52 protein-coding genes and 1 pseudogene (1 of these 53 running past the window's edge) are annotated in these 57671 nt (G+C 63.3%); 26 read left to right on the forward strand and 27 right to left on the reverse strand.

Annotated features, from left to right (window positions below; translation table 11 throughout):
- Positions 1-296 (forward strand): hypothetical protein (locus tag BSG17_RS27540; protein WP_211609190.1); only part of this gene is annotated, 296 nt, incomplete at its 5' end.
- A gap of 1359 nt (positions 297-1655) precedes the next feature.
- Here BSG17_RS27540 and BSG17_RS17350 read toward each other — a convergent pair.
- On the reverse strand, positions 1656-2633 hold the full coding sequence (locus BSG17_RS17350) for a malectin domain-containing carbohydrate-binding protein (protein ID WP_089826357.1): 978 nt from the start codon (positions 2631-2633) through the stop codon (positions 1656-1658).
- A 326-nt stretch (positions 2634-2959) separates the two neighbouring features.
- Between BSG17_RS17350 and BSG17_RS17355 the strand changes: the two genes are divergently transcribed.
- Positions 2960-3238, forward strand: coding sequence for a PadR family transcriptional regulator (locus BSG17_RS17355; protein WP_089826533.1), 279 nt, complete (start codon positions 2960-2962; stop codon positions 3236-3238).
- Between the two features lie 23 nt (positions 3239-3261).
- On the opposite strand, the gene BSG17_RS26190 is transcribed toward BSG17_RS17355, so the two are convergent.
- The 7 genes from BSG17_RS26190 to BSG17_RS17380 form a co-directional block, all read right to left on the reverse strand.
- Positions 3262-3411: a rubrerythrin-like domain-containing protein gene (locus BSG17_RS26190; protein ID WP_342028344.1), complete on the reverse strand. Its 150-nt coding sequence runs from the start codon at positions 3409-3411 to the stop codon at positions 3262-3264.
- A 98-nt stretch (positions 3412-3509) separates the two neighbouring features.
- Entirely contained in the window at positions 3510-6407 is a 2898-nt protein-coding gene (locus BSG17_RS17360) for a bacterio-opsin activator domain-containing protein (protein WP_089826535.1), read from the reverse strand.
- A gap of 247 nt (positions 6408-6654) precedes the next feature.
- Positions 6655-7509, reverse strand: a complete 855-nt coding sequence (locus BSG17_RS17365) for a poly-gamma-glutamate hydrolase family protein (protein WP_089826359.1) — start codon at positions 7507-7509, stop codon at positions 6655-6657.
- Between the two features lie 33 nt (positions 7510-7542).
- Entirely contained in the window at positions 7543-7710 is a 168-nt protein-coding gene (locus BSG17_RS27125) for a hypothetical protein (protein ID WP_170864847.1), read from the reverse strand.
- A 52-nt stretch (positions 7711-7762) separates the two neighbouring features.
- A complete protein-coding gene (locus BSG17_RS17370) occupies positions 7763-8971 on the reverse strand; it encodes a Mur ligase family protein (RefSeq protein WP_089826362.1) in 1209 nt (402 codons plus the stop codon).
- The gene (locus BSG17_RS17375; protein ID WP_089826364.1) at positions 8968-10119 is read right to left on the reverse strand and encodes a poly-gamma-glutamate biosynthesis protein PgsC/CapC; all 1152 of its coding nucleotides are present in this window, start codon (positions 10117-10119) and stop codon (positions 8968-8970) included. The genes BSG17_RS17370 and BSG17_RS17375 overlap by 4 nt, the downstream gene beginning before the upstream one ends.
- Positions 10120-10425: 306 nt before the next feature.
- Complete coding sequence (locus BSG17_RS17380) at positions 10426-11355, reverse strand: poly-gamma-glutamate hydrolase family protein (protein WP_211609191.1); 930 nt, start codon at positions 11353-11355, stop codon at positions 10426-10428.
- 631 nt (positions 11356-11986) lie between these two features.
- Here BSG17_RS17380 and BSG17_RS17385 point away from each other — a divergent pair.
- The 5 genes from BSG17_RS17385 to BSG17_RS17405 all read left to right on the forward strand — a co-directional run bounded on the left by BSG17_RS17385 (position 11987) and on the right by BSG17_RS17405 (position 15771).
- Entirely contained in the window at positions 11987-12985 is a 999-nt protein-coding gene (locus BSG17_RS17385) for a thiamine pyrophosphate-dependent enzyme (RefSeq protein WP_089826366.1), read from the forward strand.
- Positions 12985-14001 carry an alpha-ketoacid dehydrogenase subunit beta gene (locus BSG17_RS17390; RefSeq protein ID WP_089826368.1) on the forward strand — a complete coding sequence of 339 codons (1017 nt, stop codon included), beginning with the start codon at positions 12985-12987 and terminating at the stop codon, positions 13999-14001. The genes BSG17_RS17385 and BSG17_RS17390 overlap by 1 nt, the downstream gene beginning before the upstream one ends.
- On the forward strand, positions 13998-14258 hold the full coding sequence (locus BSG17_RS17395) for a lipoyl domain-containing protein (protein ID WP_089826370.1): 261 nt from the start codon (positions 13998-14000) through the stop codon (positions 14256-14258). The genes BSG17_RS17390 and BSG17_RS17395 overlap by 4 nt, the downstream gene beginning before the upstream one ends.
- Positions 14259-14308: 50 nt before the next feature.
- Complete coding sequence (locus tag BSG17_RS17400) at positions 14309-14743, forward strand: universal stress protein (protein ID WP_089826371.1); 435 nt, start codon at positions 14309-14311, stop codon at positions 14741-14743.
- A 95-nt stretch (positions 14744-14838) separates the two neighbouring features.
- Entirely contained in the window at positions 14839-15771 is a 933-nt protein-coding gene (locus tag BSG17_RS17405; RefSeq protein ID WP_211609192.1) for an ROK family protein, read from the forward strand.
- Positions 15772-15852: 81 nt separating this feature from the next.
- Here the strand turns inward: BSG17_RS17405 and BSG17_RS17410 are convergent, their stop codons facing one another.
- A complete protein-coding gene (locus tag BSG17_RS17410) occupies positions 15853-16275 on the reverse strand; it encodes a DUF7522 family protein (RefSeq protein WP_089826373.1) in 423 nt (140 codons plus the stop codon).
- A 434-nt stretch (positions 16276-16709) separates the two neighbouring features.
- Here BSG17_RS17410 and BSG17_RS17420 point away from each other — a divergent pair, with 434 nt between their 5' ends.
- On the forward strand, positions 16710-17168 hold the full coding sequence (locus BSG17_RS17420; RefSeq protein ID WP_089826377.1) for a halocyanin domain-containing protein: 459 nt from the start codon (positions 16710-16712) through the stop codon (positions 17166-17168).
- A gap of 228 nt (positions 17169-17396) precedes the next feature.
- Positions 17397-19202: a hypothetical protein gene (locus BSG17_RS17425; RefSeq protein ID WP_089826379.1), complete on the forward strand. Its 1806-nt coding sequence runs from the start codon at positions 17397-17399 to the stop codon at positions 19200-19202.
- 48 nt (positions 19203-19250) lie between these two features.
- Here BSG17_RS17425 and BSG17_RS17430 read toward each other — a convergent pair whose 3' ends face one another.
- From BSG17_RS17430 to BSG17_RS17480, 11 genes are read right to left on the reverse strand one after another with little or no spacing between them, the layout of a single operon-like run.
- Positions 19251-20507 carry a P-loop NTPase gene (locus BSG17_RS17430; protein WP_089826381.1) on the reverse strand — a complete coding sequence of 419 codons (1257 nt, stop codon included), beginning with the start codon at positions 20505-20507 and terminating at the stop codon, positions 19251-19253.
- Between the two features lie 2 nt (positions 20508-20509).
- Positions 20510-21394, reverse strand: coding sequence for a HEAT repeat domain-containing protein (locus BSG17_RS17435; RefSeq protein WP_244531585.1), 885 nt, complete (start codon positions 21392-21394; stop codon positions 20510-20512).
- On the reverse strand, positions 21391-22299 hold the full coding sequence (locus BSG17_RS17440) for a DUF8068 family protein (protein ID WP_089826383.1): 909 nt from the start codon (positions 22297-22299) through the stop codon (positions 21391-21393). Before BSG17_RS17440 ends, BSG17_RS17435 begins: the two co-directional genes overlap by 4 nt.
- Positions 22296-22994 (reverse strand): molecular chaperone TorD family protein, encoded by a 699-nt coding sequence (locus BSG17_RS17445; RefSeq protein ID WP_089826385.1) that lies wholly within the window; start codon positions 22992-22994, stop codon positions 22296-22298. Before BSG17_RS17445 ends, BSG17_RS17440 begins: the two co-directional genes overlap by 4 nt.
- Positions 22995-22998: 4 nt before the next feature.
- Positions 22999-23808, reverse strand: a complete 810-nt coding sequence (locus BSG17_RS17450) for an ethylbenzene dehydrogenase-related protein (RefSeq protein WP_089826387.1) — start codon at positions 23806-23808, stop codon at positions 22999-23001.
- 26 nt (positions 23809-23834) lie between these two features.
- Complete coding sequence (gene narH, locus BSG17_RS17455) at positions 23835-24908, reverse strand: nitrate reductase subunit beta (RefSeq protein WP_089826388.1); 1074 nt, start codon at positions 24906-24908, stop codon at positions 23835-23837.
- Positions 24905-27775 (reverse strand): nitrate reductase subunit alpha, encoded by a 2871-nt coding sequence (locus tag BSG17_RS17460; protein WP_089826390.1) that lies wholly within the window; start codon positions 27773-27775, stop codon positions 24905-24907. The genes narH and BSG17_RS17460 overlap by 4 nt, the downstream gene beginning before the upstream one ends.
- Positions 27772-27951 carry a DUF8120 family protein gene (locus tag BSG17_RS17465; RefSeq protein WP_089826392.1) on the reverse strand — a complete coding sequence of 60 codons (180 nt, stop codon included), beginning with the start codon at positions 27949-27951 and terminating at the stop codon, positions 27772-27774. The genes BSG17_RS17460 and BSG17_RS17465 overlap by 4 nt, the downstream gene beginning before the upstream one ends.
- The gene (locus tag BSG17_RS17470; RefSeq protein ID WP_089826394.1) at positions 27951-29321 is read right to left on the reverse strand and encodes a cytochrome b; all 1371 of its coding nucleotides are present in this window, start codon (positions 29319-29321) and stop codon (positions 27951-27953) included. The genes BSG17_RS17465 and BSG17_RS17470 overlap by 1 nt, the downstream gene beginning before the upstream one ends.
- The gene (locus tag BSG17_RS17475) at positions 29318-29986 is read right to left on the reverse strand and encodes a Rieske 2Fe-2S domain-containing protein (protein ID WP_089826396.1); all 669 of its coding nucleotides are present in this window, start codon (positions 29984-29986) and stop codon (positions 29318-29320) included. Before BSG17_RS17475 ends, BSG17_RS17470 begins: the two co-directional genes overlap by 4 nt.
- Positions 29987-29989: 3 nt before the next feature.
- On the reverse strand, positions 29990-30565 hold the full coding sequence (locus BSG17_RS17480) for a hypothetical protein (protein ID WP_089826398.1): 576 nt from the start codon (positions 30563-30565) through the stop codon (positions 29990-29992).
- A gap of 249 nt (positions 30566-30814) precedes the next feature.
- On the opposite strand from BSG17_RS17480, the gene BSG17_RS17485 reads away from it, so the two are divergent.
- Entirely contained in the window at positions 30815-31441 is a 627-nt protein-coding gene (locus BSG17_RS17485) for a helix-turn-helix domain-containing protein (protein WP_170864848.1), read from the forward strand.
- 49 nt (positions 31442-31490) lie between these two features.
- Here BSG17_RS17485 and BSG17_RS28645 read toward each other — a convergent pair.
- Positions 31491-32138: pseudogene (locus tag BSG17_RS28645) on the reverse strand (RNA-guided endonuclease InsQ/TnpB family protein); the annotation flags it as partial.
- Here BSG17_RS28645 and nirK point away from each other — a divergent pair.
- The 3 genes from nirK (at position 32022) to BSG17_RS17505 (ending at position 35288) form a co-directional block, all read left to right on the forward strand.
- A complete protein-coding gene (gene nirK, locus BSG17_RS17495) occupies positions 32022-33110 on the forward strand; it encodes a copper-containing nitrite reductase (protein WP_170864849.1) in 1089 nt (362 codons plus the stop codon). The pseudogene BSG17_RS28645 and the gene nirK sit on opposite strands and share 117 nt — an antisense overlap.
- Positions 33111-33309: 199 nt before the next feature.
- Positions 33310-33810 carry a VOC family protein gene (locus BSG17_RS17500; RefSeq protein ID WP_089826402.1) on the forward strand — a complete coding sequence of 167 codons (501 nt, stop codon included), beginning with the start codon at positions 33310-33312 and terminating at the stop codon, positions 33808-33810.
- A gap of 218 nt (positions 33811-34028) precedes the next feature.
- Positions 34029-35288, forward strand: coding sequence for an RNA-guided endonuclease InsQ/TnpB family protein (locus BSG17_RS17505; protein WP_089826404.1), 1260 nt, complete (start codon positions 34029-34031; stop codon positions 35286-35288).
- A 61-nt stretch (positions 35289-35349) separates the two neighbouring features.
- Here the strand turns inward: BSG17_RS17505 and BSG17_RS17510 are convergent, their stop codons facing one another.
- Both BSG17_RS17510 and BSG17_RS27130 read right to left on the reverse strand, forming a co-directional pair.
- Complete coding sequence (locus tag BSG17_RS17510; RefSeq protein ID WP_089826406.1) at positions 35350-36528, reverse strand: hypothetical protein; 1179 nt, start codon at positions 36526-36528, stop codon at positions 35350-35352.
- A 147-nt stretch (positions 36529-36675) separates the two neighbouring features.
- On the reverse strand, positions 36676-36843 hold the full coding sequence (locus tag BSG17_RS27130) for a DUF7331 family protein (RefSeq protein WP_170864850.1): 168 nt from the start codon (positions 36841-36843) through the stop codon (positions 36676-36678).
- 206 nt (positions 36844-37049) lie between these two features.
- On the opposite strand from BSG17_RS27130, the gene BSG17_RS17515 reads away from it, so the two are divergent.
- Positions 37050-38528, forward strand: coding sequence for a PGF-pre-PGF domain-containing protein (locus BSG17_RS17515; RefSeq protein ID WP_170864851.1), 1479 nt, complete (start codon positions 37050-37052; stop codon positions 38526-38528).
- On the opposite strand, the gene BSG17_RS17520 is transcribed toward BSG17_RS17515, so the two are convergent.
- Complete coding sequence (locus BSG17_RS17520; protein WP_089826410.1) at positions 38525-40339, reverse strand: sensor histidine kinase; 1815 nt, start codon at positions 40337-40339, stop codon at positions 38525-38527. The two genes, BSG17_RS17515 and BSG17_RS17520, sit on opposite strands and share 4 nt — an antisense overlap.
- Before the next feature lie 147 nt (positions 40340-40486).
- Here BSG17_RS17520 and BSG17_RS17525 point away from each other — a divergent pair, with 147 nt between their 5' ends.
- Together BSG17_RS17525 and BSG17_RS17530 are read left to right on the forward strand one after the other, a co-directional pair.
- Entirely contained in the window at positions 40487-41056 is a 570-nt protein-coding gene (locus tag BSG17_RS17525) for a response regulator (protein WP_089826412.1), read from the forward strand.
- 163 nt (positions 41057-41219) lie between these two features.
- Entirely contained in the window at positions 41220-41969 is a 750-nt protein-coding gene (locus tag BSG17_RS17530; RefSeq protein ID WP_089826414.1) for a curlin, read from the forward strand.
- Between the two features lie 95 nt (positions 41970-42064).
- Here the strand turns inward: BSG17_RS17530 and BSG17_RS17535 are convergent, their stop codons facing one another.
- Together BSG17_RS17535 and BSG17_RS17540 are read right to left on the reverse strand one after the other, a co-directional pair.
- Positions 42065-43045 (reverse strand): sensor histidine kinase, encoded by a 981-nt coding sequence (locus tag BSG17_RS17535; RefSeq protein WP_089826416.1) that lies wholly within the window; start codon positions 43043-43045, stop codon positions 42065-42067.
- Complete coding sequence (locus BSG17_RS17540; protein ID WP_089826418.1) at positions 43042-44658, reverse strand: bacterio-opsin activator domain-containing protein; 1617 nt, start codon at positions 44656-44658, stop codon at positions 43042-43044. The genes BSG17_RS17535 and BSG17_RS17540 overlap by 4 nt, the downstream gene beginning before the upstream one ends.
- A gap of 169 nt (positions 44659-44827) precedes the next feature.
- Between BSG17_RS17540 and BSG17_RS17545 the strand changes: the two genes are divergently transcribed.
- From BSG17_RS17545 to BSG17_RS17570, 6 genes are all read left to right on the forward strand, one after another.
- Positions 44828-45154 carry a hypothetical protein gene (locus BSG17_RS17545; protein ID WP_089826420.1) on the forward strand — a complete coding sequence of 109 codons (327 nt, stop codon included), beginning with the start codon at positions 44828-44830 and terminating at the stop codon, positions 45152-45154.
- 80 nt (positions 45155-45234) lie between these two features.
- Positions 45235-46353 carry an aminotransferase class V-fold PLP-dependent enzyme gene (locus BSG17_RS17550; protein WP_089826422.1) on the forward strand — a complete coding sequence of 373 codons (1119 nt, stop codon included), beginning with the start codon at positions 45235-45237 and terminating at the stop codon, positions 46351-46353.
- Positions 46354-46483: 130 nt separating this feature from the next.
- Complete coding sequence (locus tag BSG17_RS17555; RefSeq protein WP_089826545.1) at positions 46484-47206, forward strand: hypothetical protein; 723 nt, start codon at positions 46484-46486, stop codon at positions 47204-47206.
- 173 nt (positions 47207-47379) lie between these two features.
- Positions 47380-47961: a DUF7344 domain-containing protein gene (locus BSG17_RS17560; protein ID WP_089826424.1), complete on the forward strand. Its 582-nt coding sequence runs from the start codon at positions 47380-47382 to the stop codon at positions 47959-47961.
- Between the two features lie 457 nt (positions 47962-48418).
- A complete protein-coding gene (locus BSG17_RS17565; protein WP_089826425.1) occupies positions 48419-48859 on the forward strand; it encodes a molybdopterin-dependent oxidoreductase in 441 nt (146 codons plus the stop codon).
- Positions 48856-49476, forward strand: coding sequence for a molybdenum cofactor guanylyltransferase (locus BSG17_RS17570; protein ID WP_089826427.1), 621 nt, complete (start codon positions 48856-48858; stop codon positions 49474-49476). The genes BSG17_RS17565 and BSG17_RS17570 overlap by 4 nt, the downstream gene beginning before the upstream one ends.
- A gap of 12 nt (positions 49477-49488) precedes the next feature.
- Here BSG17_RS17570 and BSG17_RS17575 read toward each other — a convergent pair whose 3' ends face one another.
- Complete coding sequence (locus BSG17_RS17575; RefSeq protein ID WP_089826429.1) at positions 49489-51363, reverse strand: bacterio-opsin activator domain-containing protein; 1875 nt, start codon at positions 51361-51363, stop codon at positions 49489-49491.
- A gap of 310 nt (positions 51364-51673) precedes the next feature.
- Between BSG17_RS17575 and BSG17_RS17580 the strand changes: the two genes are divergently transcribed.
- The 4 genes in view from BSG17_RS17580 to BSG17_RS17595 are tightly spaced (at most 4 nt apart) and all read left to right on the forward strand, a layout consistent with a single transcriptional unit that may run on beyond the window.
- Entirely contained in the window at positions 51674-52693 is a 1020-nt protein-coding gene (locus BSG17_RS17580; RefSeq protein WP_089826430.1) for a 4Fe-4S dicluster domain-containing protein, read from the forward strand.
- 4 nt (positions 52694-52697) lie between these two features.
- Entirely contained in the window at positions 52698-53960 is a 1263-nt protein-coding gene (gene nrfD / locus BSG17_RS17585) for an NrfD/PsrC family molybdoenzyme membrane anchor subunit (RefSeq protein ID WP_089826432.1), read from the forward strand.
- Complete coding sequence (locus BSG17_RS17590; RefSeq protein WP_089826434.1) at positions 53960-57274, forward strand: molybdopterin-dependent oxidoreductase; 3315 nt, start codon at positions 53960-53962, stop codon at positions 57272-57274. Before nrfD ends, BSG17_RS17590 begins: the two co-directional genes overlap by 1 nt.
- Positions 57274-57671: the 5' portion of a TorD/DmsD family molecular chaperone gene (locus BSG17_RS17595; RefSeq protein ID WP_089826436.1), read on the forward strand. Its footprint extends 364 nt past the window's final position; 398 of the gene's 762 nt are visible here — the first part of the coding sequence; its start codon is at positions 57274-57276; its stop codon lies off the right edge, out of view. Before BSG17_RS17590 ends, BSG17_RS17595 begins: the two co-directional genes overlap by 1 nt.

Here is a 57671-nt window from a genome sequence, read left to right on the forward strand (position 1 = left end):
ACCACGGCAAGAAGAAGCACCACGGCAAGAAGAAGCACCACGGCAAGAAGAAGCACCACGGCAAGAAGAAGCACCACGGCAAGAAGAAGCACCACAAGGGTTGCAAGGAACAGGACGTCATTCTCGCTAAGTCGGTTGATGACGAATTCTGTGCCACGGTTTCCACGGACGGTAAGAAGGAAGAGATCTGCTGGGTCCGCGTCTTCTGTCCGGAAGACAATGGCGGAAACAACGAGGATGGAAACCACGAGGACGGAAACAACGGGGACGGTAACGACCTTGGTGATGGTTGCTAAAGCGAACTAGCATCTCCCGCGACTGACGTTGTGGGTTTTTTGTGAACCTCTGCCGTAATAGAATCCGACGTGGGGTTTAGAGTATGTCCCTTTCATGAGTGGGGCAGAAAACTCAAGATTTCGCTTGTAAGGGCTGAAATCTCAACTTGCAGGGTCCGAAGAGCCAGAGGCAGCGGAGTTGCGAGATGAGATCGAAGAGTGAGAACAACGCATCGAAGACCTCACGAGTTTCCGCACAGGAACAGAAGTCCACTAACTTGCTTTCTTGAAACATGCACATGACAATCCCGGTGCACACATGTACTCTGTCACCGATTCAGGGTGGATGCAGTTGTCCTGCGGCGAAGTGCCACCGTGGGCCATGCAAGCAGGACCACACCGTTACTACCGCGAAACATGTTGACAACTGTGAAACATGTGATGGTAACACGTACACTGATACCAATATCAGGGTGGTTCGAACCACTGCACCTGTGTGAAGACACCGTTACCGTCGCTCACGAACAGTTCCACGCCGACATACTCCCGGGCTCGACGAACAGGTAGCGGGCTTCACATGGGTTACAACCTTCGCTGAGCCAACTCTCCGAGAGTAGACAGTAGAGTGGGCTACCACAAAACACTCATAGAACACCTCTCAACGGAGAGATGACAGCGGTCACAGAGAAGTGGTTCGAACATTGGTTTCAGGCACCATACTCGACCGCTGTGCTCGTTCACTACCAGACCGCCATCTGGTTTCCACTTCTTCAATTCATTTCGTACCTACTAGAGGGGGTTTCCCCCGATGATAACCCCCAAGGAGGCTTGTCAGAGACATGCCAATCTCCCGGGCAAGAAGATTGACCCGCACTTTCCACTAAGATGATCCATGCACAAAAAACTTTCATCCACTACAACACAATTTTAGGATACCTTCTAATAAAAGAACAGTTGCCAGCCTCGTAAGCAACTGTGAGTACTACGAACAACAATCCCCGTCTGACTGACTCTTTTATTTTTGAATGCAGGCGCTAAAACTCCGTCCTTCAGGGCGGGGATACAGCGCCGTCTTTGATCGAAACTACTGAAATCACAACAGTTGAGTGCCCACACTGCGTATCTTGAAAGTCTGGACGATGGACTCTCATCGACTCTCGGCAGTCCACAAACTGCAGTTGACTCGGTGTTTGCCTCATCAAAATGTAAGCCCGTGGACAGCAGAACCGACATAAAATAATCAGATACCTCCGAGTCCTTTGGATAGGAGTAACGGGGGCGTAGCACTCCCATCGGCACGTCGAGTCGTCAACCCTGAGAGAACAACGAACCGCCCGTTGGTGGGCGTGGGAAGCCCCGCCGTTTACCGCGGGGAGGATGTCACCTGTCACGCGGCCCCGTCTCCACGATCTCGATCCCGGAGACAGTGGGGTTCTCCGCTTCTCGCAGGAACCGAATCTCGACCATCCCGTTCTCAGCGGTCACTTCGAACGATTTCATCGCACCGACGTCGTGACCGTGCTCGACGAACGGTTCGTAGTTTGAGAGCACTTGCTCACCGTTGATTGCAACGCCGAACGTTCGTGGTCCGCCTTCGCTGTAGGGCTCTTCGTACGCTCGGCCAGAGTCTTTAGCCGTGAAATACGCCTCGAGGAAATACAGCCGCACCTCGTAGTCACGATTCTGCTCGACCGGGAAGCGCCAGACCATCTCCTCGGCCTGTCCGTTGCTCCCACGATCGAATCGATAGGTCTTGAAAACCGCGTCCGAAACACCGGGTGGAACGTTCCCCTCGGTCGTGATGTTGTCTGGAGTCGACTGCACGACAGTATCGCTCGCACGCGAATTCAGATACGGCGATGGGTTGTTGTCGGTGTCAGCTGCCCACGCGGGACCACTGTCGTTCGCACTGACGTTCTGCCCTCCGACGTTGACACGGTGGACGATTTGTGCGCTCGTGTTCGTCGTGTTATTCGTTTGATTCGCTGCTCCAGAGGCTGGAGTCGACGTGGACGTCGTCGACTCAGCAGTAGCCGTACTTTCGGTAGGTGATTGCTGTGTCGACGTGGACGTCGTCGACTCAGCAGTAGCCGTACTTTCGGTAGGTGATTGCTGTGTCGACGTGGGCGTAGACTCACCGCCGTTTTCCGGGGTCGGTTCTGCTGTCTGTGTTGTCTCGGCCTCAGGTGTCGACGCCGGCTCGCCGTCTGCGGCAAGCCCACCGAACGGGGCCGCAGGAACACCAACGACGAGAAGAACACCTGCCAAAAAGAAGAGTCCTCCGACGCCAAGTAAGACCCACTGGATTCGACCCTGTGCCCGTTGCGAGTTCGACGATGAACGCACCCACTCAAACATAGCCGGCGGGTTGTGGTTGGACCAAGATATACGTCTCGGCTCATCGCCGAAAACAGCTGTTCAACATGTTTGTCAAACTGATAGAAGCAACTGTCAAATCGATGTGAAGTATTCGTCACTCGATCACAACGGGTGTCTCACCGAGTTGGAGCCTTCCCGCGCCCCCTAGCCACAGTTTTCTTTCCAGCAACTCTGAGGGTCGAATTTGCATCCAATCCGGCTGGTCACTCCTTAAAAAGAGACCAAACTGCCGAAACAGACACCAACTCACCGAAACAGTCATGCCCTATTCTATTGCTCGAAAGAGAGTCTTCTCAATGCAAATGATGGAAGAGTTGACTGGATTCCAGCGCGATATCTTGTATGTGATCAGCGGAATAGAGGAGCCGTACGGACTTGCGATCAAGGATGAACTCGAGAACTACTACGACCACGAAGTGAATCACGGACGGTTGTATCCCAATCTCGACACCCTCGTTGAGAACGACTTCGTCGAGAAGAGTGCACTCGACCGACGGACCAACTCCTACACCCTCACGGAGAGCGGCTACCAAGCGCTCGAGACCCGACGAGAGTGGGAAGATCAGTATGTCCAAACGGCCTAACTTCGCCTAAAAAAGCAGCAGCGTTATTCGATCGGTGTGAGTCGATTACGTAACTCACCGCCGCATTCGGGACAGCTCTCCGGTTTCGTCTTCGCGGTCGTCACGGCACCACAGTCGAAACACTCGTACTCCGATTCGGCCGCGGGATCGTAGGCAACGTCTCTCATACGCATCTGTATTATCGGACCGCGGCAAATATTCGTAGCCGTTGAGTACTGAACTGAGTCGACCCACGGTGGTTGAATAGTGAACCACTAACTCGAACCCGTGGTTACGGCCCGTCAACGGCGGGGACTGGGACGCCACCTTCGTCGAACACCGTCGAGAAGAGCTTGCGCTGGGCCGTCCTGACGTGGCGGTAGAACGCCGTCGGCGAGATGTCGAGCGCCTCTGCGAGCGTCTCGCCGGACGTTGCTCGCGGCGACTCGAAGAACCCGCTGTAGTGAGCGATTTGCACCACCTCGAGTTGTCGTTCGGTCAGTCGGCCGAGGAACGCCGACGAGAGCTCGTCGGTCGAGGCGTGCTCGACCGTCTGTTTCGACCGCAGCTCCATCTCGGCGAACGTCTCCCCGAGAAGGTCGGTAATATGGCGGCTGTCGACGCTGTTCGGGACGTCGACGACGAGGCGTGCACTCGACTCAGACGTCGATCCATCGACCGTGACGCTTCGGAGGACAGCCCCGTGGTCGGCCAACTCCAGCGCGAAGAACGGCTGGGTCAAGCGGAGGCGGAGGACACCCCCGGACTCGTCGGCGCTGATGCGCTGGACGTCGCCGACGGCGACCAGTTCGTCGGCTGCCCGTTCGACGGCTTCGATCGTAGCCCCTTCGACCGTGACGAAGACGGAAGCCCCGTCTGGCGTCTGTTGGATACCGCCTTCGTAGGTGAGTCGGCAGTCCGCTTGACGGGCGAGTCGTGCGAGCACGAACGTCGAGTCGTCGACGTCGACCTCCAGCCGCGTCATCGAGGGTGTCAACAGCGCGTTCTTCCGTTCGATGGCGCTCGTCGCGGAGGCGATGGTCTCGCCGAGTTCGGCCATCACAGCCCGCGACATCTCGTCGAAGGCGTCCTGCCGCGCCGCATAAACAGTCAACACGCCGTAGGTGAACTCGTCGTACGCGAGCGGGACGCTGAGCACCGAGAGATACTCGCGTGCGAGAGCGTCTTTGCGCCACGGTTCCTCGCGAAGCCCGTCGGCGACGTGCTGGACCATCGTCACCTCGCGCGTGGCGGCGGTTCTGCCCGCGGGTTCGACGCCATCGGCTGTGATCGGGAACGAGACGCTGTCGAGATACCCCTGTTCGGCACCCGCCCACGCTCGCGGGCGAAGCGTCTCACCCGGCGAGTCGGCCGCGCCGATCCACGCGAAGGCGAAGCGATCGTCATCTGTCAGCCGCGAGCAGACCGCGTGTTCGATCTCCTCGCGCGTCTCCGCCTGGACGAGCGCTTGATCGATCTCGCGGATGATCTCGTTGATCCGGTTGAGCTCGGTGAGTTGGTTGTTCCGCTGCTGGAGTTCGCGGTCCTGTTCGCGTAGTTGACTCTCCCTGCGGACGCGGTCGAGCGCCGCCTCGGCAGTCGCCGCGAGCAGGTCTGCCAGTTCCCGCGTCACCTCGTCGAACCGTCCCCGCTCTGCGGTGCCGACGACGAACACGCCGTGGTCGCCGAGCGGGATGTACGCGACACTTCGAAGGTCGGTCGCGGGGTTCTGCAGTCGCGTCGAGTCGTGGACGTCGTCGAAGAACAGTGACTCGCCTTCCACGAAACTGTAACTTATGAGGCCTTCGGCGTCGGTGGGGACGGTCGAAAGCGGCCCGTCGAGTTGTTCCATCGCCGAGGAGTGAGCCACCGGAACGAGGTCGGTCGCGTCTGCGTCGAACAGATAGACGGCACTCGCATCGAGCGTGAGGACGCTCGGAACGTCGTCGACGACGTGTTGGGCGATCTCGTGGCGCGTCTGTGCGTAGAGGAAGTCCCGCGTCGTCTCTTGGAGGGTTGTGAGCGCCTCCTCTCGCTGTTTGCGTTTCGTGATGTCGCGACAGCTGTACAGCAGCGTCCCGTCTTGGATCGACACCTCTCGGACGTTGACAAGCAGCGTGTGCTCGCGTCCCGCCTTGTCCGTCGCCGTACACTCGATGTTCTTCAGGACGCCCTCGTCGGCGAGCTCCTCTCGGTCGAACAGGTCTTCGCCGAGCAGTTCGTCAATGGTCCCCAGTTCGTGAATCTCCTCGGCCGTGTAGCCGAAGATGAAATTGACGTTCGGACAGACGTAGGTGTACTCGCCGTCCTCGTCGGTCATCAACACCGTGTCCGTCATGTTGTTGAGCGTGACGCGGTGCAGTTCCTCCGAGCGACGGAGTTCGCGTTCGAGACTGACGCGGTCGGTGACGTCGACGCCCTCGACGACGAGTGAGACACACCGACCGTGGTCGTCGAGGACCGGGCGAACGGACAGTTCGAGCGTCTGCGTCTCCGTTTTTGCCGCTTCTGGAGTGGTGACGACGGCGTTTCCGAACGATCCCTCGCGGGCGGCGTCGACGAGGTGACGGACGTCGGCCGCCGTCTGCTCGTCGTCGCCCCACCACGGAAGCGACCAGAACGGGCGGTCGACGAGCGCCTCGCTTCGCTCGCCGTGTAGCTCGCTCGCCGTCTCGTTGGCTCGCGTGACCACGCCGTCGGCGTCGAGCACCCACGTCGCCGTTCGACCGTCGTCGAAGATCGCGTCGAACTGTCGTGCGCGCGCTCGTTCCGTCGTCGTGGTGTGACCCGAGTCGAGCGTCCGTTCGAGTGCCTCGCGAATCGCTGCGACGTTCCCGTCGTGATCGGTCCCCGCCGCGAGCGGGAGATACTCGCTTACACCCGCGGCGACGGCGTCGCTCGCGAGTCGCTCGCTGCCCGACGTCGAACACAACACCACCGGGAGCGACGACGTCCCGGCACGGACGCGCTCGAGGACGTCGAGCCCGCTCCCGTCCGGCAGGTCGGCAGCCGTGACGAGAGTGTCGACGAGTTGGCCGTCGAGCGCAGTCTCGGCTTCGGCGGCCGTCTCGACGGTCGAAACCCGGTAATCGGCGTCGACGTCGAGCGCCGTTCGGAGGGGGCCGACCCAGTCGGCCGTCCCAACGAGAAGCACGTGCACGCGCTGTGGCGTGCTCGGTCTGGCTACCATCGGATAGCCGAACGTGAACGCGGAGAGGGAAAGAGTCACGGAAAAATTGCCGGAGTCAACGACGGTCGCCCGACGCCGACGTCGAATGCGTCGGCCGAGACGGGAGGAGAAGCGACCGCCGAGACGTCAGAAAGCCGTAACCGACGGGCCGCGATCTGTTCGTCGGTCGTCGTCTACTCGTCGCCCGCGGCCGGCTCGCTCTCTACAACCGGACTGAGCGGAGACGCTCACGACGAGCGCTTCGCAGTCAGTCCGACCGGAGTGCGGCCGCGACGCCGTCGACGACCTCTTTCCAGTAGTGCTTCCGTTCCTGGACAGGAGTGCCGACCCAGACGCCGCTCGATCCGTCCGCCGTCAACTGGTTGACGAGGACGTGCTCGCTGTCTGCGCGGTACCGCTCGTCCGCCAGCATCGCAGGCGCGGCCTCGTCCGGGAGCCGTCGGTTGATACAGTCGCGGACTGCGACGCGGACGTTCTTCGACGCGCCGCCACCCACCTGAATCCGCTCCGAACAGGTGCCGTGGAAGCTGACGGCCCGGTCGTACCGTCGCTCGGCCACTGCGGCGAGTTTGGGGAACGAGGCGGGATGGACGTCGTAGGAGGAGACGTGCCAGCGAACGAACGCACCGCCGCCGTCACGGAACCCCTGTGAGAGCCAGGAGGTGGCGTCGGTGAACGCTCCGCGGAGTCGCTTCGCCTGTGCGGCCGTTCGCGGTTCGACGTCGCCGCCGTTGGGAGCGAGGACGAGCAGGTCGGTTCCACCCGACGTCCGCTCTTCGACCAGTTCGCTCTGTTCACGCGCCTCGTCGACAGAGAGGTCGGTCGCCGGGACGGTCGACTCCACCGTCACCGCGAACGACTTGTTCGCGAGCGGAGTAGTCTCCTTCGGGCGTGGACAGTCGATACGGCAGTCGGGTTGCCCGACCCACTCGGCGTCCGAAAGCGCGAGACGTGACTTGGCCGTTCCGTTCATTCGGACGGTCGGTTTCGGTTCGTCCCGCGACTCGGCGACGGTGTAGACGGCGTACTCATCGTCGGTTCGGCGGATTCGAACCTGCTGGCCGACCTCGATGCCGAGCTCCGCCAGGAGGTCCGTCGACACCGAGACGAGATCGTAGTCGTCTCGGATCTCGGTCTACTCTCGCTTCGGTGAGTGAACGCGGACGGAGTCGGCCGTCTTCTGTGTGGTTTCCGCACTGAGCGTCGTCTCCGCCTGCGACGTGCTCGCCGCAGCGCCGAGTTGGGCGTCGAGTGCAGTGATTCCGAGACCCGCGAACGCCGGCGAGGCGAGTCCGAGGCTCATGAACGCACGTCGTTGGAGGCTACTCGATTCGTCAGTCAAATTCGTGTCATCGTCAGTCATCTGATTGGATTGCTGTATGTTCGGATTCGGTTCGCTGCTCGGCGACGAGCTCGTCTGGGTCGATGTCGTCCGCAACGACGAGTTCGTCCAGTTCCGCCGGCGGCGCGACTTCTTCTTCGCGGCGCTCGATGTCGGCTTCCAGTGCTCGCATGTACTCGGCGACCGTGTTGCCCATGACGAGCACGGGCCACCCGTCGCTGAGTGCGGCGTCGAGCACGTCTGCAGGCTCCTCGTCGTGGACGATCACTGGGAACGGTGCGCGGTCTGCGAACAGGTCCGTCGTCTCACCAGCGACGCGGACCTGTTCGATGGCTCCCTCCCGGTACAGTTCCGTGAGGTAGTTCAGAAACGAGGTCGTCCGTGCGCGTCGGTCGCCTCTGAGATAGAGGAACGGCTGGACCACGTCACCGCGCTGTCGACAGAGCGCACGGCGGATCATCTCCGTGCTGTCGACGTCGTTGACGGAGGCCGCGTTGAACACGCGACCTCCCGCGAGGCGGGTCCAGTCGACGCGCATCTCGGCGAGGTACGTCTGCAGCTGTGCGTCGGTCAGTCGCGGTTCGTCGACGGCGTCGAGGACGTGGTCGACCGCGTGGACCGTCTCGGCTCCGGGAATCGTCTCGTCTCCCTCTGGAACCTCGACGTGCGTCAGCGTCACGTCTCGATCGGCGAACGTCTCCTCGAAGAACGTCTGTATCTCCTCGGTCTGTTCGCCGTTCACGACGTGCGTCCCCTCGGGTACAGCGCGGGCGAAAGACCGGGCGATCTCCATCCGGTTAGCTCCGAGTCGGTCGATGTGGTCCCGGCGGACGTTGGTGAGGACGACGACGTCGGGATCGGTGAACCGCTGGTTGATCAGTCGAGTCGTGTACTCGCCGATTGCCTGATTCTCGACGACGAGCGCGTCGACCGGGTCGTACTTGCCGATCTCGGCTTCGTTCTCGTAGAGCGTCACGCGGCCGTCCCGCTCGATCGGTCGCTCCTCGTCGTTGTGGATCATCTTCGGGTGATTGCCCGTGATCTTCCCCAGCACGTCGTTGTCGCGGCTGGAGAGGGCATCGCAGAGTCGGCGCGTGAGCCCCGACTTCCCGCGCGTCCCCGAGACGACGATGGTGGAGTCGATCTGCGAGAGATGGTCGCTGTGGGCTGTGCCGCGTCGAGCGAGGCCGGTGAGCCGGCGGAGTGTCTGAGGGAGCTTCATGAGTGTCCGTAAACGGTGTTCGAGAGTCGGTCGTTGTGACGACGCTTCCGTTCGAGATCGACGCCGAAGACGAGTGCAGGCACACAGAGGAGCGCACCCGCGAGGACGGCGAGCCGTGGATCGAACGGGAGCGCCGCCCGTGTGAGGAGGTGAACGCCAGCGACGAAGACGGCGAACGTCCCGACCGAGACGCCGATCGTGTGTCGACGCCGTCCCGGCGCGACGCGGTGAACGTTGTATCCGCCGACGCCTGAGAGGATCGCGACCACGAGCAGCGAGTAGCCGGCAGTCGCCGGGAAGAACACGGAGAGTGCGAACGTGAGAACGACGCCGACGCCGATCGCCGACGACAGGAGAACGCGTCCGTAGAGCAGCGTCCGCCGGTTGATCGCCTCGGTGACGGCGTAGACGATGGGAACGCTGACGGCGTAGAGCCCGACGAACCAGGGGTTCTGGAACAGCAACAGTGCGAGCAACGGAACGGTGATGAGTCCGAGTAAGCGGACGTTCCAGACGTCTTCGTACAGCTCGGCGACGACAATGCCCGCGAGAATCACGAGCGCGCTGACGGCTGGGCCAGTCGCGTTCGCGAAGCTCCCGTCTTGGATGACCGCGTTGCGGAAGATAGCGACGTCGGAACCGCTCCCGAACAGGAGCAGGGGGGCCACGTCGCCGAACAGGGTGGCCGTCGTCGGCGTGATCAGCGACGCACCGAACACGACGAGCCCCACGAACGTCGCGGTGCTCGCGACGACGTCGTCGATACGCTTGTCGACGTCCAGTCGGTGCAGGTTGTACGCGGCGATGCCGGGGAGGACGCTCCCGATCGAGAGAGTCTCGACTGGTTGGCTGACGCCGAACTGCAGCGAGAGCGCCGCCGTGACTCCGAGCGGAATCGCGGCCCCGATACCGACGGCGATGTAGAGCAACCGCCGCCCGTAGAGAAGTGTGTGTTCTCGGACGAGTCCGACGGCCACGTACGCTAGCGCGATGCTGAGGAGGATGACCGGAAGCGAGGTGAAGTCGTAGAGGGTGTAGAGTGCGAAGAGGGGGACAACGAGAACGCCGGAGAGGCGCAGTCCCCACAGCTGCGTCGCAGCGACCCCTCCTGCCAACCCGAGCAGGAGTACGAGCGCCGCGACGATCATTCAGACATCATATCTCTGATAGAACGATTCGGTCTGCTGGATGTATCGTAGGTCATTCCGGAGTAAGGACTATTTGCGTCGTATGGTTAGTTAAACGGCTAGTAAGTTTCTGCTACGCTTTTTGCCGATCGAATAACTTCGCACCAGTATTCAAAGAACCGCTAGAAACAGTGTGAAACGGTTGTATTTGGAGGATTTGATCCTGACCAACGCGTCTCATTTTTGGCTAGAGCAGACATGCTTTGTAAACCGATTCTAAGTTTGATATATAAGTCACGATCGAAGACAGAACATCAATACGTCATGTCACTCGACACAAAAAACGTCGGCGACGGTCTCTGCGATCTCCTGCCCATACTCCTTTCGAGCGACCAGTGGCTGTTCGAGTTGGATACCGTCTCGACCCGAAGCAGTCAGTCGGTTCACGACGTTGTCGGGTGCGGTGCCGCTCCGCGTGGCGTCGGTCGAGAGTCGGACGTCGAACGCACCGTCGACGACCGCCTCGATCTCGTCGCGGACGTCTGCACGCAGTTCCTCCGGGGCGGCTCCACCCACTGCGAGATGCGGTTCGCTCCACCCGTGGAAGCTCACCGCGGCGTCGAACCCGTCGTCCGCGATCCGCCCCAGTTTCGGGAACGAAGCGGAGTGAATGTCAGTCGAGGAGACGTGCCACCGCCGGTACGCTCCACCGCCGGGCCACCAGCCGGAGCAGTACCAGGCGGTCGCGCCGGACTGCGCTGCGAACTGGACGGCCTGCGAGTCGGTGCCGTACTCGATGTAGCCGCCGTGTGGCGCGAGTGCGACTGCCGACGTCGTCCCGGAGACGACGCGCTCGAGAAACTCTCCCTGGTCAGACGCGGTCGCTCTGTCAATTGATGGGTGGACGACCCTGTCGTCCACGTCTACGGACCACACGCCGTTCGGCGCACCGAGTCGCTCGCGACCGCTGTCGTCGACTGCCCCGAACGTCCCGTCGTGTACGCGCACGGTGAACACGACCGGCTTTCCGTCGTAGTAGAGGCGGACCTGTTCGCCCTCGGCCACCCCGAGATCGGCGGCGAACGACCGCGGGAGATGACAGACGTCTTTACTGGCGACCGTATCGGAGCTCTTCAGTCTCAGTGTCGTCTCCGTCTCCGCGCTCGACACCGAAAGGAGCCGTGAAACCGAGTCGACACCGCCGACGCCGAAGACGGCACCGCTCGCGAGGAAGTTCCGACGGGTTTGATTGGGCATACAAGTGCCACAACAGACCTTTTGATAACTGTTTGGCAACCTTACAGTAACGCCGTCTGGTGAGCAGACGGTTAGTCAGGGTCCCTCGTCGGTGACCTCCTCCCCGCCGTAAACGGCGGGGCTTCCCACGAGCAAAGGCCCGCTGAGTTGGGAGAGTTACGGTTTAACACACAACAAGTGCTGGCAGGGCCACGCTACCGTTACTCCTATCCTCTCCACGAGTCAGAGTTATCTGATTATTTTGTGTCGGTTGGGCCGTCCGAAGGCTTACGTTTTGATGAGGCAAACACCGAGTCAACTGCCAGTTTTCGGACAGTCAATCACGATGGAGGAACCATCGCAACGACAGTCACAGAAACGTCGTGTGAGCACTTGTACGTTCGGTTCACAGTGTTCACAACCAAAGACGGCGCTGTATCCCCGCCCTGAAGGACGGGGTTTTAGCGCCTGACAATTAGATAACGACGGGAGTCTGTCGACCGGTGCTCGTGACGTTGAGCGGGACACTTCTCGAACGGTGAGCCGCTTGTATTTCGACACAGATCATATGGTTCTATAATTTACATAATATTAATACGCTATAGTCTCTCTTCGTGGGTGTACCATGCCATCCGCTACCGAACTACAGACCATGTACGAGAACATGGTCACGGCGAGACACTACGAGGAGCGACTCCAGGAGGAGTATCTCGAGGGCAAACAGCCGGCGTTCGACATCTCCGCCGGGCCGATTCCCGGCGAGTTGCATCTCGCGGCGGGTCACGAGGCGTCGGGTGCGGGCGTCTGTATCCACCTCCGCGACGACGACACTGTCACTGCGCCGCACCGACCACACCACGTTGCCATCGCGAAGGGCGTCGACCTCAAGCGAATGACAGCGGAGATCTTCGGCCGGGAGACCGGCCTCTGCCGCGGGAAGGGCGGACACATGCATCTGTTCGACCCCGAGGTCAACTTCGCGTGTTCGGGTATCATCGCACAGGGCGTCCCGCCCGCCGTCGGCGCGGCGATGGCCGCCAAGAAGCGGAACACGGACGCCGTCGCCGTCGCGTTCCTCGGCGAGGGTGCCATCGATCAGGGCGGGTTCCTCGAGTCGCTGAACCTCGCGAGCGTCCACGACCTGCCGGTCGTCTTCGTCGTCGAGGACAACGACTGGGCGATCAGCATGCCGAAAGACCGCGTGACCGATGTGGAGAACGGCGCACAGCGCGCCGACGGGTTCGACCTGCCGGGCGTCCGCGTCGACAGCGACGACGCACTCGCCGTCTACGACTCCGCCAGGGAGGCCGTCGGTCGCGCCCGCGACGGCAACGGACCGACCTTGTTGGAGGTACAGGTCCACCGTCGGATGGGGCATTTCATGGGCGACGCCGAGGGATATCGCCCCGACGAGGACGTCGACCGTGCCACGCACCGCGACTCGATCACGCGTCTTGAAGCGGACCTCGCGAAGTACGGCGTCGCCGACGAGGACGTCGCGGAGCTACGGAGTCGCGCCGAAGAGCGCGTTGAGGAGGCCATCGAGTGGGCCAAAGACCAGCCCGAACCGGAGCCGGAGACTGCGTACGAGGACGTGTTCACCAATCCACCCGCGCAGGGAGACGCCGGGGTCCGCGGAGGTGAACAGTGATGACCGCAGAGACCGACACCGACCGCGAGCTGACGATGAGCAGGGCGATGGTCGAGGCCGTCGCCCACGAGATGCGCGAGGACGAGGAGGTGTTCCTCATGGGCGAGGACGTCGCCGACTACGGCGGCATCTTCAGCAGCACGACGGGGCTGCTCGACGAATTCGGTCGCGACCGCGTGATGGACGTCCCCATCAGCGAGACGGGGTTCCTCGGGGCTGCCGTCGGCGCGGCGCAGGCCGGGATGCGCCCGATTGCCGAACTGATGTTCGTCGACTTCTTCGGCGTCGCCATGGACCAGCTGTACAACAACATGGCCAAAAATACTTACATGAGCGGCGGCGCCGTCTCGGTGCCGATGGTGTTGACGACGGCCGTTGGCGGTACCTACAACGACGCCGCTCAGCACTCCCAGACGCTCTACGGGACGTTCGCACATCTGCCGGGGATGAAAGTCGTCGTCCCGAGTACGGCCTACGACGCCAAGGGATTGATGCACGCGGCCATCCGCGACGACGACCCGGTCGTGTACATGTTCCACAAGCGACTGATGGGTCTCGGGTGGATGCCCTCGCCGGAGGGACCGAAGACGCCAGTCCCCAAGGACGACTACACCATCCCGTTCGGTGAAGCGGACGTGAAACGAGAGGGCGCGGACGTCACGATCGTCACGCTCGGGCTGCACGTCCACCGGGCGCTCGAAGCCGCCGCCGACCTCGCGGACGACGGCGTCGACGCGGAGGTGATCGACCTGCGGACGCTCGTCCCGCTGGACACCGAGAGGGTACTCGAGTCGGTCCGAAAGACCGGGCGATTGGTCGTCGTCGACGAGGACTACCGCTCGTTCGGCGTCACCGGCGAGATCGTCGCCCGGGCGGCCGAAGGCGCGCTCGACGACCTGCAGGCCGTCGAACGCGTCGCCATTCCGGACGTCCCGATTCCGTATGCACGCCCGCTCGAAGACGAAGTCAACCCCGGCGTCGAGCACATCGTCGACGCCGTTCAGTCAGTCCGATGAGCGAGGAGACGACCGTCTCGGCGTCGTCGGTCTGGCCCGAGGATGCAGCGGACGTCGAGGAGGGCTACCTCGCCAACTGGTTCGTCCGCCCAGGGGCAACTGTCGAGGCGGGCGAGACGCTCTGTGAGGTCCAGGTCGAGAAGGTGAGCGTCGACGTCCCCGCCCCAGTCGACGGCACGCTCACCGAGCGACTCGTCGAGGAGGGCGACGAGTTCACCCGCGAGGACCCGCTCGCTCGCATCGACTCCGACGACTAGACGTTCTTGACACTCGCAATCATTATTTGTCAACGAGGCGTAGAGAGAGTATGGTAGAACACGTTCTCGTCCCGTTCGATGGTTCGCCGCTCTCGGAGAAGGCGCTCGCGTACGCCTGCGAGGAGTTCGGATCGAGCACCATCACCGTCTTCTACGTCGTGGACAGTCACAAAGACGAGACGGCGGCCATCGGCTGGGGCGACCACCCCGGCGAGTGGGAAGAGTGGCTCGAAAACCGGCGAGAACACGCCGAAGACCTGTTCTCGACGGCCCACTCCATCGCCGACGATCACGGTGTGACGATCCAGACGGGTGCCGCCGTCGGTCGGACACAGGAGATGATCCTCAAGGCCGTCGACGAGTACGGTGCCGACCAGATCGTCGTCGGCACACACGGTCGACCACATCTCGAGGAGTTCGTCTTCGGAAGCGTCGCGGAGGCACTGGTCCGGAAGTCTCCGGTTCCGGTGACGACGGTGCGATAGTCTCACGACTCCGTTCGGGGTCGAGCGGTTCGACGAGGCGGAACCGTCGCGTAAAGTCGAAACGGTGAACTGACTCTCTGGTGAGCCCTCGAACAGTGACCTCAGGACCGACAATCGCCGTCGTCGACGTCGGAAGTACGAGCCTCCGCTACGGCGTGGCGACCTCAGAGGGGCCGTGCGACGTCCGGACCGAAGCAACCCGCCCGAGAGAACTCACGGACCAACTCGTCGACGTCGCCGCGCGACTGCAGTCCGAGGGGAACGACATCCGGCACGTCTCGGTCTCGACCACCGGGCTGGTCGACGCCGAGCGAGGCGTGATCGCCGAGTTCGATACGGCGACCGGCGAGACGCTCCACGACGTTCCCGTCACGTCGACCATCGAGCGCGAACTCGGACTCCCGGCGACCGTCGCGAATGACTGTACGGTGGCGGCGCTCGGCGAGGCGGTCTTCGGTGCCGGACAGCCGCACGAGACGGTTGTCCACGTCACCTTCGGGACAGGGATCGGCGCGGGCGTCATCGTCGACGGCCAACCGCTTCGAGGCGAGCGAGGGTACGCCGCGGAGGTCGGACTGATTCCGATCGTCGCCGACGGAGCGTTGTCCAGCACCGGCGTCCGCGGCGCGTGGGAGGCCTACTGTTCGGGACGCGGTATCCCACAGTTCGTTCGCCGACTCCTCGACAGTGATGACCGTGAGTCGACGCTCCGGGCGAAACGACCGCTCACCGCGCCGGACGTCTTCGCCGCCGCAAACGACGGCGACCCGGTCGCCCAGTCGTGTCTCGACTCCGTCGCACAGTACAACGCCGCCGGAATCGGCGCCGTCGTCAACACGTACGACCCCGGCATCGTCACGCTCGGTGGGTCGGTCGCACTGGAGAACTCGGAGTGGATCGTCGACGGGATAGACGAACGGCTGGACGACTACGTGCTGGCCGCTCCACCGGACGTGCGGCTCACTCCGCTCGGTACCGACATCGAACTGTACGGCGCGGCGGCGGCGTTCTTCGGCGACGAGCGATGACAGAGTACTCGCCCTCCCAGAGCCGGGGGTCCGTCTCGACGCAGCGATGCGAGCGCACCACTTTCTTGAGGTCGACTGCGATCACCTGTCTTGGAGGAGCTTCCCGATAGCGCTGATTGCCTCTTCGAACTCTGTGACTGCCATGCTGTCTGTCGTGAAGAGGACACCGTGGTCGCCTTCGATCGTGCGGACGACGAAGCCGTCGTGGTGGAACCGTACCGTGAACTCGTAGGGACCGACCGTCGACTCCTCGTGTTGAAAGATAGCGGTTCGAACCGGGGCCTCCACGAACCCGACCTGTTCGAGTTCGACGAGCGGTTTCTTGAGCGAGCGAGCGTCTTCGGGTGTGTCGTAGAGGTCTTGTCGGACGTACAGGACGTCGAACGAGGACGGCGTAAAGTAGATGACACTCCGGAGCGTGTCGCTGAGGCTGGTCCGTGCGGCGCTGACAATGTTTTCGGCGACAGCGTTGTCGATACTGGTCGTGAACTGTGTCTCGGACATACCGTTCTGTAGGCGCTCAGACCAGATAACTCGGTGCGTTACCGGCGGCCGAATGGTACGAGTCTCTTCTCCCCTCTCGGAGAGTCAGCCGAACGAGAAGAGAACGGTGACTGTGATCGGCGGAACGGCAGGAGGGAGGCAAACGACTGTATCGGTTGCAGTCGTCTCTCTAGGAGAGCATCATGGCGATCACAACATCCACTCGACGGCAGTTCCTGTACCGCACGGCAGCGATAGCTCTCGCGACGTCTCTCGCCGGCTGTGTCGAACCCATCGTTCGCCCGCCGCAACAGGCTCCCGGTCCCGGCTCTGGTGCAGGCCCCAGATCAGGTTCTGGTGCAGGTCCTGGTTCGGGTGCAGGACCGGGTCCCGGATCAAGGTCTGGTCCGGGGTCGGGTCCCGGACCGGGCGCAGGTAGCGGTGCTCACTCACCGATGGGCCCACGCGACGGGATGGGTCCCCACGGGCAGCGCGGGACGGGGTACGGTCCCGGGCAGCGCGGGACGATGATGGGGCCGCACTATCGACAGACGCCAGGACAGAGCACTACCTCGCTCGAATCGTGGATGAGCGACGTGGACAACTACACCGATATCGTCGACCGAACCGGTCGTACCCAGGTGGCCGTGGCGGTCGGCGCGACCGGAAACGGTGGAAACTTCGCCTACGACCCGCCCGTGATTCGCGTCTCTCCCGGGACGACGGTTCGCTGGGAGTGGACGGGGCAGGGCGGCACCCACGACGTCGCCTTCGTCGACGGCAGTCGGTCGAGTCGACTAACGGCGACTGCGGGCGCGTCGTTCGAACGGCGGTTCGGTCGCATCGGTACCTATCTGTACTACTGTACGCCGCATCGGACGCTTGGGATGAAAGGCGCAGTCGTCGTCGAGTGAACCCGTTCTTGTCGAACGACCCTTCCGCCGATTGGTAGCACATCGGACTACCGATTTATTTCAATTAGTTTATAGTTTTATTTGATATATTAAATTTCAATATATTTATTATACCCTAGCAGATGTTCTTTTTTGATTGAATATTTCGGTCGTGAGCCAAGTCAGAGTGGAACCTCTTATTCAGGTCTCTCCGAGCAAAGGAGATCGGACAAGCAGCGTGGCGGACTTTTGCGTCGCGACTTTCTGAAAACTTCGGGCGTTGGGTTACTCGGGGCGCTCCTTTCCAGCAGCGGAACCGCAGCCGGGACGACACCCCGGAAGACGCGTGCGAGCTTTTTCACCGAGACGAAGCGACAAGCCGCCCGAGACAACATCGACACCTACAGCCCCGTCAATCAGTTCGAACACGAACTTCGAGAGGGCGTCTCGGAGTTCGTAATCAGAGAGGGGACCGGCGGCGTGGGCGTGTCCCGGGAGCAGAGTTACCAGAGTGAGTGGTCGACGACCATCTTCGACCCGTCGGGAGGGTCACACGAGTGGCGCGGGCTGTCCACGACTGCCAACAGTCCCGACGTGGACGTCAGCGTGTACGTCAACTCGTCACCCACTGGAACGGACACCCACTGGCATCACGTCCAAGCAGTGTATCTCGGTCAAGACGCAGACGGGCGGCACGTCTGTGCAGGGATCGGTAATCACAGCACCGGGAAGGACCCCCGAATCGGTCTGTACTATCCGGAGGACAACGAGTGGGAGACGTACGATTCGATGGACGACTGGGAGAAGCAGGCCTGGTACGCACTCGACGTCTCGACGCAGGGGACGACGGTCGAGATCTCACTCCGATCGACAGCAAGCGGCACCGTCCACGCGAGCGGGTCGTATCTCCTACCGAGCGAAACGGACGAGAAAGTCGGAATCTTCGGTGCGCTCGGAAAGGGACAGACTGGCGACCTGTACTTCGACGAGTTTACGCTCGATGGCATCCAGACAGAGTTCCTCCAGTCTGATTTCACCGAGCGACAGAAGGTCACCACGACGAATCTCGCGCTCTCGACACAAGATGGCGGAACGTACGCCGGGACGGACGTACCGAAGCCCGAATACGGTGAGGACACGGAGTACAACGACGCTATCGGGAACGGCTTCAACTATCTGTACGACGTCGAGCGCGACTCGGATCCCGCTTCGCAGTTCAGCGTCGAGTGGGACGTCCGCGACCACTGGGACGTGCGACCGGACAACGCCGAAGACGTGAAGCTACGGTTGACAATGCTCACCCAATGCGACGACGTCGCCATCGCCAGCGGCGACCCACCCCAGCGGTGGAACAATCCAGGGACGTTCAAATACCTCCTCACGCATCGACGCACCCTCGGCGGGAGTTCGTCGTTCCAGTCGGTGATCGAATCGTACGACGGAGAACGGTTCATCGAGCAGGTTACCGAAGTGCCGGTCACGAGTAGCGACCCGACCGCCCGTGCTGTCCGCGTCACCCTGAACAGCGGACGGACAGACTACATCGCTAGTGCGACAGTCCGGCCGACCGGAGAACCGGTCGAACACACCGTCGACGACACGTTCACGTTCGACGGCGCGTTCGCGGTCTACTCGGTAGATGCCAGCGGAAACCACGAGCACGCGTACTTGCTCAACGGAACGACGCTGGACGTCGGTGGCGAGACGCTGATCGAGCAGCGACCACGTGTCGAAGGGGTCGTCGAAGACTTCACACGAGAACTCACGCTCGATAACGCACTCCAGATTCAGGTGACGAGCGGATCTCTCGACACTCAGCTCGCCGAGAAGCTCGTCGGATCGTGGGTGTACGCCGATGCCGTCGACGAACGGAACGGTGCGTACGAGGTCGTCGGCGTCGAGAATGTGACGAGTACGACTGCGACGCTCAAACTGGGAGAGCAGACGACGGTGAAGGAGTTCACAGACCCCAACGACCCCAGTGCGGGGTACGAGTACCTGCTCGGGGAGAACGGGAACTTCAGCATTCCGTTGAGTTCCACGTGGTCGAGCTGAAGGGTTTCGTCCTCATCGCCACGCGCGGAAACCACGCCGGAACCGATCTCACGGATGCTCGGTTTCGAGAACCCACGTCTCCGGAGTCGCGCGTTCGACCGTGAACGGGTCGAGGCTGATCGTCTCGTCGTCCCCATCGACTAACTCGGTGAGAAAGCTTCGAACGGGCGTCGGGTCCCGGTCGCTGACGAGCACGAATGACTCGCCGGACGAGAGTGACGTGAACCTCCGTTCGACCCGTTCGTGCCGCTCGGCCGACGGAACGCCCCGAAGGTCGAGTGCTCCCTCCGGGATATCGACGTTCCAGACGTCGTCCAGCCGACCCCTGACGCGTTCGGCGAGTCGGGTTACCACCGATGGAACGTCGGTCGGCGTCGGTGTGCGCTGCAGCTCCGACGTGAACGGAAGTTCTTCGAGTATCGGTGCGTCTATGCCGGCGAGCGGGCTCTCGTCGGGAAAAAGCGAGTGTTCGTCCCCACAGGACGAACAGGTGTACGTCCCCATGTTGACTACCGCCCCGAGGACCGGCACGTCGTTCTCTTCGAACAGGGCGATACTGCGGTCTGTGTCCGTGACGGCGGCGTGGAACGGCGTCGTGACGAACACGACACCGTCGATCGGAACCTCCTGCAGCGTCGTCAGGACGACGTCGCCCGTCCCCGGCGGGAGGTCGACGACGAGTGTGCTCCGATCGTTCCACGCGGTGTCCTCGAACAGTTCTGTGAGTGCGTCGTGCGCCATCGCGCCGCGCCAGGCGAGCGGTGCGCCGGACTCCATCAGCCCGACGCTCATCACCTCCAGCCCGTTCGTTTCGACCGGGATTGGGTTACCGTCGTCGTCGGAGTAGATCGGACCGCCGACTTCGAGCAGCGACGGGACGTTCGGTCCGTGGATGTCGGCGTCGAACACACCGACGTCGTCCTGTCCAGCGAGTGCACACGCCAGGTTGACTGCGACCGTCGACTTGCCGACGCCGCCTTTCGCAGACGCCACGGCGATGACGGTATCGATACCCTCGACGCCCACGTCCCGACCGTCGGTTGTGGGGACGGCGTGTTCGACGTGTGCCTGTTCGACACCCGGTACAGTCGACACCGCCTGCAGCATCGTGTTCATCACCGCGTCGCTCTCTTGCGGTCTGAACTCCGAGAGGTCGGCCTCGATCGTGACGCGACCGCCCGAGAGGCGGATGTTCTCGACCAGTCCCGCCTCGAAGACGTCGACATCGAGAGACGGATCTCTGACGTTTCTGAGTGCCGCTTCGACGTCGTCTTTCGTCGCTGACTGTGGATCGTGTTCTGACATGGTTAGAGCTCTGGCTGCCGGTTGAGCGGATCTTCTCCGGGGAGTTTCTGCGTCGTCTCGTCGAGTGCACCGCGGAACTGCCGACGGAACTTCCCCGCGTCGGTCTGCAGTGCGTGGACCGCAGTTCGGCGGACGATCTCACACTCGGTGTCGTCTGCGGCGATCTCCTCCAGTCGCGATTCGGCCCGGTCGTCGTCGACGCCGGCGAGCAGATGCGTCGCCCACTCACGAACCCGTTCGCTGGGGTCTTCGGTCTGTTCGAGCAACGTGTCGCACATCGCCTCCCCGCGATGTTTGAAAAGCGAGATGGCGGCGTTCCGTCTGACCGCGTGGTGGTCGTCGGTCAGTCCGTCTTCGATCCGCTCGGCGTGTGCAACCCGGTCGAGTCGATCGAGCGTGACGATGGCTTCGGCTCGGACCCACGGGTCGTCGTCGTCGGCGATCGCAAGTGCCCCCACCTCCGATCGCTCACCTCCGAGCTTTCCCAACGCCTCGACGGCGAACTGGCGGACCTCACTGTCGTCGTCGGTTCGCCCGGCGACGACGAGCGCGTCGACGACGGGACGGCTCCGATCCGCCTCTGCGAGCGCGAGTGCAGCGCGTCGTCGTTCGACGAGGTCGCCTTGCGTGAGCGCTTCGAGTTTCGTCGCGACCGACTCGTCGACCAGCGGTGCGACGTCGCTCGCCGACAGTTCTCGCTTCGACGCGTCGCCGATGGTGACGTCGCGACTCACCTCAATCTCGTCGAGTCCCTCGCGGTCGTCGTCGAACCCCGGACTCGCCTCCGGATGGACACGCGGGTCGGTCGGCCCCTCCGCTGCTTCCTCCGGATCCATCGGCCGGTCGGGGTCGAACGACGGACAGTCGGGGTCGTCGGAGTCGGTCATCGGCGGTCACCTCTCGAGTGACCATCGCTCACCAGGTGACTCTCGTCCACGAGGAGTGTGACGCCGAGGACGACCGCGAGTGCGCGGGGAATCGTCGCTGGCACTCCGGCGAACAGAAGCAGTCCGAGACCGACTGCACGGGTTCGCTGCCCTGCCTGGACGGACCCGACCAGCGCCGCTGTCACACCACCGAACCCGAGGGCGACGAGGGCGAAGGGCGCACCGACGACTGCGAAGCCGACGAGTGCGATCGCGCCCGTGACGAACGGCGCAGCGACACCGCTCGTCAGGACGCCACCCGCGACGGCGACGCCGAGGAGGAGTTCACCGCGACGCGGATGCGTCAACCACGGGGTACAGGCGAGCCCGACCAGCCAAGCGGTCGTCCCGACAGACCGCAGGGAGACGGATAGTACGCCGACCGCGCTTCCGAGTGCGAGCACGACCGCGACGGCGAACAGTCCCGCGACGACGGACGACCGAGTCGTGCGACGGGTCGGCCGTGACGAGACGACGAGCGCCCCACCAGCGACGAGGGCGACGCCGGCCGGGATCGACAGCGACGACGTGAGCGTCGTGAGCAACGCGAACACGCCGAGACAGAGGTAGCCGACCCGCGAGGGAAGTCGGTCGCTGGTCACACCGAAACAGAGAGCCGCGAGAGCAGGTCCGACGAGTGCTGCGGTGCTCACGACGTCGTATGTGTCGGCGACGGCACTCGGGAGCGAGACGGGCGCGTTCAGTGCGATACGGACGAGACATACTGTGAGTACCGTCGCTACTGCACCCACCACGGCGACGGTCTCGGCCTGCTGGGTGTGTGTCCGCAGCTGAGAGACGACTTCGGTGGTCGCAGACCGGACGCTCGCTGTTCGGTCACGGTCGTGGTCACGATGCTGGCTCACCCTGTCTCACCACCGTCGAACCGCTCGGCGAGGTCGTCGACGTCGGCCCGACTGAATCGGTCCAGAAACGACGCGAACTCGCCGTAGATGCCGGTCCCAGGTTCGGACTCGAGCCGCTTTTCGACACCCGGTGCGAGGACGCGGAGATGTCTGTCGAGGAAGTCGAGTCGTGCACGGTGGAGGTCGGTGTGACCGACTGCTGCCTGCCGACAGAGATACCCCACGAACTCGAGTTCGAGTCGGAGATGGTCGTGGTTGTCGCGGTCGGTCTGGTCGACGTTCACACCGAAGTACTCGTAGGCACGCGCGAGGTCGAGGTTCACGTCGTTCCACGAGACGTTCGGTCGGTAGTCCGACTCGTACAGCGGAACCGCCGGTCCCTGTGAGGACATCGTCCCGTCCATCGGGTCAACCACCTCGGAGAAGCCGACGACGAACAGATCGTTGTACCGCGCACAGAGCGTGTCGTAGTCGTCTGTCGTCGATAGCGTCGGTGTCGCGACGTCGAGTGCGCTGTCGTCGAGGAGCGACGTGAGCGTCGCGTCGAGCGTCCCGTCGGTCAGCGCGTCGTAGAACTCCTCGTCGGGGTCACGGAACACCCGTGCGAGGAGTGCGTAGACGCCACCTCTGGCGGCAGCGGTTCTGTCGACGTCGTCTGGTCCTCTCGAACTGTCGGGGGTGGTGTGTGGAGACATGATCTCAGGTTCGGCGAACCGCCGAGATGGTGACCGCGGCGACGGCGACGATTGCGACCCCTGCGATGGTCCAGAGCAGCGTCTCGTACGGTGGTCCCTGCGGCCCTGGTCCCAGCGCGAGGAAGTACCACTCGCTCACGGCTTTCCGACCGGACCGTTCCTCGTTCGAACCGTCCCAGACGGCGAACGCGAGGTCGGTGTCGCGGTCTGTGGGGAACGTCGTCCGGTTCGCTCCGTCCGGCTCCAGCGAGCGGCTGAACACGACGGTCCAACGGTCGTTCTTGTAGGTTGCCGTCGTCTCTGTCGTCACCGTCTGGAACCGCGTCGTCGATCCCGCTCCGCCCGCGAGTAGCTCCTCGCCGCCCCTGTCTGCACTCCAGTACCAGACGTTGACCGGGTTCTGCGGACTCCCCATCGCGATCCCCGGTTGCGTGTCGTTTCCGACTGGGAACTGGACCGCGAGCGCGTCGGGGAACTCCCGGGGGTCCGAACTGTTCGCGTCCCGAGTCTCGTCGGGCCACGAGAGTCGGAGAGACAGTCGCTTGTCGGTCCGAACGGCCCGAACGTCGATCTGCGTGACGGACGTGTTGTCGGCGTTCGGGACCGTACTCGGCGCGCTCGTGACGGGGATGTCGACGGTCGTCGCTCTCGCCCACACGGCACTCCCGGGGTCGGCGAGCGTGTCGTCCTCACCGGGAGCGTACTCGACAGGGACGTCGTACGCCGCTTGACCGGAGACGAACGCGGGGACGAACGCGGCGACGACGACGAGACAGACGACGAGGACGCTCAGCTCGACACCGCCGTCACTCATCCTCGAACACCTCGAGTCGACCCTCGTCACTCATCCTCGAACACCTCGAGCCGATACTGTTGGGCCGGGTTCGTGGTGGTGAGCAGGTCCATCAACTCGCTGGACCCGCCGCGTCTGACTTTGTCGCGTTCGCGTTCGATCGTGTCGAGCGCGTCGTGGACGTCGTCACCGAACAGGTTCTCGAGATACGTTCGTGGAATCCGATCGATGTCGAGCGTCTCGCCGTCGTCGGAGTGCTGTGGAGGTGCAAAGGGGGGGATGTAGTAGACGTTCGGTTCGGTCCGGTACTCCGGATGCAGTCGAAGCGCGACCTGCCACTCGTTGACGAGTTTGTGGATCGGCCCTTCCTCGTCGTCGAGAAACCCCACGACGCGCAGTTGCGGCGGGCAGTCTGCCGCACACGAGGGGGGACGAACCTCGCCGTCGGGTCCCTCACCTTCGATACGTGGGTAACAGAAGATGCACTTCTCGGACGTCTTCTTCACCGCGTTGTAGTACACTTTCTTGTAGGGACAGCCCTCGACACAGTAGCGGTAGCCTCGACAGCGGTCCTGGTCGACGAGGACGATCCCGTCCTCCTGTCGTTTGTAGATCGCTTTCCGCGGGCAGGCCTCGACACAGGAGGGATGCGTACAGTGATTGCAGATTCGGGGCAGGTAGAAGTAGTAGGAATTCGGGAACTCGCCTGCGCCCTTGTCCTCGTCCCAGTTCGGCCCCCACTCGGGGTCGTTGTCCACCGGCCGGAGCGGTTCGTCGCTCCCGTTGTACATGACCTGTTCGTGGTTGAACTCCCAGGCGCGACCGTAGTCCTTCTGCGGCGGAATCGTTCCCTCACGCCGATTGCCGTGTGCCGAGTCGTGTGCCTGCTCTCGGGACTCGTACCCGCCACCTGACTCCTCCCAGTTCCGCGGGTACCCCTCGCCGGGTTTGGTCTCGACGTTGTTCCAGTACATGTACTCTCGGCCGCCACCTTGCGTCCAGTTGGTCTTGCAGGCGACCGTACAGGTCTGACAGCCGACGCACTTGTTCAGGTCCATCACCATCGCGACCTGGTGGTCGACGCCGTCGGCGAGGTGGACGTGGTGGTCCGACTGACTCATTCTCCGTCACCTCCGTCGATCTTCTCGACTTCGACGCGAACGTCGCTGTTCACTCCCGTCGGTCCCCAGTAGTTCGGGGAGAACGAGAGGTGTTCACCGCTCTCTTCGGGGTACTGGACGAGCTGAGTGGGTTTCATGTACATGGGCACGAGCGTGTTGAAGTTGTTGCGACTGGCGAACTGGAACTTCTCCCACGCGAAGAACATCCGCGCCGTCCCGGGTTCGCCACTCGGGTAGATCTTCACCTGAAGTTCGACCGACCCGAGGTCGTTGTAGAGGCGGACGGTATCGCCGTCTTCGACGTCGCGAGCAGCAGCGTCATCCGGGTTCAGGTAGACGACGGGCTCGCCACGCTGGAGGCGCAACAGCGTCTCGTTGTCTCGCCACGTCGAGTGGATCGACCACCGACCGTGCGGGGTGTTGTACCGCAGCGGATACTCGTCGGGGTCCTGTTCGTTCGTCGGCTGTTTGTGCGTCGGCAGTTCCTCACCGAGGTCGAGGAACCAGTCGTGGTCGATGTAGTACTGCTGGCGACCGGTGAACGTCGGCCAGGGCTCTTTGTCCTGGACGAACTGCTTCCACGGGGTGTACGCCTCGCCCTCCTCGATGGGCGAGGTCCAGTGATCGCCCGTCGCCAGGAACCGGCGCGGCTGCTCTTCGATCTGATCGAACGTGATCCGGTCGTCGACGTCCTGTGGGTTAGTCTCCTCGGAGTGGTCGAGGATGAACTCACAGGCCGCTCTGTCCGCTTCGAGCGCTCCCTCCTCGCCGGTCAGCCAGTCTCTGACGTAGTCGTCGTAGACCGACTGTAAGTCGATCTCCCGGTCGAACTTCCGGTCCTGCACGGGGGCGAGTCCACGCTCGGTCGCGATCTCCTGGATCTTCTCGGCGAGGAGACGGAAGATCTCCCAGTCCGTCTTCGACTCGCCGAGCGGTTCGACAGCCGGCGTAAACGGGTGGACGTAGCTGTGCATGTCCGTCATCGAGAGGTCGTACTTCTCGTAGTGACTCGCCGTCGGGAGGACGATGTCGCTGTACAGCGCCGTCGAGTCCATACGGAAGTTTATGTCGACCACGAGGTCCAGTTTCGGCCAGAGCGTCTCCTCGACGGCGACGTTCCCCTTCGCCTGGTTGAAGTAGTTCCCTCGCCAGACGAGCATCACCGACGGGTCGGGCCGCGACCCGTTCGGTCGCTCTGCGGGGTACAGCGGCATCCACCCGTTGTCGACCGACTCCCGGATGCGCCGGGCGGTGTCCTCGTCGGTGTTGTCCAGAATCCCCGCGTGGTAGTACGTCCACAGCGTCGTCGCGACGCCGCGGACGTTCCCAGTCGGATACGACAGTTCCGAGAACCCGTGGGACGCCCACATCTTCTCTTGGCCGACGTAGTGGTCGAGTCCGGTCCCCTGTCGGCCGAGATTCCCGGTGAGCGTCACGAGCAACTGGATGGCGCGGTTCGCGAGATCGTTGTGATACCAGTCGTTGACGCCCTTCCCGTGGATGATCTTCGCGCGTTCGGCCTGTGCGAACTCGCGAGCGACACGCTGGTGGGTCTCTTGGCCGACTCCCGACTCTTCGTTGACGTACTCGGGGGTGTACGTCGCGAGCTCGTCGCGGAGGCGCAGCCAGACGGTTCTGACACGGACGTCGCCGTCGCCCGTCGAGACCGTTCGGTCGACCGCCAGCTGCGGGTCGAACTCCAGTTCGATGCTCGCCTCCGAGTCGTACTTCCCGGCGCGGTTCCCGAGCGAACCCGGGGCGGTCCGAAGTGTTCCGTCGGCGTCCTGCATGACGAAGACGTTCTCGTCGCCGCCGTCTCGGATGTCTGCACTCCGGAGGAACTTCCCCGTGTCTTCGCGGACGAGCAGCGGCATGTCGGTCTGCTCTTTGAGGTGCGCCTCGTCGTAGAGTTCCTCGTCGACGATCGTCCGGGCCATCCCGAGGGCGAGCACCGTGTCCGTTCCGGGTGTCGGTCCGATCCACTCGTCACAGTGGATGGCGGTCTGGGAGTAGTCGGTGAAGACGCCGACGCGTTTCGTCCCGTTGTAGCCCGCCTCGAGGAAGTACTTCGCGTCGGGGATGCGCGTGACGTTGATGTTCGACCCCCACGCGACGATGTAGTCGGCGTTGTACCAGTCGGCGCTCTCGGCGTTGTCCGTCTGGTGGCCCCACGTGATGGGCTGGCCGGGCGGGAGGTCCGAGTACCAGTCGTAAAAGGAGTGGCTCACGCCGCCGAGCAAGTTGACAAGTCGCGACCCGGAGGCAAACGAGACGGGGCTCATCGCAGGGATCGGCGTGAACCCGCTGATGGCGTCGTACCGCCCCGCGGTGACCTCCTCGACGAGTTTCTCGGCGATCTCGGTCAACGCCTCGTCCCATGATATCCGTTGCCACTTCCCCTCGCCGCGGGCGCCAGTCCGTCGCAGGGGATACTTGATTCGCTGGTCGGCGTTGACGTAGTCCGAGTAGCACGCCCCCTTCTGACAGCCTCGAGGGTTCGGGTCGGGGACGCTCTCGTCGAAGCGAGGGTAGTCGCCGGCCTGCGACTCGCGCCAGACCTGTCCGTTCCGGACGAACACCTCCCACGAACAGCTCCCCGTGCAGTTGACGCTGTGGGTGCTCCGGGCGGTCGAGTCCCAGTCCCACTCCTCCCGGTAGAGGTCCTCCCAGTCGCGATAGGGGTAGTTACCGATCGGGTCGTCGACGACTTCGAGACCGTCCATCCGAAGGAAGTCGTCTGCGAGTCCCGTCCCCGATGCACCGAGGAGTCCGGCGACGCCGATGCCTTTGAGGAATCCTCGCCGGTCGACTCCTGACAGCAGTGTGTTCGACTCGTCTCGTTCCGTGGCTTCGTGTCGATCAGTCATTGTTCACACTCGATGAAAACCGTGAGTACTGCCAGTGCAACGCCGAGTGCACCGAACGCGATTCCGACCGCCGTCTGTCCGCCTGTCTCGAGACCGATCGCGACGAACGCGACGCCGAGCAGTTTGGTGAGTCGGTCGAGGCGACGGTAGCGAGTCGCCGAGAGCGTCACGCTCATCAGTCGTCACCTCCCCTCTCGTCGGTCGACTGGGGGTTCCGATCCGAGCGAGTTCGTTCGCCCCGTCCGCCGAGGACGAGATACGTGATGCCGCCCGCGAAAAGTGGTCCCAGAATCATCGACACGACGAGACCGGTCGTTATCGCGTCGGTAGTCGTTCCCAGAATCCCGGCGAGAATGTTGTTCATCCCCGCGATCGAGGCTATCATGATGAACACCACCGCCGCGATGCCGACGGCGGTTTGCCAGGGTCGATCGAGGGGACTCGCCGTAAAGTGCGTCGGCTTCTCGGACCGGTCGACGAACGGCCACAGGAACACCGCCGCGAAGACGAGTCCGGGGAGGAAGATCCCTCCGATGAACTCGGTGTTGACGTGAATGTCCACGATCGGGATGGTGAAACTGAGCCACCCCGGGATGACCTTCAGGAAGCCGTAGAGCCACATCAAGAACCAGTCCGGCATGATCAGTCCCGGCGTCCCCGCCGGGTCGTTCGGTCCGTACTCTGCGATGTTGTGGACGGGAAGGAAGCCGGCGAGCAGCGACAGCGTCGCGAGTGTCAGGAAGAACACGACCGCGCTGACCGCCGCCTGGTTGGGGAACGCCGGGAGCCCGACGACCACACTGTCGTCATCCCGTGTGACTCGTCGCTGTCCGCTGACGTCGTCGTCGCGAGCGTGTTCGGTGTGTTTCTGTCGGATCAAGATCACCATGTGGACGCCGATGAGCCCCGCGATGATCGCGGGTAAGACGAACACGTGTAAAAAGTAGAACCGTGGAATCGTCGCACTCGACGGGAACTGTCCTCCGAAGACGAGTTTCGCGATGGCGTCACCGACGACTGGCACCGAGAGTGCGATGTTGTAACCGATGCCGGTCGCGGTGCTGGCGAACTCGTCGAAGGGGAGGGCGTACCCCGTATAGGCGGCGAACATCGACACGACTGCGAGACCGGTCCCGACGAGCCAGTTCGGTTCTCGTGGGTTCCGGTACGCGCCGGTGAAGAAGACGCGGAGCATGTGGAGCGCCATCGACGCGACGAACAGGTGGGCTGCCCAGTGGTGCATCCGCCGCAGGAGCATCCCGAACGGGACGTCGTAGGTGATGTGCAGGACGCTCACGAACGATTCGGGCAACTCGTCGCCCTGATACTGAGCGACGCTCCCCTCGTAAGTGGTGGTACTCGTACTCGGTTCGAAGAAGAACCCCAGGAAGATGCCGGTCGCGACCAACACGAAGAAGCAGAACAGCGCGACCTCTCCGAGCAGGAACGAGTCCTCGGCCGGGAACGCCTTCCCGAGGAAAGTCTGTGCTCGCCTCAGATCGAATCGGGAGTCGAACCACTCGTACGCCCGAGTGAGACGGCTCACGACTCACCTCCCGGTCCAACTGTACCGACGAAGTCACCGGTCGCGACGAGTGTCCCCTCGCTCGAGAGCGTGATCGGGAGCTGTGGCAGTGGCCGGGGTGGCGGCCCACCGACGACGCTCGCGCCGTCTTGGAGATTGAACTTCCCGAAGTGACACGGGCAGACGAAGGTGTCGCCCTCTCGCTCCGAGACCATACAGCCGGCGTGCGTACAGACCTTCGAGAAGGCTGCATACCCGCTGATCGTGTACTCGGCTCGCGTCGATTCGCTGAACGCCTCCTCGGGGTAGCGGACGAGTAACGTCGGAGCCTTCTCGATACCGGGACGAGGTTCCGGGAAAACGGTTATCGCCTCCCCCATCGCGAGGGTGTCCTCGGTGATGCGTGTCCCGGTACTATCGACGAGAGGGACGCCGTTCGAGTAGATCGGGCCCGTATATCTCCGTTCGAAGACGCGCGTGAGGCCGGCGAGGGGGGCAGCGAGACTTCCCAGTGCGGTGAGGCCACCGATCGTCGCAAGGATCTTCGCGTAGTCACGGCGGACGAGCGATGCCCTCGTGTCCGAGTAGATACTCGGCCGCCCGCCGTCGCTCCGACAGTCACAGCACGTGGCGGTCGAGTCGTCGGCCGTCGAGTTTCGCCCGTCGTCGTGAGGTGCGGTGGGCATCGGTCAGTGCCCCCGCTGTTCTGCCACTTCGACGTGTGGCATGAACCACGCGTAGTACGCGATCGTCGACGCGGCCAACGAGAGAAACATTCCCGCCGCGTAGATGCCGAAATACTGGGTTCGAGCGAGAGTCAGATACTCGCCCGTGAACAACGCTGCGAAGACGATCGCGAGGATCGTCAGCCCACCCATCACGACGATTCCCTCGATCGCATCCGAGGAGTCGTGGTACTCGACGACCCACCGTGACTCCGTCTGAAACCACGGGAGACCGACTCGGCCACCGTCGGCGACAGCGGCATCCGCGTCGTCGTCGGGTCTAACGGCCTCGTTCATGAATCGGTGAGCTCCGCTGAGGACGCCGACGAGTCCGAAAAGTGCGACCCAGACGATGACGCCGACCTGACTCGGCGAGAGTTTGTTCGGCGTGTCGACGAACCCTGCCAGCGGTTGCATCTCAGTCACGCTCTGGTCGATTTCGATCTCCTCTGCCGGTGGCTCTCCCTGCAGGCCGATGTACCACATCGGTAGGAGGACAGCCAACAGGACGACGCCGATTGTGACCGTTTCCTTTCTCATATCTCGATGGCTCGCTGGTGTGTTGTGGGGGTTCGAGCACCCCGCGACTCGACGACTGATTGCGGAACACCCTCGACGGTGGCTGAGACCGGGTCGAGGTGGCCGACTGCACGGTTGTGTAACCGCCGATCGACGATACAAAATACTGCCTCGTGTGTTAGTAGTTCACAACCCACAGAACAACGGGTTTTTATAACTCTCAATCGGTCTGTAACGAGATTTTATGCCGATTGTCTGTCTCTTTCAATTATGGCTGAGGGAATACACGCGGAGATCGAACTCGCCTGTAAAGGCGCCTGTTCGATTGCGGCTCTCAGTGAGAACTCGACGATCTCGTCGGTGAAACGGGGGAATCCGAATGGATCGGATCTCGAACCGGTCGAGTTCACCGTCGAATCGGGTGACGACCCTGGAAACATGGAACCGCTCTTCTCGTACGAATCGAAGCGTGTCTATCGAACGCATCGCCACGTGGATCACACCTGCCCGTGCGACCACATCGAACAGTACGACTGTCTGGTGCGCGACGTCTACGCCGAACACGGACAGCTCCGGCTCACGTTCTTCACATACGACACCGAAACTCTCCGACAGATCATAGCGGAGTTGGAAGCCGCGTACGGAACAGTCCACATTAGACGACTCACCCAGTCACAGATGAGCGACGGCGACTCCTCGCTCGTCTTTCTCGATCGGTCGCTGTTCACTCGTCGCCAACTCGAGATTCTGGAGGTCGCCCACGAGATGGGTTACTTCGAGTATCCGAAGGGGGCAAATGCGAAAGAAGTGGCCGCCGAAATCGGCGTGTCGAGGTCGACGTTCGTCGAGCATCTCTCGGCAGCACAGACCAAACTGCTGAACCAACTGCTGGGATAGTGTCAACCGCCTCGGGGTCAAGCCCGAGGCTTGTCAGTGGACTCCCGTTCTACCCACTCACAGTGGGAGGCGAATACTCGCCGTTCACGTTCAACGTCCCTGACTTGAGGGCCAGTTGACTGGTGGCCCATCCACCGCGAGACTTCTGCCCGCGATGGATATACCCGCAGTATCGGACGGCGATGTTCTTCGCCGCGTTGTAATCCGCGTTTACCTCGTACCCACAGTCCTGACACTTGAAGTGCTTGTCGTCCCGATTGTCTTCGTGAGTAAATCCACAGTACGAGCAACGCTGACTCGTGTACGCCGGATTCACGAAGTCCACAAACAACTCTGTGGATTCAACCTTGTACTCCACGAGTTCAACAAACTTGGCGGAGGCCCACTGCTGGAACTTCTAGCCATTAGCGATGTTCTCGTGGATGTGGTCGAGGTTCTCGAAAATGATGCCATCCACATCCGCGTTGTGGGCTTCTTCGATGAGCTCGTTCGCTCGGTTGTGCAACCAGTCCAACGACCAGTCTGAGAAGCGACTGCCGATGGACTGAATCGTGAGGTGTGCGGAACGAGTGCCCGTCTGTTGCAGGCGTCCACGTCGGCGTTCGTACTCGTCGCGTTTGTGGGTGAGGGAGTCGGTGCGGTGGCAGTCGCTGGCTGCCTCAGCACGACGAACACTGGTCAGATTTCGGTCGACTCCGTCGCCACACCCGGATCGCTCACAGGGGCGCTTCCCGTCGACGTCGACCGCATCGCGGCCGACCCCACGGCCATCCCCGGACCGATCATGCGGACGACCCCGGAGACGGTGGTCGTCGAACTCGAAACTCGTGAACTGGTTGCCGAAGTCGAACCCGGCGTGACGTTCACGTACATGACGTTCGACAACCAGATCCCGGGGCCGTTCATCCGCACGCGGGTCGGAGACACGGTCGACCTCACCGTCACGAACCACCCGGACAACTCGATGCCGCACAACATCGACCTCCACTCGGTCCGTGGTCCCGGCGGCGGGGCCGAAGACACGATGGTGATGCCGGGAGAGACGAAACGCATCACGTTCAAGGTGACCTATCCGGGACTATTCGTCTACCACTGCGCCGTCCCGAACCTCGATTACCACATCTCGGCGGGGATGTTCGGCGCGATCCTCGTCGAACCCGAGGAGGGGCTGCCGCCGGTCGACCACGAGTTCTACCTCGGCCAGCACGAACTCTACACGACGGGGGAGACTGGCGAGCAGGGACACCACGAGTTCGACTTCGAGGCGATGGCACGTGAAGACGCGACGTACGTCCTCATCAACGGGGAGAAGTACGCCATCGGACCGCAGGGGTACAACGACATGCAGATGACGGTCGGCGAAACCGCCCGCGTCTACTTCGCTGTCGGTGGGCCGAACCTGCTCAGCAGTTTCCACCCCATCGGATCGGTCTGGGACGAGGTCTACCCCCAAGGGGCCATCGGCTCGGACCCACACCGATTCGTCCAGACGACGCCCGTCCTGCCGGGCAGTGCGGTCATCGCGATCCTCTCGGCACCCGTCCCGGGACCGATCAAGCTCGTCGACCACGCACTCAGCCGCGTCGCACGGAAGGGCTGTCTGGCTGCCATCGACGTGCAAGGCGAAGAAGACCCCGAGATCTACGATCCCGAGCCCGCCCAGGGGTGAGCACGCCTGCGCCGGGCGCTCGCCGACTCCTCTCGGATCGAGAGTTCGACCCAACTGTGCGTCCACTCTTTCTTCCGAATATGATAGTTCGATACTTCAGACAGTCTTCGTCGGCTTCGAAGCAGTGAATGACCACGGGTCAGGTGACCCGTGGCAATCTGCTCGATATCTATATCGTCCGTGGCAGTGACTATCTGACATGGCATCAGTACCAGACCTCGGTATCGAGATTCCGGAGATCACACAGGTCGCGTTCGTCGTTGAGGACATCGAAGACGGGATGGACCGCTTCGGCGCGCTCCTCGGCGTCGAACCGTGGGACGTCTACGAGTTCGAACCACCGACGCTCCACGACACGACGTTCCGCGGCGAGGACCGCGACTACAGCATGACGCTGGCGCTCACCACCCTCGGCGGGACGATGCTCGAACTCATCGAACCAAAGGAGGGCGAGAGCATCTATACCGAACATCTAGATGAACACGGCGAAGGGCTCCACCACATCGCTTGCTTCGCGTTCGAGGACACGGAGTCGGTGGTCGAGACGTTCGAGGACAACGGCTTCCCCGTCCTCCAGAGCGGCGTCTACGGGGAGGTGCCGTACTGGTACTTCGACACCGCAGACGAGTTGAACGGCGTCATCTTCGAGACGGCGACGAACCTCGACGCCATGACCGAACCAGACAGACAGTACCCGTAGGTACGGTGCTCGACGCGGGTTTTTGTTCTTCGAGAAACACAGTCGGAGTTCCGCCCGAGCCTGAGTTATGGAAGTTTCAAGGCTAAAACCCCGCCCTTCAGGGCGGGGATACAGCCGACAATTCCTACACAATCTACCGTCGATAGCAAGGCCGGATATTCCACGCCAATCGACATCATTAACAGAACGGCGTTCATAACCAGTTATGAAGCCAGAAAATGAGTCGAACCATCCGAACCTTCGAGGCCACAATACCGAACCAGCAACAGGTTCGTGACGACCTCGACCAACTTGGATGGGCCGCCTCAAAACTCTGGAACGTCGGTCGCTACTACGCACAAGAACAGTGGGACGAAACGGGCGAGATTCCCGATGACGGGGAACTCAAAGCCGAACTCAAAGGCCACGAACGCTACACGGACTTGCATTCTCAATCCAGTCAGCGCGTTCTCGAAGAACTCGCTGAAGCGTTCAACGGCTGGTTCGGCAAGCGTCGGAACGGAGACGACCGTGCCCGACCGCCCGGCTACCGCAAAAACGGAGACTCCCACCCGCGTTCAACCGTGTCGTTCAAAGCGGCTGGCTTCAAGCACGATGCACAGTTCACCCGTGTTCGCCTCTCAAAAGGCCGCAACCTGAAAGAACACCGTTCGGACTTCATCCTGTGTGAGTACCAGACTCGCCCTGGTGTTGACCTAACCGAGTGGGACATTCAACAGGTTCGCGCCGTCTACAAACGCGACGAGTGGCGACTCCAATTCGTCTGTCGAACCACCATCGACCCGGAACCGCCGGGTGACGGAGTGGCGGGTGTTGACCTCGGGATTTGCAACTTCGCCGCCGTCTCGTTCGGCGGTGAATCCGTGTTGTATCCCGGTGGCGCACTCAAAGAAGACGAATACTACTTCTCCAAGAAGAAAGCCAAGTGCGACGATTCCTCATCCCGAGAAGCCACCCGACTTGACCGCAAGCGAACGGGCCGTCGGACGCACTTCTTGCACGCACTCTCAAAAGCAACCGTAAAGGAGTGCGTTGAACGAGGTGTTGGTACGCTTGTCGTGGGCGACCTCGGTGGGATTCGAGAGGACGACGAGAACGGTGAATCTCGGAATTGGGGCGACCACGGTAATCTCGACTTGCACGGGTGGGCGTTCGACCGCTTCACGACGCTTCTCGACTACAAGGCGGAAGCAGAAGGCATCGACGTGGAGTTGGTGTCCGAACGCGATACGTCGAAGTCGTGTTCGGCGTGCGGCCACACGGACGACACTCAGCGAGTTGAACGTGGCCTGTACGTGTGCGAGAAGTGCGATACGGTTGCGAACGCGGACGTGAACGGTGCGGAGAACATTCGACAAAAGGTACTCCCGAGTCTCGCCACGGATGGCGGCGATAGGGATAACGGCTGGTTGGCACAGCCAGCGGTTCACCTGTTCGACCGTAGTGAGGGCGTTTTCGCCCCACGAGAACAGTTGTGAACCGCGAACCGTAATATCCCAACGCGGTCGGGAATCCTCGCCCTTTAGGGCGGGGAGGATGTCAACGGGTCTGAAACACTGCAGCGAGCAGAAAGAGATACAGCGCCGCACCGACCAGCGTCGACAGTTCGCCGAGCGTCGTCGCCGCCGGAACCCCGCCGACGAGTCCGACGGTCTGTCCGAAGAGACCGCCCGCGAGTGCGCCGATCGAGACGAAGGCGGTGCGGTTCGACGCGCCCGGGAGCGTTCCGATCGCCGGTGGGTAGAACTGGTAGGCGATGCCGACGATCGAGAGGCCGAGGAAGCCGAGCAGGTTCAATCGGAGATGCGCGAGCACGGCCGACGAAGCGCTGTGGCCGATCGCGAACCCCACTCCGAGAGCGGCGGCGACGACGCCGCAGAGTGCGCCCGCGAGCACCCCGTAAAACCCCACGCGTCGGCGGTCAGAACGGACGAACAACAGTCCGTACCCCAGGGCGAAGCCGACGACTGCGACGGTCTCGAGCAGTGCACCGAGGTAGAACCACGGCGCGTTCCAGAGGTGGACGGCGAGCAGACTCGGTCCGACTGCGCCGGTCGCGAGGACGAGCACGACGAGTCGACGCGGCGGATGTGCGACCAAGAACCGCGGGAGGAGTCGAAAGCCCAGTGCGAAAATCAACAGTCCGGCAGTCCCGGCGGCGATGAGATGCGTCACGCGAGGAAAGTAGCCGTCGAGAAGGGGTGGGAGCGACGTCGCGATCGCGAGCGTCTCGTAGCTGCCGACGGCCAGATAGAGTAAGGCGACGGGGACGAACCCGTTGGCCGTCCGGTCAACCGGTCGTCGGTCGACGTTCGTCTCTCCCGTCGCAGTCTCGCGTCCCGTGAGATTCGTCCGGAGGGTCCAGAAGAGCGTACCGAGAAAGACGATGACGCCGAGCGACCACAGGAGCGCACCCACCGGTTCGAGCCACGACGGCCCGAACTGCAACGACGCACCGACGAGGCTGCCAGTGCCGAGAACGACGAGCGGAAACTGGACGGCGGGCGCACGCGGGAAGGCGACCGTGCGGGCGAAGTAGCTCGGAACGAGCGAGTAGGCTTTCCCGAACACCATGTGCAGGACGAACCCGAAGAGCGCCAGAAACATCTCCGTCAGACGGGGGACGCCGACGAGGGCGGCGAGTTGCCACGAGAGGAGCGACAGCGCGCTGACGAGGACGTAGCGTCGTGCCCACCGTGAGACGGTCGCTGGAGCCATGTTGAGCCAAGCGTATATCTCTCTGCCGACACATTAACTCTCCGTCCGTCCTCCCGACAGCGGGGGTGCTGTCGGACAGTGGACGCGGCGAGAATTGGGGGAAGTCACCCTCGTTTCCGCGGGCGACGAGTTCGGCGGTGGCGACGTTCACCGGCAGTCGAGCAGCACGACGCTTTCGGCGGCCTGAATCCACCGTTCCGGGTTCTCACGGTCGTAGATGAGAACCGCCTCCTGTAGTTCGAGGCAGCTGTGCGACGTCGGGACGGACGGTTCGACTTCGGTGTCGGACGTGCCGGGGTGGTGAGCAGTGGTCATCTGTCTTCTCTCCACTTAGGTGGACGACAGACACGACGGTAACTGGTCCATCTAGACAGCCAACCTCCGAGTTCGAGAGCCGAGTCTAGACTCTGAGCATAGTGTCTCGTCTCTCCGGCGGACGACCCGTCTGACATGAGGCCTCGTCAGAAGAAACGTACAGTGAAGTCGGTCATCCACGAACTGTATCATGTAGTATGGTGACAATGAACACACGCTCGGAACGGTGGACTACTAGCCTCTCCGTGTGTCTCGTCGTCCTCACGGTGACGGCGATACCGGGGAGCGTCGCCGCCGAAGCCACACTCGGTAGCACCCCTCCCGGCACAGAGGCGGCGGCCCAGTCAGACGGACGTGCACCCGCAGTCGAGATGGCGGTCGCCGAGCGAGCACAGCGCCGAGAGCCGGCAGGATCGACAGTCGGCGACCGGCAGGAACGCTCCCTCCAGGAGGAGACCTCACCGGCGATCGCCGTCCGGCCGGATGTCGTGCAGTTCCCGAACGAGACGGATGAGCAGTTCGCGGAGACGGTGACCGTCACGAACGAGGGCGACGCGCCACTGGCAGTCGAGTCGGCGCTACTCGTCGACGCTACCGACGACGAGTTCGCGTACGACGGCCCGTCCTCCTTCACGATCGACCCGAACGAGAGTCGCACCCTCACGGTGTCGTTCACACCGTCCACTGCGAGGTCGCAGTTCGCGTCGCTCCGTCTCTTAAGCAACGACTCGAACGCTCCACAGGTTGACGTCTGGCTCACGAACACGCAGACGGTCGCCGACATCTCTCCGTCGATGGTGTTGGAAGACCGCACGATCGTGAACGCGACGGTGCAAGATGCCACAGTGAACGCTTCCCAGACAGTCAACCTCTCGTGGCCGTTGACCCGTGACGACGCGGTCGCAGTCGACGCGCTCTCGCTCGTTCCGAGACGCTCGGGCGACTTCGATCTCAGCGTCGCCAAGAGTTCCGACCGACTCGCCGAGTCGCCGGCGTTTGACCTGACCGACGGTACCGAGTCGTCCGCGTTCGTCCGCATCAACCACACCATCGACAACGAGAACGTCAGTGACGTCGACGTCGCGTTCCGCGTCCGGAAGGAACTGTTAGCTGGCAACGAGACTGGGCCGGAGGACGTCGCACTGTACCGCTATCAGAACGGGTCGTGGGTCGAGCTCCCGACGCAGTTCGTCGGGGAGGGCGGGACGCACTACTTCTTCCGAGCCTCCTCGCCGGGGCTGTCGGATTTCGTCACCGGCATCAAACAGGCGAAGTTCCGCATCGACGAGGCGGTCGTCAGCGTGACGACCGTCCGGACCGGCGAGGGAGTCGACACGGTGGTCCGAGTGACCAACGTCGGGAGTGCCGACGGAACGTACGACGTGGAACTCATCCTCCAAGGGGCCGTCGTCGACCGCCGCGAACTGTCGATCGCGCCGGGCGGGACGCGGCAGGCGATCTTCGAGCGGTCGTTCGACGCCCCCGGGAGCTACGACCTGTACGTCAACGACCGGTTCGTCGCGAACGTCGCCGTCGTCCGCTCCGAAACGACGGGCAGAGACGGGCCAGAGGGAGCAAGCGACCTGGACGAGACGGTAACGGCGGCACCGGGGTTCGGTGTCGTCGCTCTCGTCACTTCGCTGCTCGTCCTGACTGTGGGGCTGACGTTCGGCCGACGGCGCTAGCTGCTCGACGACTCGCCGCTGTCTTCCTCTGCTCTCTCGGATCGACCGTCGTCGACCGGGAGAGCGTCGTCGCTCCCCTCTCGCTCACTCGATGGAGCGTCCGACGCCGCCGGAGACGTTCCGGGGAGGTCGATGGTGACGACCGCCCCGCGAGGCTCCGCGTCGGCGAACTCGATCTCACCGCCGGAGTTGTCGACGACCCAGTACGTCAGCCAGAGTCCCAGTCCACTCGCGTGTTCGAGCTCCGTCTCGCGCCCCTGACGGAGTGCGGTCAGTTCCCGTTCGGGGATGCCGGGACCGTTGTCCACGACGACGAGTCGAACCTGCTCTCGACCGCCGTCGTGCACCCCGATCGCCCGCTCCTCGGTCGCCGTCGCTGGATCGCTCGTCTCGGGTTCTTCGGGATCGGCGGGGTCGGTGACCGACACCTCGACCCGAGGGGTGGCGTCGTCGTTGTGTTCGCAGGCGTTCTCACAGACGTTCTCGACGGCGCGCCGGAGCGACGGACTCGCCAGTACCCACGACGAATTCGGAAGCGACGTGACGAGCGTGACGTCAGGGTACTCCTCACGGAGGTCCGCGACCGTCGTCTCGACGAGTTCGGTGAGGTCGACCGGTCGTCGCCGTCGGCCGGTGTCGATCGCCTCCTCGATCTGTCGTGCCTTCTCGCTGAGTCGGGTGAGATCGCGGCTGGCGCCGAGAACTACCTCCATGGCATCGGCGACTCGGTCGTCGGTCGTGAAGTCGGCGGCGATGTCCGCGTAGTTCATCACGACGCTCATCTCGTTTCTGAGGTTGTGTCGCAACACCCGGTGGAGCACCTCGAGACGCTGTCTGTGTTCGCGTACCGCCGCTTCGCGTGCTTTCAGCGTCGTCGCCAGTCCGTCGAACCCGTCACCGATCTGTTCCCACTCCGACCCCCCGCGCAACGAGACGGAGTAGTCGTAATCACCCCGGCCGAGCGCCTCGAACCCTCCGAGCAACCGCTCGGTCTGACGGAGGCTGACGGCGTACTGCCAGTAGCCGAACCCGACCATCAGCGCGAGGACGATGCCGAGTTCGACGCCCTGAAAGAGGGCCAACGTCTGCAGCCGTTCGTCTAGCGCCGAGCGATCTCGTGCGACGGTGACCGTCCAGCCAGTGGTCTCGACGGACGCCGTCGACCGAACCGACGACTCGAACGTGCGGTCGCTCGCGTAGAGCGTCCGTTCGTCGTCGGCGATGCGCACCGTCTTGGAACTGGTTTCCAGCGGTGGTACCGTGTCGAACGCCGTCTGTGTGTCGAGAAACGACGCCGCCACGAGCGCTCCCTCGACCTCCCCGTCCTGAAAGATCGGCGCGCTGATCAGGAGGACGTGTTCGCTGGACCCGTTGACCGACCGAACGTCGGCTACGTACGTCTCTCCGTATAGTGCACGTCGGACGTACGTTCGATCACTTCGGTCAGAGCCGAGGACGGACCGCCGGTTCGACTCCTCGATGTCGCCTCGGAACGCGACGACCGTCCCGTTCGCCGCGACGATCTGTGCCGCGTAGAATCGAGAGTTGGCGAGGAAGGCGTCGAGAAACTGCTCGCTCTGATCGAACTGCGCGGCACGTGGGCGCGATGCCACGAGACCGACGTAGTCTCGTTGGTCTCGAACTCTCGAGTCGATCTGACCGGCGGCGAGCGTGGCCGTCTCGTCGACGCTGTCGTTGACCTCGCTCACGGCGTCGCGTTTGTACTGCTCCAGTGCGACGTACACCGACCCGGCCAACACGAGTGTGACGACGACGAGGACGACGGCGAACTTCGTACGGAGCCTCGCCATTGGTGTATGTTACCTATAGGCAGGCAAATAGCCCGTGGTCAATCCACTGTTTTCGACAGTCTGTCGGTCGAACCGGACGGATTCGCCCCGATCGGCGACACGAACATATTTCGTCGGCAGTCGCCAACGTAGATGTTAACTATTATCATGAGCCATGAACCGGACGCCACGGTGCTCGTCGTCGACGACGAACGGGAGGTGGCCGACGCGTACGCACTTCGTCTTCGCGGCCGCTACGACGTACAGACGGCGTACGGCGGGGAGGAGGCGCTGGAGGTCGTCGACGACAGCGTCGACGTCGTGCTGCTCGACCGACGGATGCCGTTCTCGGGTGACAAGGTTCTCGCGAACATCCGAGAGCGGGGATACGACTGTCGCGTCATCATGGTCACCGCAGTCGATCCCGACTTCGGCATCGTCGACATGCCGTTCGACGACTATCTCTGTAAGCCGATCGAGAAGTCAGACCTGTTCTCGGCGATCGAACAGCAGCTGGAGGCGGCGTCGTTCGACGACCCACTCACCGAGTTCTTCAGCCTGACCGCCAAACTGGCCGTCCTGTCAGACGAACGGACCCCCGAACAGTTGGAGGCGTCGAGCGAGTACGTCCGGATGCAACGGCGCGCGGACGAGCTACGCGCCGAGCTGGACGTCCCGTCCGAGAAGTTCGAGGAGATGATCGAATCGTTCACCGCGATCGACCGGGGGAGCGGATGAGACTCGACGACTCCGTTCGGAACCTCTGTCGGTCGCTACCCCCGATCTAGATAGTGAGGGTTGTATCAAGAAGTACCGACCTCAGTATCGAGAACCGTGCTATTCCTGGGATAGCGGCATCTGACTAAACGGAGTTTCGAGAGAAACCCCAGGTGAGAACGCTATGAAACGTACCCTACGAACGATCCTGACGTTGGTGTTCGCCGCGGCGCTCGTCGGCGCGACGGTAACCGGCAGCGCGGCCGCCACCCCGGACGACAGCTCGAACGCTCATCCGGACGTGTGCGACGCGACGAACGCCGACATCGACCAGCGTAGCATCGCAGACATCTTCCAGAACGGGAAGGACAACGACGCCGATATCGACCAGCGCAGCCTGGCCCAGATCTTCCAGAGAGGCGACTGTAACGACGCCGACGTCGACCAGCGCAGCGAAGCTGGTGTCTTCCAAGATGGCAAGGACAACGACGCCGACGTCGACCAGCGCAGCGAAGCTGGTGTCTTCCAAGATGGCAAGGACAACGACGCAGACGTCGACCAGCGCAGTGAGGCCGACGTCCGTCAAGATGGCAAAGACAACGACGCAGACGTCGATCAGCGCAGCGAGGCCGACGTCCGTCAGAACGGTAAGGACAACGACGCCGATGTCGATCAGCGCAGTGAGGCTGACGTCCGTCAAGATGGCAAGGACAACGACGCCGACGTCGACCAGCGCAGCGAGGCCGACGTCCGTCAAGATGGCAAAGACAACGACGCCGACGTCGATCAGCGCAGTGACGCGACGGTCGTGCAGGACGGCAAAGACAGCGACGCCGACGTCGACCAGCGCAGCAAGGCCACAGTTGTGCAGGACGGCGATGACAACGATGCCGACGTCGACCAGCGAAGTACCGCCGTCGTCGTCCAGGGCTGAACGGACAGACGACCATTTCGCGATAGGAGAGACGGGAGTCTGAGGCGTGACGAGGTCACGAGTGGACCGCGGTGGACCCCGACGCGGGCGGCCGCTCACTCCGCTTTCGCCTCGACGACGTCGACCCCGCTGAACGCGAACCGGGCCCCTCCGCTCTCCGTCGCTCCGACCGAGAGACGCCACTCGTGTGCGTCTGCGATCTGTGCGACGATCGCTAGCCCGAGACCGGTGTTCCCCTCGGCAGTCGAGTACCCCGGGTCGAGAACGGAGTCTCTGTCTGCCGGTGGGACACCGGGTCCGTCGTCGCCGACAAAGAACCCTTCTTCCGTCGCCCCGACTGTGACCGTCACGTCGGGACCGGCGTGTTCGACCGCATTTCGGAAGAGGTTCTCGAAGAGTTGCCGGAGGTGATCGACGTCGGCCACGACGGTCGGCAGTCCTTCCCGCACGTCGAGCGTGGCGTCGGCCGTGTCGACGGTCGACCACGCCGCGCGAGCGACGTCTGCGAGCGAGACTCTCTCTGTCGAGGTCGCCCTCCCCCCGACGGCGAGGACGTCCCGGACGATCTGTTGGATGCGGTCCAGTGCGTCTTCGACCTTCTCGAAGTGCTCCGTCTCCCCGGTTTCGTGAGCGGCCTCGAGCCGGATCTTCGCCACTTCGAGCGGGTTTCTGAGGTCGTGAGCCGCGACGCTCGCGAGCCGTTCGGCTCGTTCGGCCCGCGACTCGGCCGCTCTCGCCCGCCGATCCGCACTCGTCTCCTCGGTGAAGACGAGATAACCCGTCTCCTCTCGCTCCGAGTGGGAGACGTGTCGAAGCGAGAACCGTCGTGGCTTGTCGTCCGCGTCCCGTCCCGTCTCGACGGTAATTCGTCGATGCTGGCGACGGTCACCGTCACCTCGATGCTCGGGGAGGTACTCCGAGAGCGCGTCGTCGACGACGTCGGCCTGCTGGACACCGAAGACGTTCTCGAACGCAGTGTTGACCGCACTGACGACAGCGTTCCCGTCTTCGATTCGATAGGAGACGAGCGGGTCGGGAAACGATCGAAAGAGCGGAGACGTGTCGGGGGCGATCATCTGTCCGTCCCCGACTGCCGCGTGTCTGCCGTTCGGCGTCGGTCGGTACCCGCATCTTCGTCGAAGAACGCGTCGAGTAGTTTGCTGAGGCCGGCACGGAGGTGATGGGCGAGCGTCGGGGACGAGATGTCGAGCGCACCGGCTACCTGTTCGGCGGTGCTATCCCGGGGCGACTGAAAGTACCCCGCGTGGTAGGCGGTCCGGAGCACCGTCCGCTGGCGGTCGGTGAGATCGCGGGAGAGCGCACTCTGGAACTCCAGAGCGGTCTCGACGGGCCGTTCGAGCTCGCGTTTCGAGAGCAACTCGGCTCCGGGGAACGCCTCTCCGACGGCTTCGACGATCTCTCGGACGTCCTCACTCGGGGCGACCTCTGCGACGATTCGACCGACTCCCTCCGTGAACTCCGCTCGCCGGATCGTCGCACCACGTTCGACGAGCACGAGCAGCGGCGAGCCGTGGGCGACCGTCACTTCGACGAGACCGCCCTCGGTATCACCCTCGTCATCCGAGACGTCGTGAATCAGTCGCCCACCAGTTACCTCGGGTCGCTCCGTGGTGAGTGTGAGGAATCTCTCGGGGTCGGCGCCTTCGACGCGGAGGTAGAACAACAGCGATTCGGCGTTTCTCGGGACGATTCCTTCGACGCCGAGAGTACACTCGAGCGTTGCCGACGTGTCGGCGAAGAGGGTCTCCGAATCCGAGACGCGGAACGTCAGTTCCACGACCGTATCCGAGAGCAGAAGGCTACGTTGCCGGGCGGCGTTGATCGCGAACCCGGTGACGACGCCGAGCGTCTCGAAGCTCTGTCGTTCCCGTTCGCTGAAGGCGTCGGTGCGTGTCGCGTACACTCCGAGCACGCCGTACGTGGTGTTACCGTAGCGAAGCGGGACCGCGATACTCGACTGAAGTCCTCGGGCGAACGCCGCCCGTCGCACTCGCTCCGGCACCGCTTCGTCTTCGACCAGTTGACGGACGACGTGAATCTCGTCCGTTCGCAACGCCTCGTGTTCGGGGAGGCACGTCTCGTCGTCTTCGACGCCCGCCTCGAGGAACTCGAGGACCTCGTCGTACTCACCGGCGCCGACGCGATGGCTCAGTCGGTCGCTCCCCATCTCGCGCTCACCGATCCAGGTGAACTCGTAGAGATCGGTCGCCGCCAATCGCTCACACACCGTCCGTTCGATCTGTTCTCGAGTCGTCGCGCCCACGAGGTCGTCGACGATCTCCTGGACGAGTCCGTCGATGCGAGTGAGTCTGGCCAGTTCCGCGTCCCGCTCGTCGCGTTGGCGTTCGAGCCCCTTCCTGTCGCTGACGTCTGTGAAGACGACAGCCATCCCGTCCTCGGTGGCGACCGTCCGCACGTCGAGCCACCGCTCCAGTTCGGGGAAGTACTCCTCGAACGAGAGGTCTGCAGGCAGCGCGTCGTCGCCGGCGAATCGGCCGTGGAACGTCGACTCGATCGACCGCGGAAAGACGGCTCTGACGTCTGCTCCGTCGAGCGCTTCCCTCTCGGTGCCCAGAAGGCTGCGGGCGACGGCGTTGGCCGTCGTTATCTGCCAGTCGTCGTCGACGACGAGGAGGCCGTCGGCGACGTGGTCGAGCACCGCTTCCATAGTAGTACTCGCACCAGAAACATTGTTAACCTTTGTCTCGGTACTCCGTGTCGTGGGTGACGTTCGACTCGTTCACTCCGGTGTTCAGTATCTAGAGTCATCACTACGAGTTCGGGCTCGGTACTGAGCTACCGAATCCATCGCATCACCCATCCAAGGAGGAACCGTGATGTTCGACAAGAACCAAATCGGTGACCACATCGCGCTGACACTGCTCGTGACCGGGGTCGTACTCGCGAGCGTCGGGGTCGGAACGCTCGGCGTCGCGACCACGTCGCAAGCGACTTCCGCCACGACGACGGTAGACGCATCCGACCAGCGTGTGACTGTAGCAGCTACCCCGAGCCCGAACGCCCCGCTGTCGGCGACGACACTCGCGTTCCCGATCGACAACGTGACCCTCGGCCACAGCACCTCCGGATTCGCGCTTACCACGAGCACGCCCGGACAAGATATGGACCCGTACGCGCTCGGTCAGGATATGGACCCGTATTGAGCGACAAAGACCTTGCGGCGGTTCTCCACCGTCGTGAGCCAGCCACTAGTTCTTACTGCGGTCGGTGTGTTCCCCCGAGCATGACACCGACGGAACTCCGCGCGGACATGCCTGCTCTCGAGGACGTCACCTATCTTAACACGGGCGCGAGCGGTCCGAGTCCACGCCACGTCGTCGAGGCGGCAGAGTCGTTCCTCGAATACCACGAGTTCGAATCGCCGGCGGGTGAGGGGATGTACCCCGCTGCGTTCGACACGTACGACGACGTGCGGGCGACCGTCGCCGACTTCCTCGGTGCCGACACGGAGGAGATCGCACTCACCCAGAGCACGAGCGACGGCATCAACCGCATCGCCGGTGCGCTCGAGTGGGAGGCGGGCGACGTCGTCGTCCGCACCGACTTCGAACATCCCGCCGGCATTCTCCCGTGGCAACGACTCGAACGGACACACGACGTCGAGGTTCGCGTCGTCGAGAGCTCGGGCGGGCGACTCGACCTCGACGCCTACCGCGAGGCGGTCGAGGACGCGAAACTCGTCTGTTTCAGCTCGCTCACCTGGAACTACGGGACGCGCATGCCCGTCGAAAAACTGGTCGACATCGCTCACGAGGCGGGGGCGTACGTCCTCGTCGACGCGGTGCAGAGCGTCGGACAGACGCCGGTCGACGTCCACGAGTGGGGGGCGGACGCCGTCGCCGCCGCTGGCCACAAGTGGCTCCTCGGCACCTGGGGTGCGGGCTATCTATACGTCGACGCTTCGTTCGCCGAAGAGCTCCACCCGCGTGCGCTCGGCTATCGCGGCGTCGTCACGCCGACCGACGAGGAGTACGAACTGAAATCGGGCGCAGCACGACTGGAGATCGGGACGACGAACCCCGCTCCCTACGTCGCGCTACAGCAGGCGATCGAGACGATGGGCGACGTCGGACTCGACACCGTCGAGTCTCGGATTCACGGGCTCGCGTCGTCGCTGAGCGACGCCGTCCCCGACGACCACCTCCTGAGTCCGACGACGCCCGAGTCCGGACTGGTCACTATCGACGTCGCCGACCCCGAGGGAACCGTCGAACGACTGAAAGAGCAGGAGATCGTGATCCGACCGCTACCCGAACCGGACGCGGTCAGAGTCTCCGTCCACGCATTCAACACCGAAGACGACGTCCAGTCGGTACTCGAGGCGCTCAACGGGGAATACTGACTCCCGTCCATTCCCTTCGGTTGTGTCCCGTAAGTTGTAATTATCAAAGAATAACAAGTCATTTACTTGTAGTATGAGTCGTTCCCCTTCTCGTATGTCCACGTCGACAGTTCGAGGGACGGTCGTCGGGATGGGTCAGCGCGCGAACCCGGCGTTCGCAGTCGCCGTTGTGTTTCTCCCGCTAGCCGCGCTCGGGTACGCCGTCACGGTCGCATCGGTCGAACACCACACGTACGTTCACGTGATGGCGGGCATCTTGTGGACGGGGATCGACCTCTTCATGGGGACGGTGCTCGGGCCGGTCGTCGGTGGACTCGACGACGAGCAGAGCGCCGCAGTGTTCGGCCGACTGACACCGAAGACGACGTTCCTGCTGCCGTCGCTGGCTGCCGTCACCATCGGGAGCGGTCTCACGCTGGCGCAGCGACTCGGCTGGTTCACGAACGCCGAGCCCTGGCTCGCGCTCTTCACCGCGGCGAACCTGATTCCGGCACTCCTGCTGATCGGCTGGCGACTCGACGCGTGGCGCGACTGGCGGTGGCAGGTGCCGTTCGCACTCGCGGTGGTCGGATCGCTCGCGTGGGTCGGCCTCACGGTCGCCGCGCTCGAACCGGTCGACCCGGCGATCGCGGTCGCACTCGGCATCGTGACGCTCCTGTCCGTCCAGGGGTTCGGCTTCCTGCTCCCCGGCGAGATCCGGATGTACAGAGAGATGCGGTCGGTGACTCCCGACAGTTCCGTCATCGCGTCGATCGGGACCCAGAACGCTATGCTCGGCGGCGTCCAGGGGCTGTTCCAGCTGCTTCTTGTCCTCGATATGGTGTATCTGCGCTACGGTGGGTTCCCCCTCTGAATCACCCCTCCCAGTGGGCGCCGATCGTCGATTGGCGAGCAAACTCTCCGAAAACCGATAATGTCTGATTACTCCAGATCTCGCCGGACCTGAACGGTGTGTCCGGCAGTTGAACATAGCCGAACTGACTGTTCGTTTTATTAGCTTTCGTCCAGATGACACAATTCAGACTGATGAGCACGAAAGCCAGGCCTCCAGCAGACGAGACATCGAAGGTTCCCCGAGAGCGGTCGCTGAGCAGAGACGAGCTCTTTCACCTCCTACAGAGCGGTCGCCGCCGTGCCGTCGTTCGGTATCTGTGCGACCACAGAGACGAATCGACGTTCGAGATGCGGGATATCGCGGTCCAGGTGGCCGCCTGGGAGAACGACAAGCCAGTCGACCGATTGGAGTCCGACGAACGCCAGCGCGTGTACATCGCGCTCTACCAGTCGCACCTGCCAAAGCTCGACGAGGCGGGCGTCATCGAGTACAACCAGAGTCGGGGGTGGGTCGAGTCGATGCCGCTTCTCGACCGTGTCGAGCAGTATCTCGTGGTCGACGAACAGCCCAGCGAGTCGGACAACGAGACCGACGAGGAGTCGATCTCGATGCGGTACTACGGCGGTGCGACTGCGCTGAGCGTGGGGCTCCTCGTCGCCTCCAGTCTCGGTCTCGCACCCGCGCTCGCCGGGGGGTGGCTCGCCACGCTCATCACCGGACTGTTCGCCACGATCACGCTCGTGCTGTCGTCCCGAAAGTGGAACCCGAGCTGACGGTTCCGCAACCCCGATCCGCGACCGAATCGCTTCGGACGGCCGCTCCTCGGTCTCCCCGCCGGACGGAGAAGAACGTCAGACCCCTTGGAGACGTCTTCGTTCTCAGTCCCGTCGCGTTTCGAGTGCTCGATGTCCCCCATCGGTGCGCGTCGGAGAATTCGTCCGCTCGTTGTCCATGCCGAAGATGAGCGAATACCGACATCTCGTTCCCAAGGTGTGGGAATCGGAGTCCGGTTTGAGGGGACGTCGTCGGAAAGTTTCTACCGTCCATGTTCGTACCCCCTCTCGGGCGACACAGTACGCGTAGACCGAGACGCAATTACTGTCTGACAGTACAGCCGGATCGCTATGCGGGTGACGCTGCCGAGAACGCGGTTCGATACGAGACGTGGCGTGGAGACGCTGAGGTCCGTCCCGAGTCTCAGAGTGGGCACGCTCTGGCGAGGTGGCTCCGATGACGAACGTCGCGGAGACGGCCGTCCTCGTTCAGGGGGACGAGTCGGTGCACATCGGTCACCCCGAGTTACAGGCGCTCCCACGAGAGACGAAGGAGATCGTCGTCTCATGTGCATCTGGACTCCGACACGAGTCCGCCTGGACAGGCGTTCGTGTCGGCGAACTCCTCGCCGTCGCCGATGCGCCACCCGAGACGACGCACATTGCCGTGACGGGCGCTGATGGCTGTCACGTCTACGTCGAACTCGCTGATGCGCTCTCCGGACTGGTCGCGACAGAACGAGACGGCGAGACTCTCGACTCGCCACGGCTGGTCGTGCCGGGGATCGACGGGATGCGAACCGTGAAAGACGTCGTCCAACTCGAGGCAGTCGCGCTCGCCCCCGACGAAGATCCACGGACGTACGAACACCACCCAGAGAGAGGTGAAGTGTCGTGACCGTTGGCGACGGCCGAGTTCGCGGCGTCGTCCTCGCGGGTGGCCAGAGCACTCGATTCGGTGACGACGACAAGGCGCTCGCCCCCCTCGACGGGGAGCCACTCATCTCGCACGTCGTGTCGGCTCTCTATACGGCGGTCGAGACGCGTCCACTGCTCGCTGCCCGGACCGACGAGCGCGCAGTGAACCTGCTTTCGGTCCTTCCACGTCTCCCGACTGTCGTCGACGACGACCGATACGAAGGCCCGGTGGCAGGGCTGTTCGCGGCCGCCGAAGCGGTGTCGGAACCGTGGTTCGTCGTCGTCGGCTGTGACATGCCGCTCATCTCCCGGGCAGCGATTCGAACGCTCCTCTCTAACACCACGTCCGAGACGGGGGCCGTCGTCGCGTGCGACGACACCGAAATGCCCGAACCTCTCCTCGCTGCATACCGAACGACAGCAGTTCGCCAGTTGCAGACAAACAGCGTCCGGATCGAGAGTCTACGAGACGTGCTCGACGCGCTCTCGGAGGTTCGACTGCTTCACGTCGACGCACATCCCGTCTTCGAGCGCGCCGTGACGAACGTGAACACGCAAAACGAGTTGACGACACTCCGCAGAGCAGCGCTCCACTGACCGACAGTTCGATCACCCCACGGCCGAACCCGGGGCCAGCCGTCTCCCCATCGTGTCGCTGTCGAACAACTGTGCCGCCAACTTTCGTTCGGCGGCGCGCAGATGCTGCATGTAGGTTGACTGGCAGACGTCCATCATCGAAGCGACCTCCTCTCCGCTGTGCTCACGCGGCCACTCGAAGTAGCCCGCGAGGTGGGCGATTCTGATCGCCTCGAGTTGTCGGTCGGTGAGTACAGCCTCGAGTTCTTCGCGGAACCCGACCGCAGTGTCGACAGTGCGCTCTCGTTCACGCCGACCGACGAGGTCACATACCTCGAAGCGCGTTCGCAGCGTCTCTACGATCGGGCGAACGTCGACGCCGGTCGGTACGTCGACGACCAACTCCCCGTCGAGCGTCGCAGCGGCGACAGTCAGTTCACCGATCGTCGCCCCGTGCGTCGCGAGTGTGTCCGCGAGCGTCTCGGTGCCCGTCGCGACGACTCGAATTACACACTCCGATTCGGTCTCCGAGACGACGGTCGGGTCGTCGAGGTCGGCGACTGCCGCGACCGCCTCGTGTGCCGTCTCACCGTCGACGTCGTGGATTCGAACGAAGAGGACGCGCTTGGACTCCCGTCCGGCAGTCGTCCGCACCAGCTCGACGTCCCGTTCGCTCTCCCGTGCGAGTGCAAAGAGCGGTGCGCTCGTGTCGTTGACGGCGAACGTCAACTCGGTGATCCGGTCGTCGACGAGCTCACGCCGGCGATCGGCGGCGTTGATCGCGCTGCCGATGGTGTCGCCCAGTTCGGCTCGAACCTCGGACGAGATCGTCTCGAAGAACTCCGGCGTCCGTGTGGCGACGACGAGTGCACCGTAGCGACTGTTCCGGAAAGTGAGGGGGACGACACCGACCGTATCGGCAGTCGTCTCGACGCCGTCCAGCGACGAGAGCGACGTCGAGACGCTGGTCTGTCCGTGGTCGACTGCCGCTGTGACGACCGCCAGCTCGTCGGCCGCGTCGTCGAGGAGTCCGTCCACGACGTCCGTCTCTCCTGCCACGTAACGCGTCCGGAGTCGCCCGCTCGCAGTGCGGTCGACGATCCCGGCGGCGACGACCTGTGCGTCATTCACGAGACGATCCACGACCGTCCGTTCGACGTCGTCTCTATTCGTCGCCGTCACGAGACGGCGGTTCACGTCGCGGAGGAGTTGGTTCATCCGATTGAGGCGAACCAGCCGTTCGTTCTGTCGTTCGATCCGCCGCTGTTGCCGCTTCCGCTCGGTGACGTCGCTGTCGACGGCGACGAACTGCTCGATCTCGCCGTCGTTCGTCACGGGTGCGATAGTCATGTCCACCCAGTGCTGTTCACCGGACGCGTCCTGGTTGACGATCTCGCCGTCCCACACGTCGCCGCGGGAGATCGTCTCCCACATCTCCTCGTAGTATGCTGTCTGGTGTTCGCCGGACTTCCAGAGTCGTGGGTTCTCGCCGACGACCTCCTCGGGGGAGTAGCCGGTGACTGCTTCGATGGAGGGGTTCGCGTAGGTGATCGTCCCGTCCGGGTCGGTGAAGAAGATCGCGTGGCCGGCGTGTTCGACGGCTTTCTTGAACGTACAGAGCTCGTCGTTCGCTGACTGCAGCTTCCGTGTGAGACGCCGCTCTTCGTCGACGTACCGGTCGAGATAGTGGATCGTGAGGAAGGCGAGACCACTGACGACGAGCCCCGGTACCTCTTCGAGCCCCGTCGTCGCCGTACTGGCGGCCGTCAGCAGCTGTCTGACGGTCATGAACGTCAGCAACACTGTGAGAAACCCAAACCGTCGGTCGCCACTTCGGCGGAGCAAGACCAACGAGTAGCCGACACCGACGAGTCGGAGTACGATGGACGTCAGGAGGACACCGTTCATCTCGAGACACGCCTCTGTGTCCGATCGTGGCCCGTCTTTCGGCCCGTCACACGGTGCGTCATAGGGCAACCTTCGGAGAGGGTGTCCGTATAAGCCCCCGTCGTTTTCAGTCCGTGGGAATCGCCGAATGCGGGCGTTCTCCACGGGGACCAAACAGTATGGGTAGGTAGTTGTCCCCCTTCTGGGAGCGCTCAGCAGGGGGCCAACAGTATTGGTACTACGCTCTCTGGGTGACGGACTGTAGTCTTACCTGTATGAGTGACCCAACCCCCGAGACCGATCACGGGGCGAGCACAGACGGAGGAAGCAGATGAGCGTCGACGACACCGACGCGACCCCGGGCATCCCGTCGGTCGACCTCGAGCCGAGCCAGTTCGACGAGATGGTCGACACCGAACTCGACGACCCAGCGGAGATACTCGCGGAGGTCGACTTCGACACCGAGCTCGGCATCGAGATGGCCGAAGACGCAAAGCGCGTCTCCCGTGGCGAACTCACCGGCGACGAGTACTGGGAGAAGTTCGACGAGGCGGCCGCCGCCGAGTTCGGCGAGGCGTATCGGGAGACGCCGAATCCGGCGATCGACCGCACCGAACAGACTATCTCGACGGAGACGGCGGACTCGCTTGGCTGCTCGGTCGGATCGATGTGTGACGTCGCGTCGCAACTCGACGGCGACGTCGAATCGGACGACGACCGTTCGCGGTGGGGGATGGTAATCGACCTGCAGAAGTGCATCGGCTGTGACTCGTGTACGGTCGCGTGCAAGGCCGAAAACCGGACGCCACCGGGCGTCTCCTACAACGTGGTCATGGAGGAGGAACACGGCGAGTTCCCCAACGTGACACGGACGAACCTGCCGCGGCCGTGTATGCAGTGTGAGAACCCGCCGTGCGTGCAGGTCTGTCCGGTCAGCGCGACGTACAAGATGGACAACGGCGTGGTCAACATCGACTACGACCGCTGTATCGGCTGTCGGTACTGCATGATCGCGTGTCCCTACGGGGCACGCTACTTCGACTTCGGCGAGAACTACGACGAAGAGGTCGAAGAGGCGGGTGAAGTCACCAGCCCCGAGTATCTCGTCGACCGCGGCGACCGTGAAGCGGGCGCTTCGCCGGTCGGCAACGTGCGCAAGTGCAGTTTCTGTATGCACCGTCTCGAGCGCGGTGAAGAACCCGCGTGCGTGGAGACGTGTGTCGGCGATGCCCGAAACATGGGCGACCTGAACGACACCGAGAGCGAAGCGGCCGAGCTGGCGGAGTCGAACCGGGCGTTCCAACTGAAAGAGGGTGAGGGGACCGATCCCAACGTCTACTACCTGAAATAAGCTCATGGCAACACAACACAGATCGGCCTACGACCCGGGGTTCGTCGACAACCGACTGCGTGTCGCGTGGTACGGACTACTCGCCGTCTTGCTCGGTGTCGGTGGGTACGCGATGTGGCTTCGCATCGACGGTGGCATGGCGACGACCAACCTCACGAGTGTGACCCCTTGGGGTGCGTGGGTCGCGTTCTACATCTACTTCGTGGGGCTGTCGGCCGGTGCGTTCCTCGTGAGTACGCTCGCGAACGTCTTCGAGATGCCGGGGATGCACCGGATCGACCGCGACGCGCTGTTCGCGGCGATCATCAGCATGGTCGTCGCACTCCTGTTCGTCTGGACCGACCTCGGGCGGATGGACCGGATGTACTATCCGTTCTTCTGGCGACAGCTGACCTCCGCGCTCTCGTGGGAGGTCCACGCGTACGTCGCGTACATCACGGTGCTCGTCACGGAGCTGTATCTCTCGATGCGCATCGACTTGGCGCGCGTCGCGGCTCGCGGCGATGGGTGGCGAAACCGTCTCTGCGGGCTGTTGACGCTCGGACGGCGGGGGACCGACGAGGACTCCCGTGCGACCGACAGGAAGTGGCTCAAACGCGTCGGAACGCTCGGAATCCCACTCGCCATCTTCCTCGTCCACGGTGGGACCGGCGTCCTCTTCGCCGTCGCGAAAGCACGCCCCTACTGGAACAGCGGTCTGTTCCCGATCATCTTCGTGATCTCCGCTGTCGTGTCGGGGACTGCGCTGGTCTCGGTGCTCTACGTACTTCGGACGCGGCTCTTCGACGGCGCGTCAGTCGACCGCGACCTCCTCGAACGACTGGCCTCGCTCATCGCCGCGTTCGTCCTGACCGACGCGGCGCTGACGGCGATCGACGCGCTGATCGCACTCGCCAGTCTGCACCCCCACGAAGTCGAGACGTGGAACATCGTCCTCTTCGGCGAGATGTCGTGGTCCTTTTGGTGGTTCATGGTGGGACTCGGCTGGTTGTTCCCGCTCGTCGTGTTGAGCAAGCGCTCGTGGCGTCGCCGCCCTTGGTTCGTCGCTGCGGCCGGGCTCAGCGTCGTCGTCGGCATCGTCGCCGTCCGCTTCAACATCGTCGTTCCACCGCAGATCCTCCCCGTGATGGACGGGCTTCCGCACGGATCGTACTTCCCGACGGCAGTCGAGTGGCTGACGAGCCTCGGTATGGTCGCCGTCGGCCTCTTGCTGTACACGCTCGGCGCAGAGTTCCTCCCACTGACCCCCCTCGAAGGTGACCACTGATGAGTCAAGACACACCCGACAGCTCCGAGAGTATCGACTCGACCGACGACGCGGCCGACAGCGGGTCGGTCTCCCGACGAGACTTCGTCAAGGCCGCCGGGACGATCGGCGTCGTCGCGGCCGCCAGCAACGCCACCGTCGATATCGACACCGCCGACCTCTGGAGCGACGCCGAACAACACTACGTCGGCGACGACATCGGTGACTACGACGCCACCGACGTCATCCACACCACGTGTGGTCAGTGCAACACCTTCTGTCCCGTGAAGGTGCGTATCGACGACGGCGACGCACCGGGCGAGTACAGTTCCCTCATCCGGAAACTCGCCGGCAACCCCTACTCGTTTCTCAACACACAGCCGTTCGGTCAAGTCCCCTACGAGAGCGACCCGGCGTCCGTCGCGACCGGCGACGTCGAGGGCAGCGGTGACGTCGCGACCGACCGCTGGTCGCTCTCCGGCGGCCGGATCTGCCTGAAGGGTCAGGCGGGCATCCAGACGGCCTACGACACCTATCGCGTCCGGAAGCCGCTCAAGCGGGTCGGACCGCGCGGGAGCGGCGAGTGGCGGTCGATATCGTGGGAGCAGGCGCTCGAAGAGATCGTCACGGGCGACGACAGCCTCGGCCACCCGGGGATTCGGGACATGTGGGCGTTCGCTCCCGAAGAGGAAGTGATGGCCGACTGGGAGGCCGTCCAAGCCGGCGAACTCGCGAAAGCCGCCTTCGACGACAAGTGGGGCGACCGACTCATCGACACCGACCACCCGGACCTCGGCCCGAAGGCGAATCAACTCGTCGACGTTGGCGGATTCCGTCGCAACTTCATCCGGACGCGCCTCTGGTCGCAGGGGCTCGGGTCGATCAACAGTTTCCACCACGCAGGCACCTGCGGGTTCTCCAGCGTCATGGGCAACGTTCGGTCCTACGCCGCGAAAAAGAAACGCCAGTACGCCGACATCGAGAACTGCGAGTATCTCCTCGTCTGGGGGACGAACCCGATGGTGGCCAACAAGGGGCCGACCTGGCTCGCACCGAAACTGACGAACGCCATCCAGTCGGGGATGCGGATGGACGTCGTCGACCCGCGAATGTCGAAGACGGCGGAGAAAGCCGAGACGTGGGTTCCGGTCGACCCCGGTGCGGACGGCGCGCTCGCACTCGGGATGGCACGCTGGATTCTCGAACACGACCGCTACGAGAAGGAGTACCTCACGAACCCCGCACAGTCGGCCGCGAGCAACGACGGCGAACCGACGTGGAGCGACGCGACGCATCTCGTCCGGGTCGACGCCGAAGGGGGACCCAAAGCGCGGGTCAGCGACGTCGGGTCGGTCGACGCCGACACCGATGCCGACGCGGCAGACGAGTTCGTCGTCGTCGACGCCGAGACTGGCGCGATACAGGCGGCGAGCGAGACAGAGAAAGGCGTGCTCGACGTCGACATCACGGTCGACGGCGAGCGACTCAAGAGCGTCTGGGGGCTCTACCGGGACCGAGTCTACGAGTACACGGTCGGCGAGTACGCCGAGATGGCGGGCGTCTCGCCGGACCTGGTCGCCGAGATCGCCGACGAGTTCACGAGTCACGGCAAGCGGGCGGCGATCATGAGCTACCGCGGTCCCGCGAAACACACGAACGGGTTCTACAACACGCGGGCGATCGCGACGCTCCAGCATCTCATCGGGAACTACGACTGGAAGGGTGGGCAGATCACGCCGTACGCGGGGTACAGTACCATGTCGGGGCGGTACGAACTCGGCACCGTCCCCGACGGGCACTCGCCGTGGGGCATCTCGCTCGTCCGCGGCGGCGCCAGCTACGAGGACAGTTCGCTGTTCGAGCGAGACGACGGCTATCCGGCACGACGCCCGTGGTTCCCCGTCGCTCCCCCACAGGCGACACAGGAGATCTACGGCTCTGCGAAGGACGGCTATCCGTACCCGATCGAGGCGCTGTTCATCCGCCCGTACTCGAACAACCACGTGATGTCGGTGCCGGGCGGCGACGCCATCACCGACATCCTCGGGGACACCGACACGATTCCGTTGGTCGTCGCCTCCGACACCGTCATCGGCGAGACGAGCAAGTACGCCGACTACATCCTCCCAGAACCGACCTACCTGGAGCGGTGGGAGAACTTCGGGACGTATCCGAACAAACGCCTCGCAGACGAGAAGATCAGCCAACCGGCCGTGAAGGTCGTCCCGGACGCCCGCCCGTTCGAGGAGGTGCTGATCGACCTCTGGAAGCGGATGGAGCTGCCGGGCGTCGGCGAGGGAGCGATCCCCGATGCGAACGGAACTCTGTGGCCGCTCGACACCGCCGAAGACTTCTACGTCAAACTGGCCGCCAACGTCGCTTACGACCGTGACCCCGTCGCGGATGCCTCCGACGAGGAACTCGAGGTGTTCCGTCGGTCACACGAGAAGGGACTCGGTGACCACTTCGACGTCGGTGACTGGCGAGACGCAGTCACCGCCGAGGAGTGGCGCAAGGTCGTGACGGTGCTGAACCGTGGCGGGCGATTCGAAGAACCGGTCGACGGGTACGCCGACGCCTACGCCGAGCAGGGACACGACTACCCGTATGCCGAGCGTGGCGGGGACCGCTCGAACGCTTACGACGGTGACCAGATGCGCTATCAGCTGGGGTCGCGCGTCGACTTCTACAGCGAGGCCGTCGCTCGGGGGCGGCACTCCTTCACGGGCGAGCGGTTCGACCCGCTCCCGAAGGTCGACGACATCCGCCACTACGACGGGAGTCTGCAGGTCGGCGTGAAACGTCGGGAGACGTCTGACCGCCCGCTCCAGCTCATCAACTGGAAGCCACGCACCCAGGGGATGCACCGGACGACGAACTCCCCGTGGCTCCGGGAGACGCGTCCGGAGAACCCGCTGTGGATCAACCCCGACGACGCGGACGAACGCGGTATCGAGAACGGCGACCGCATCCGCATCGACGCCGGACGCCGTGTCGTCGAGGGCGTCGCGATGGTGACCCAGGGGATTCGCCCCGGTGTCGTCGGCGCGATGTGGGGTTGGGGCCGCGACGGCGACGGCGCAGTCTCAGAGACCGTCGACGGCGAGACGAGGCAGCCAGCCGGTGAGTACGGCCACACGCCGTATCAGTTCGACCGGCCGATGACCGACGACGCCGGCATCGCCAAGGGACGCGACGCCGGGTTCGCGATCAACCACGTTCAGCCGTTCGACCAGTCGCTCGGCGACACCGGCCTGAGTGACCTCGTGGGGGGGAGCAGTGCGCAGTTCGACGCCTACGTCGACGTCGAACGGCTCGACGGAGGTGAGCACTGATGTCCACACTGGGAGACGAGAGCGACCCCGACGCGTTCGCTCGCTCGCGGGCACGCGTCTACGGGCTCTTCGCCGCGGTGTTCGACGGCGACGTCGAGACGCTCCGCGAGGCGATCGACGACGACGCCTTCGCGCGCTTGGCGGAGACGCTCCCGGGCGAAGTCGACCTCGGTCCGCTCGACGGAACGTTCGACCACGAGGCGCTCGCGTTCGCGTACGACAATCTGTTCGTCGTCCCTGGCGAGCACTACGTGCCGCCGTTCGCGTCCGCACACGCGACGACGCCGTCGAAGTCCTTCGAGTCGCCGTCGGCGTATCACGACGCCGGAACCGCCGGTGAACTGCTCGGTGACTCGGCGGCGAGACTCTCACAGCTGTACGCTCGTACCGGGTTCGA

This window comes from Halogranum amylolyticum, assembly GCF_900110465.1.
GTDB classification, from domain to species: domain Archaea; phylum Halobacteriota; class Halobacteria; order Halobacteriales; family Haloferacaceae; genus Halogranum; species Halogranum amylolyticum.

Bases quoted from the DNA above. Each gene is read 5' to 3' on its own strand.
- BSG17_RS17360 (WP_089826535.1), bottom strand. From the start codon at position 6,407: ATGGTAGCCAGACCGAGCACGCCACAGCGCGTGCACGTGCTTCTCGTT.
- BSG17_RS17385 (WP_089826366.1), top strand. From the start codon at position 11,987: ATGTACGAGAACATGGTCACGGCGAGACACTACGAGGAGCGACTCCAG.
- BSG17_RS17575 (WP_089826429.1), bottom strand. From the start codon at position 51,363: ATGAACGGTGTCCTCCTGACGTCCATCGTACTCCGACTCGTCGGTGTC.
- BSG17_RS17410 (WP_089826373.1), bottom strand. From the start codon at position 16,275: ATGTCCGAGACACAGTTCACGACCAGTATCGACAACGCTGTCGCCGAA.
- BSG17_RS17485 (WP_170864848.1), top strand. From the start codon at position 30,815: ATGGCTGAGGGAATACACGCGGAGATCGAACTCGCCTGTAAAGGCGCC.
- BSG17_RS17560 (WP_089826424.1), top strand. From the start codon at position 47,380: ATGAGCACGAAAGCCAGGCCTCCAGCAGACGAGACATCGAAGGTTCCC.
- BSG17_RS17435 (WP_244531585.1), bottom strand. From the start codon at position 21,394: ATGACCGACTCCGACGACCCCGACTGTCCGTCGTTCGACCCCGACCGG.
- BSG17_RS17355 (WP_089826533.1), top strand. From the start codon at position 2,960: ATGGAAGAGTTGACTGGATTCCAGCGCGATATCTTGTATGTGATCAGC.
- BSG17_RS17395 (WP_089826370.1), top strand. From the start codon at position 13,998: ATGAGCGAGGAGACGACCGTCTCGGCGTCGTCGGTCTGGCCCGAGGAT.
- BSG17_RS17535 (WP_089826416.1), bottom strand. From the start codon at position 43,045: ATGATCGCCCCCGACACGTCTCCGCTCTTTCGATCGTTTCCCGACCCG.
- BSG17_RS17420 (WP_089826377.1), top strand. From the start codon at position 16,710: ATGGGCCCACGCGACGGGATGGGTCCCCACGGGCAGCGCGGGACGGGG.
- BSG17_RS17505 (WP_089826404.1), top strand. From the start codon at position 34,029: ATGAGTCGAACCATCCGAACCTTCGAGGCCACAATACCGAACCAGCAA.
- BSG17_RS17550 (WP_089826422.1), top strand. From the start codon at position 45,235: ATGACACCGACGGAACTCCGCGCGGACATGCCTGCTCTCGAGGACGTC.
- BSG17_RS17515 (WP_170864851.1), top strand. From the start codon at position 37,050: ATGAACACACGCTCGGAACGGTGGACTACTAGCCTCTCCGTGTGTCTC.
- BSG17_RS17525 (WP_089826412.1), top strand. From the start codon at position 40,487: ATGAGCCATGAACCGGACGCCACGGTGCTCGTCGTCGACGACGAACGG.
- BSG17_RS17510 (WP_089826406.1), bottom strand. From the start codon at position 36,528: ATGGCTCCAGCGACCGTCTCACGGTGGGCACGACGCTACGTCCTCGTC.
- narH (WP_089826388.1), bottom strand. From the start codon at position 24,908: ATGAGTCAGTCGGACCACCACGTCCACCTCGCCGACGGCGTCGACCAC.
- BSG17_RS27130 (WP_170864850.1), bottom strand. From the start codon at position 36,843: ATGACCACTGCTCACCACCCCGGCACGTCCGACACCGAAGTCGAACCG.
- BSG17_RS27125 (WP_170864847.1), bottom strand. From the start codon at position 7,710: ATGAGCCTCGGACTCGCCTCGCCGGCGTTCGCGGGTCTCGGAATCACT.
- BSG17_RS17375 (WP_089826364.1), bottom strand. From the start codon at position 10,119: ATGATCGTCGCGGCGCTCGTACTCCTGCTCGGGTTGGCAGGAGGGGTC.
- BSG17_RS17540 (WP_089826418.1), bottom strand. From the start codon at position 44,658: ATGGAAGCGGTGCTCGACCACGTCGCCGACGGCCTCCTCGTCGTCGAC.
- BSG17_RS17590 (WP_089826434.1), top strand. From the start codon at position 53,960: ATGAGTCAAGACACACCCGACAGCTCCGAGAGTATCGACTCGACCGAC.
- BSG17_RS17370 (WP_089826362.1), bottom strand. From the start codon at position 8,971: ATGAAGCTCCCTCAGACACTCCGCCGGCTCACCGGCCTCGCTCGACGC.
- BSG17_RS17530 (WP_089826414.1), top strand. From the start codon at position 41,220: ATGAAACGTACCCTACGAACGATCCTGACGTTGGTGTTCGCCGCGGCG.
- nrfD (WP_089826432.1), top strand. From the start codon at position 52,698: ATGGCAACACAACACAGATCGGCCTACGACCCGGGGTTCGTCGACAAC.
- BSG17_RS17400 (WP_089826371.1), top strand. From the start codon at position 14,309: ATGGTAGAACACGTTCTCGTCCCGTTCGATGGTTCGCCGCTCTCGGAG.
- BSG17_RS17460 (WP_089826390.1), bottom strand. From the start codon at position 27,775: ATGACTGATCGACACGAAGCCACGGAACGAGACGAGTCGAACACACTG.
- BSG17_RS17430 (WP_089826381.1), bottom strand. From the start codon at position 20,507: ATGTCAGAACACGATCCACAGTCAGCGACGAAAGACGACGTCGAAGCG.
- BSG17_RS26190 (WP_342028344.1), bottom strand. From the start codon at position 3,411: ATGCGTATGAGAGACGTTGCCTACGATCCCGCGGCCGAATCGGAGTAC.
- BSG17_RS17545 (WP_089826420.1), top strand. From the start codon at position 44,828: ATGTTCGACAAGAACCAAATCGGTGACCACATCGCGCTGACACTGCTC.
- BSG17_RS17380 (WP_211609191.1), bottom strand. From the start codon at position 11,355: ATGCCCAATCAAACCCGTCGGAACTTCCTCGCGAGCGGTGCCGTCTTC.
- BSG17_RS17475 (WP_089826396.1), bottom strand. From the start codon at position 29,986: ATGCCCACCGCACCTCACGACGACGGGCGAAACTCGACGGCCGACGAC.
- BSG17_RS17520 (WP_089826410.1), bottom strand. From the start codon at position 40,339: ATGGCGAGGCTCCGTACGAAGTTCGCCGTCGTCCTCGTCGTCGTCACA.
- BSG17_RS17555 (WP_089826545.1), top strand. From the start codon at position 46,484: ATGGGTCAGCGCGCGAACCCGGCGTTCGCAGTCGCCGTTGTGTTTCTC.
- BSG17_RS17450 (WP_089826387.1), bottom strand. From the start codon at position 23,808: ATGAGTGACGGCGGTGTCGAGCTGAGCGTCCTCGTCGTCTGTCTCGTC.
- BSG17_RS17565 (WP_089826425.1), top strand. From the start codon at position 48,419: ATGACGAACGTCGCGGAGACGGCCGTCCTCGTTCAGGGGGACGAGTCG.
- BSG17_RS17445 (WP_089826385.1), bottom strand. From the start codon at position 22,994: ATGTCTCCACACACCACCCCCGACAGTTCGAGAGGACCAGACGACGTC.
- BSG17_RS17390 (WP_089826368.1), top strand. From the start codon at position 12,985: ATGACCGCAGAGACCGACACCGACCGCGAGCTGACGATGAGCAGGGCG.
- BSG17_RS17580 (WP_089826430.1), top strand. From the start codon at position 51,674: ATGAGCGTCGACGACACCGACGCGACCCCGGGCATCCCGTCGGTCGAC.
- BSG17_RS17500 (WP_089826402.1), top strand. From the start codon at position 33,310: ATGGCATCAGTACCAGACCTCGGTATCGAGATTCCGGAGATCACACAG.
- BSG17_RS17480 (WP_089826398.1), bottom strand. From the start codon at position 30,565: ATGAGAAAGGAAACGGTCACAATCGGCGTCGTCCTGTTGGCTGTCCTC.
- BSG17_RS17465 (WP_089826392.1), bottom strand. From the start codon at position 27,951: ATGAGCGTGACGCTCTCGGCGACTCGCTACCGTCGCCTCGACCGACTC.
- BSG17_RS17350 (WP_089826357.1), bottom strand. From the start codon at position 2,633: ATGTTTGAGTGGGTGCGTTCATCGTCGAACTCGCAACGGGCACAGGGT.